The organism is Haemophilus parahaemolyticus, from assembly GCF_002015035.1.
GTDB classification, from domain to species: Bacteria; Pseudomonadota; Gammaproteobacteria; order Enterobacterales; family Pasteurellaceae; genus Haemophilus_A; species Haemophilus_A parahaemolyticus.
Window position 1 is genome coordinate 1 of record NZ_MUXY01000012.1, and the last position, 47,683, is coordinate 47,683.

Sequence of the window (47,683 nt, forward strand, 5' to 3'; positions counted from 1 at the left end):
CGACGCACTGCATATCAATTTAAATCATTCACAACAGTGCGTCGTTGTGTGAGGTGCATTATAGAGAAAAATAAAACTCGTGCAAGCACTTTTTGCAAAAAATCTTGATTTTTTAATCAAGAGAACATATTTAATACAATTCGAATGAAATTCTAGCTAAAAATGTCGATTAACTGCTCTTGCAATCCACTTTGGCGCTGCACTTTCGCTTTTACGCTTGTCATCCACGTTTTTTCCTCACCAAATAACGTAAATTTTTCTTTCGCACGCGTAATTGCTGTATACACCAATTCTTTCGTTAATACTTGTGAACTAGCCAATGGCATCACAAATAAAGAATGTTCAAATTCTGAACCTTGTGATTTATGAACCGTCATTACATAAGCAGATTCATACGCTGGAACTCGGCTAATCGATAAACTCAAATAATCACCATTTACTTTCGTATCAAAATAAACCCGTAATGCACTGGTTTCATCTGGCAGAATAATACCAATATCACCACTATATATATGATGTTGGGGCGCATTTTCGGTAATCAAAATCGGCTTTCCTACATAACTGTCTCGTGAATGCCCAAATTTTACTAACTTCACTTTTTGCAATGCCTCCGCAACCAACTGATTTAATCGATTTACTCCTAGCTCGCTCACACGCAACGCTGCCAAAAATCGGACTTTTTGAAACGCCTTGAATATCTCTTCGATAGAAACAGATTCAGGCTGGCGTTCTCTTGCCTTTGCTTTTTGCAAATAATCGCGATATAACTCTACTGCTTTTTGTACCACCAAATCCGCACAATGTTGTATCCACTGGCTTTTCTCAGTAAATTCAGTAACCGTTGGATATGCTACATATTCCAAGTCCTCATACTGACTATTTGCAATAGTTTGCCAAGATTTTACCGCTTGTTGTGCATTCACTTCTTTTGCCAATAAACCAATACCCGAATTTTCGTCAAAACGAAAACTTTTACGTAAATGACAAAGCGAATCACGAATCGCTGAGCCGTCAGATTGAGCCGTTAATTGATACCCCGTTACTGAAGCCACATAATCGGTATGTGCTTGGCTGTAACCTTGCGTAATAAAATAGCCAAGTTGAGCCATAATCGCCCCAGCCTCAACAGAAGCAAGCTGATCTTTATCACCCAACATAATCAAGCGTGTACTTGGCTTGAGTGCACTCATCAATTTTTCCATTAAAAATAGATCGATCATTGAAGCCTCATCTATCACCAAGAGATCCAAATGTAGCGGATTTTTCTGGTGATATATCGGCTGATCACTTTGCGGACGCATTCCTAACAAACGGTGAATTGTCGACGCATTAATTTCCATCTTCTCTTTCATCGCTAGCGGTAAATCTAGCTCATCCAAGTTCGCAATAATTGACTCTTTTAAGCGAGCAGCCGCTTTCCCTGTTGGAGCAACCAACGCAATATTCAGTAAGCCCTTATTTTCTACTTCTTGTTTTAATTGCAATGCTGCCAACAAGCGAGCTACCGTTCTCGTTTTCCCTGTACCTGGTCCGCCAGAAATTACGCAAAAACGTTTACACAGTGCCGTTGCAACCGCCACTTTTTGCCAATCAATTTCATCTGTTTGAGTAGCACCAAACAATCGTTCCAAAATCTCACGATCTTCTTCCACATTTGCATTTTCTATTTCTGTTTCAACCGCTTGTTGCAGGTAACGAGCAATCTGATGTTCCGCTTGCCAATAGCGATAAAAATAGATTAACTCGCCTTGAAACAGCATTGGAGCAACTTGAGTTACATCGCGACTAAAAGCAATGTGATCAGCCAAAATTTCTTGCCATTCAAGCGGTAAACTTTGCTCAATCTTTTGCGAAATCTCTGCCAACCATATTGCCTGCTCTGGATGATACTCTCGCAAACCAAACGGATTTTTTACCGCATTCGAACTTAATCGCACTGCACTATGCCCTTGCATCACATTAAACGAAACAAGAGCCGCTAAAAACACCGCCAAATTCTGTTGTAATGACGAGTAGTTGTAATCTTGCTGTTTACGATCAATCAATTTAGCAAATTGATAATTGATTTCTGAAATGATTTTTTGCTCTTTAAGCGTATGAAGAAGGGTTAGCATTGCGGTAATCCGTTGAAAATGAGTGGTTAAATTATCTAATTTTTGCAATCCCTTGTCCAGAAATGAAGTTCGAGCGTATAATGGTTTTATTTTTGAAGTGATAAAAACAAGATGAAACCAGCCATTGCAACCATCAATAGTGCGGCACTTCGCCACAACATTCAGCTCATCAAATCCTTCGCACCTAATCAAAAACTACTTGCTATGATCAAAGCCAATGCCTATGGGCAAGGTCTTCTTCCTGCAGCTCACATTCTAGCCGACCAAGTGGATGGCTTTGGTGTTGCACGGCTGCGTGAAGCACTTGAAATTCAAGAAACAGGCTACACAGGCAAAATTTTATTAGTTGAAGGTTTTTTTGATCGTGAAGAGTTGCTCAAAACCCTTTCCCGTCGCTTTGACAGTGTGATTCACTGTTATGAACAGCTTGAGTTGCTAGAGCAAGTCGCCAAAGAATGGGAAGAAGAGCAACAAAAAGGCTTTTGGAAACGCAAAACTAAGATCTATTTTCCGATCAATGTTTGGTTAAAAATCGATACAGGAATGCACCGACTAGGTGTGCATCCTGAGCAAGTAGATGAATTTTATCAACGCCTTAAAAAATGCCCGTTGGTCGAAAGCATCAGCTTTGTCAGCCATTTCAGCCGTGCCGATGAATTAGATTGCGGCTACACCGAAAAACAAATCTCTACCTTTGAACAAGCCACTCAAGCTTACCCCGAACATGCTCGCAGTATTTCCGCTTCTAGCGGTATTCTCTATTGGAAGCAAGCACATTACGAATGGGTACGCCCAGGCATTATTATGCATGGCATTTCCCCCCATTACGAACCCATCACTCATCTTGGCTTCCAACCTGTGATGACACTTTCCTCTTCTCTCATTGCCGTTCGTACGCACAAAGCGGGCGAACCTGTTGGCTATGGCGGCACTTGGGTTAGCTCGCAAGACACTAAACTTGGCGTTATCGCGATGGGCTATGGCGATGGCTACCCTCGTAATGCACCTGAAGGTACGCCTGTACTGATTAACGGCCGTAAAGTACCAATTGTCGGACGCGTTTCAATGGATATGCTTACGGTCGATCTTGGTGCTGATAGCCAAGATAAAGTAGGCGATGAAGCGATATTCTGGGGCAAAGACTTACTCATTGAAGAAATCGCTGAACACATTGGCGTGATTAGCTATGAGCTGATAACCAAACTTACCCCACGCGTGATTTTTGAATATCAATAACCAGATAATAAGCGGTGAAGTTTACAATTGAATTTGTAATTTACCGCTTACTCTGCATAAAACCTTCCACTTCCCTGCAAATACACATCAATCCTTTCCCCAATCTTAAGCTCTGGCATATAACCGATTTCAACCCAAATTTCATAGTGATTTATCGCAATTTGAACAGCAGTCGTTCTGCCTCTAAACTCAATGTTTTGCACGATAGCCTCAAAAGTCGAGACCGTACAAGCGGTACTATTTTGCGAAATATTGACCAAACTGAATTGTTCTGGACGAAACAAAATTTGACCGCTTGTCGCATCACTATGCGTAGGCTGAATAGGCACACATCCAAGCTGGCATTGCACCATATTTTTATCAATTCTATAGGCAGGCAAGACAATGCTTTCGCCTATAAATTTTGCCGTTTCAAGATGATTAGGCGACCAATAAAGCGAGCAAGGTGTGTCGATTTGTAAAATTTTACCTTGCTGAATAATGGCGATTTTATCAGCGTAGCGTAAGGCTTCATCACGATCGTGGGTAACAAAGATGGCGGAAGCACCGCTTTGGCGAAGTGCTTGGAGCATCTCTTGGCGAATTTGTTGGCGAAGATGCTCGTCTAAGGCACTAAACGGTTCATCCAGTAAAATTAATTCTGGGTTAGGAGCAAGTGCTCGAGCAAGAGCGACACGTTGTTGTTGGCCGCCAGAAAGTTGATGCGGGAAGCGTTCGGCTAATTCGCTGATCCCCGTGAGTTTCATCGCTTGTTCGATACGGGTGCACTCTTCTATAGTCTTGCCCTTGCCATTTCCCAAGCCATAAGCAATATTGCGATACACATTTAGATGCGGGAACAGCATGCCCTCTTGCACCACATAACCGAGATGGCGTTGTTGCGTTGGTAGATTGCAATTCTCGTCAAAAATTAACCGCTCTTTGAGCCAAATTTCGCCATTGGTCGGCTGCTCAAAGCCAGCAATAGCACGCAACAGCGTGGTTTTTCCACAGCCAGAAGCACCGAGCAAAAAGAGCATTTCACCCCGTGCTAAGGTCAGAGAAATATCGTTCAACACTTGCTGTTCGCCAAAAAATTTATTTAGATTTTTGATGGTGAGTAATGTCTCTTTCATTCTATTTAAATGCATATTTTTTTAACAAAAACACAGGAATACCCGAAAAAAGTATCAACATCAACGCATAAGGCGTGGCAGCAGCATATTGGGCATCGCTGGTATATTCCCACACCGCGGTGGATAAGGTTTTAATATCATTCGGTGTAAGCAAAAGTGTAGCGGTCAATTCTTTCATCAAATTTAAAAAGACCAACGCAAAGGCGGCGGCAATCCCTGGCAACATCGCAGGCAGAGTGAGCGTTCGGAAAATATAAAACGGACTCCGCCCAAGGCTTTGCCCGACTTTTTCGATATTATCGGAAAGTTGCTCCAAAGAAGCGCGAAGCGTAGTTTGAGCCATTGGCAGATAGAGCATAAAATAAGCAACAATTACTACCAAGAAAGTTTGATAAATGGCATTGGCGTAGTTTATCGTAAAATAAACCAGCGATAATGCAATCACCAAGCCTGGTACAGCGTGAAGCAAGTAAGGTAAGCGGTCAATCCAGACAGTTAATTTACTACTATAACGAACGGCAGCCCAAACCAACGGCAATGCACAAATCACGGTAAGCAATGCACCTAAGCCTGAAATTGTCAACGAATGGCTGAAAGCTGCAAAAAATTCCGAAAAATCGACCGCTCCTTCACGTGAATTTCCTACAATCAGCCAGTAGATCAGCATCGCCACAGGAACACCGATGCTCAACATAAAAATGCAGGAAAAGAACGCAAAAGTGGCACATTGTTTGCCGAATGACAGCATTTTAACGGAGTAAGGTCGTGTAACGCCTTTACCGCTGTTGTACAGTGTTTGTTTGCCACGAAAAAAGATTTCACCGAATACGATAATAGTACAAATTGCCATTAACACCGCAGAAAGTAAGGCTGCTGAACTGTTATTAAACGACATTTCATACTCTTGAAAAATGGCGGTGGTAAAGGTTTGATAATTTAAAATTGACACTGCACCAAATTCAACCAACATATGTAAGGCAATCAGTAATATACTGCTGCCAATGGCAGGTTTAAGTTGCGGGAAAATGGCATGCCAGAAGGTATAAGTTGGGCTTTTACCAAGAGAAAGACTGATTTCTTCTAACGAACGATCGAGTCTCTTTAAAGTTGCAGAAACAGGTAGATAAGCCAGCGGAAAAGAACTGAGCGTCATAATGCCAATCGTGCCCCAAAAGCCTTCCACCCGAAAGGTTAGGCTAATCCACGTAAAACAGCTGACAAAGGCTGGAATGCAGAGTGGTAAGCTCATTGCTACTTCAAAAAAGGCTTTACCGAAAAAACGGCAACGTTCAAGTAAAAAAGCACAAAGCGTGCCAAGTGAAATAGCACCAATAGTTACACAAACCATTAAAAGCATTGTGTTGCTTAATAATTCAGCTATTCGAGGGCGAAACAATAGTTCAACACTTCGCGTTAATCCCACCTCTGTCGCTCGTAAAATGACATACAGAAACGGCAAACATAACGGAAGCCCGATTAAGATAATAAGTAAAGTGAGCCAGAATGGCGGTCTGCGAGGCAAAGTTAAATCCTTTTAGGAATGTGAACCCTCAGTTCACGCACGCAAGCGGTTAGTTTTGGAGGAGAATTGTAAACGCGTGCGTGAATTTTTTCAAATCCACACACGCAATATTTGAATTATTTCAATCCAGCTTCTTCAATTAATTTGGTCGCATGCTCTTTATCTTGAGCTGTCGTTGCAGATACCACTGGAGCTTCTAATTTAGCATAAGGTTCAAGATTAAATGGTGAAACCACATCGGTGCGTAACGGATATTCTGCACGCACTGCCACTAATGCTTCCTGACCTTTTTTACTCGCTAAGAAATCAACGAATTTTTGTGCTTCAGCTTGATTTTTAGAGGCTTTCAATACTGCTGCACCTGAATAACTAACTAATGCACCTGGATCTTGGTGGCGAATAAAATAAAGGCGGCTTTTTAGGTTTTCAACACCTTTTTCTTTTGCTAGGTTATACCAATAATAGTTATTGATTAACGCAGCAGGTACTTCGCCATTTTCGACGGCTTGTAATGCCACACTATTTTTAGCATAAAGTTTACCGTTCTCTTTTAAGCCTTTTAACCAATTAAGTGCAACTTTGTCCCCTTTCATTTTGCTTAAAGCGACAACTTGCTCTAAGAACGCTCCTGAAGTTGGCACATAGCCGATTTTATCTTTCCATTTTGGGGTAGCATAATCAAGCACTGATTTTTCCATATCTTTTTCAGATAATTTAGTGTGATCGTAAACTACTACGCGAGAACGACCACTTAACGCAACCCAGTCTTTTTTCGGTGCAAGTGGTACACCTTTTTGTGCAGTTTGTTTAATGGTTTGTTCTGAAATTGGAGCTAAAAGCCCTGCTTCAGAAAGATCAGCAAAAGTCGCTGTTTGTTCAGTATAGAAAACATCAGCTGGTGTTTTATCACCTTCTTCTTTTAATTGACCTGCCAGTTGTGCACTTTTCCCACTATTTAGCGTAACTTTAATGCCTGTTTCCTGTTCAAAGGCTTTTGCTACAGCAGCAGCGGCTTCTTTGTGCTGACCATTATAAACAGTGATATCAGCGAAGCTGCTGGCAGAAAAAGTGAGTGTTGCAAGTGCTGCTAGTTTGAAGTGTTTAAATTGCATAAGAGAAATCTCCTTTTGGGATTGACTATTTTTTGATGAATTGATCTGTCTTTATTATATTTCCAATGAAATTGAAATGCAAATAATTCTTAATTAATAATTAACACTTTATAACCATTCGCAAAACATTTCCCAAAAGCGACCGCTTTAGGCTATAATCTTGCAATCTCACTGTATAAAAAAACAAATATAGGCTAACTAATGGATTTTTCTTTATTACTTGATGGCTTGAATGATAAACAACGCGAATCAGTCGCTGCCCCTATTGGCAATTATTTGGTGTTAGCTGGGGCTGGTTCAGGTAAAACTCGTGTACTCACTCACCGTATTGCGTGGTTAATTGGTGTAGAAAATGTGCCTGAATCAAACATTTTAGCAGTAACTTTTACCAACAAAGCGGCTAGCGAGATGCGTCATCGTATCGAAAGTACGCTTTTTCAAACAAGCAATCATTCCATGTTTGGTATGTGGGTAGGAACCTTCCACAGTATTGCCAACCGTCTGTTACGTTCTCACTATTTAGATGCTGATCTGCCACAAGATTTTCAGATTATGGACAGCGAAGACCAAGTCCGATTACTTAAACGTTTGCTGAAATTACACAATATTGATGAAAAACATTTTCCACCAAAACACGTAGCTTGGTATATCAATGCCCAAAAAGATAAGGGTAATCGAGCTAAAGATATTGAACATCACAATGATCTGAATGAGAAAAAATTAGTTGAAATTTACCAGCTTTACCAAGAAGCGTGCGACCGTGCAGGCTTATTGGATTTTGCGGAATTACTGATTCGCACCTACGAAATGTTGAAGAAAAAACCGCTAATTTTGCAACGCTATCAACAACGCTTCCAGCATATTTTGATCGATGAGTTCCAAGACACCAACAATATTCAATATGATCTGATCCGACTGCTTGCGGGTAATTCGGGCAAGGTAATGATTGTGGGCGATGATGACCAATCGATCTACGGCTGGCGTGGGGCTCAGGTGGAAAATATCCAACGTTTCTTAAAAGATTACCCAAATGCGGAAACCATTCGACTAGAGCAAAATTACCGCTCAACAGGGCATATTCTCTCGGCGGCAAATGAGCTGATTGCCAACAATGATAACCGTTTGGGTAAAAATCTCTGGACAGCAAGTGGCAATGGCGATCCTGTTGAAATTTATTGTGCCTTTAATGAACTAGACGAAGCCCGTTTTGTTGCCTCACAAATTCAGCAATGGAAAGAGGATGAGGGCAGCTATTCAGAATGTGCCGTGCTTTATCGCAGCAACAGCCAATCACGCGTGATTGAAGAAGCCTTAATTCAAGCCAATATTCCGTACCGCATTTATGGCGGTATGCGATTCTTCGAACGCCAAGAGATTAAAGATGCATTGGCTTATCTGCGTTTAATTGCTAATCGCCAAGATGATGCTGCATTTGAACGCGTGGTCAATACCCCACCGCGAGGTATAGGTGATCGCACCTTGGACACTATCCGCCAAATTACTCGCACACGTTCCATCACTCTTTGGCAAGCGGTGCAAGTAACGTTAAATGAAGAGCAACTTTCTGGTCGCTCCGCGTCCGCTCTGCTTCGCTTTGTGGAACTGATTAACGCCATGGATGAAGAAACTTCAGAAATGGCACTTGCAGAACAAACCGATTTTGTGATTAAAAAATCTGGTCTGTATGAGATGTACAAGCAAGAAAAAGGCGAGAAAGGCGAAGTTCGCATCGAAAACTTAGAAGAGTTGGTCACTGCAACCAAGCAATTTACTCCGCCAGAAGAGGCTGAAGAACTCACACCATTAACCGCTTTTCTAACCCATGCATCATTAGAAGCAGGCGAAGCACAAGCCTCGCCACATCAAGAGTATGTGGAGCTGATGACACTTCACTCAGCAAAAGGATTGGAATTCCCCCGCGTATTTATGGTGGGCGTGGAAGAAGGAATTTTCCCTAGCGGAATGAGCTTTGACGAAGGACGATTGCAAGAAGAACGTCGCTTGGCATATGTAGGTATTACCCGAGCAAAACGCAAGCTAACCATTAGTTATGCTGAACTTCGTCGCCTTTACGGTAAGGAAGAACGCCATATTCCATCGCGTTTTATTGCTGAATTGCCAGAAGAAAATATCCGAGAAATTCGCTTACGTGGCAATATTAACCGTGCGGCAAATTTCGGCACCGTTGCAAAACATCCGCCAAAAACGACCGCTTCCATTTTAGAAGATGATGTTTGGAAAATGGGGCAGAAGGTCTATCACGCTAAATTCGGGCAAGGTACGATTATCAATGTCGAAGGCTCAGGCGAAGCTACCCGCCTGCAAATTGCGTTCCAAGGTAATGGCATTAAGTGGCTGATTGCGAAAATGGCAAAGCTGGAGAAGCTCTAAACTTTAAATACATATCATAATACGTAGGGAAGGTATACTCCTTCCCTTTGCCCAATGACTAAATCCAAATTGATATATGCAATTCTTTGATACACACACTCATCTTGACTACTTGGCAGAAGCACTTAATTTATCCATTCCACAGTTAGTCAAAAATGCAGGCAACGCAGGCGTGCAGAAAATGCTTATCGTGGCAGTTTTTGCAGAAAATTTTGAAAAAGTGACCGCTTGTGCTCATCAATCACCCAAGCATTTACGCTATGGTTTGGGGCTACATCCACTCTATATTCGCCAGCACGAACTCGCTCATTTAGATTTGTTAGAAAGCCAATTAAGCGAGCGAGATCCACTCTGCACTGCAATTGCAGAGATAGGGCTTGAAAAAGCAGTGGCAGATGTGGCAACACCTGAGCTTTGGCAGAAACAATGCGAGTTTTTAGAAACACAACTCACTCTTGCCAAGCGGTTTAATTTGCCTGTTAATTTGCATTCTCGCAAAACCCACGATGCGTTGTTTACCTTTTTGAAAAAAGCGAAATTAACCAATACGGGCGTAGTGCACGGCTTTGCAGGTAGTTACGACCAAGCCAAACGCTTTGTTGATCTTGGCTACAAAATTGGTGTTGGTGGTACGATTACCTATGCTCGAGCCAATAAAACACGAGAAGCAATCAAAAAATTACCGCTTGAATCCCTTATTTTAGAAACTGACTCCCCCGATATGCCTGTTTTTGGCTTTCAAGGAGAACCAAACCGCCCTGAGCGAGTAGCAGAAACCTTCCGTTATTTGTGTAAGTTGAGAAACGAAGAACCAGGGTTGATCGCTCAAATGGCTTGGAAGAATAGCTTAAAATTATTCTCTCCTATTTAGCAAGAACGGCAGTTCTTCTGATGAAAAACTGCCGTTTTTTTCTATCTAATTGTTAACTAAAATCAACAATTATAACAATCCACCTTGACCTAATGCAGGGTCAGTATCACGAGCTTTTAATGCATCTTCAACGGTTAAACCTAATGCTTTCGCAACGCCTTCACCGTATGCCGCATCACACCAGTGACAGTTACGAATGTGGCGATATTTGATGAAATCAGGTGCATCGCCCATTGCTGCTGCCGTGTTGTTGAATAATGCTTGTTTTTGTTCTGCATTCATTAAGTTAAATAATGCACGTGGTTGACTGAAATAATCGTTATCATCGTTACGATAATCCCAGTGTGCTGCATCTCCGTTGATACGAAGTGGTGGTTCAGCAAAGTCTGGTTGTTGTTGCCATTGGCTGAAGCTGTTTGGCTCGTAGTGTGGCAAGCTACCGTAGTTACCATCTACACGACCTTGACCATCACGTTGGTTGCTATGAACTGGGCAACGCGGACGGTTTACTGGAATTTGACGGTAGTTCACACCTAAACGGTAACGTTGTGCATCCGCATAGTTAAATAAACGAGCTTGTAACATTCTGTCAGGACTTGCACCGATACCCGGAACCAAGTTACTTGGTGCGAACGCAGATTGTTCTACATCCGCGAAGAAGTTTTCTGGGTTACGGTTTAATTCAAACTCACCGACTTCAATTAATGGGTAGTCTTTTTTCGGCCATACTTTAGTTAAATCGAATGGATGATAAGGCACTTTTTCCGCATCTGCTTCTGGCATAATTTGTACAAATAATGTCCATTTAGGGAAATCACCACGTTCAATCGCCTCATATAAATCACGTTGATGGCTTTCACGGTCATTTGCAATAATTTCTGCTGCTTCAGCATCTGTTAAATTTTTAATGCCTTGTTGTGTACGGAAGTGGAATTTTACCCAAAAACGTTCGCCTGCTTCGTTCCAGAAACTATAAGTGTGAGAACCGAAACCGTGCATATGACGATAGCTTGCAGGAATACCACGATCACTCATTACAACAGTTACTTGGTGTAATGCTTCTGGTAATAATGTCCAGAAATCCCAGTTGTTAGTTGCTGAACGCATATTAGTACGTGGATCGCGTTTTACCGCTTTGTTTAAGTCTGGGAATTTACGTGGATCACGTAAGAAGAATACTGGCGTATTGTTACCAACTAAATCCCAGTTACCTTCTTCAGTATAGAATTTTAATGCAAAACCACGAATATCACGCTCAGCATCTGCTGCACCACGTTCACCTGCCACGGTAGTAAAACGTGCGAACATTTCCGTTTTTTTACCCACCTCACTGAAAATTTTTGCACGAGTATATTTAGTAATATCGTGTGTTACAGTAAAAGTACCAAATGCACCAGAACCTTTAGCGTGCATACGACGCTCTGGGATTACTTCACGTACAAAATCAGCTAATTTTTCGTTAAGCCATAAATCTTGTGCAAGTAATGGACCACGTGGACCAGCTGTTAAGCTGTTTTGGTTGTCTGCAACGGGTGCACCGTTACCCATTGTTAAGTTTGTCGCAGCTAAGTGTGCGAAAGGACATTTCTCTGACATAATAGGTTTCTCCATGACATAAAATTTTTCAAGTAAATCGATAGATAAAAACATTTAATTCTTTCTTATCTATTGAAAATACTAACACTTTATCAAAGAAATTTCAGATAGAAATTAACTATTCATTATATAGGAATTAAAAGGTTTTACTGACCAATAAGATTAGTAAATATTTCAGAAATATTTACTTTATCTCTCAATATAATGACAATAGGCAGAGCTCCCCTGTCCATTGTATCTACCAAGAAATTAGATAAGCCCATTTCATTACGAACGAACAACATAAAATTGCATTTATCTCTATGATTATTTATGGAAGGAAATCATCGTCCACGGCAATATATAAGCTTGAAGTACGGTGAGTAAACCTAAGAATGTGCAGAAAATCAAACTGTGTTTAATCGTAAAACGGAGCAACTCAGATTCTTTGCCTTCTAAGCCTACCGCTGCACACGCAATTGCGATAGATTGTGGTGAAATCATTTTACCCGTTACCCCACCAATCGCATTAGCACACAATCGGCAGCAACGCCATCGTAGCTGTCATATATAAACTACCGCCTATAGCAGCATAATTTTGTAGCCAAGTCACCATAATATTTCCTTTAGTTTCAATATTAGTTTTATGGTATTAAAGTTGTATCTGTTAAAAATCTGTGAAATAGATCACAAAATTGAAACAACAAGAAATAATTGATGAAAAAAAGACAAAAAAAACCGCACAATTGTGCGGTTAAAAATAGAGATATACGTAGTTAAAAACTAGATTTTTTTTACATTTACTGCAGATAAACCACGATCTGATTTTTGCACTTCGTATTGAACTTTAGCACCTTCTTCTAACGTACGGTAACTACCATTATTTTCAATTGCTGAAAAATGTACAAAAATATCTTCGCCACCTTGTTCTGGTGCGATAAATCCGAAACCTTTGGTTGCATTGAACCATTTTACTGTGCCGATTAATGCTGACATAGTGTTTTCCTTCTAAAAATAAATCAAAATTGCTAAAGAGAGATGATGGATAACTAAAACACTCTCATTTTTGAGAAGAAAGCGATCACATTAAGTCGCAAAAGCGTGCTGATTAGACCACTTATTCATCAAGAAAGCAAATGTTATTTTTAAGATAGGAAAGAGCGAGGAAAATAATCTGAACTTTTCCGCTAAAATGATTGACCTATTTACACGAAAAATTAGGTAAATCTATGGACGAAGCGGGTTAAATAAAATATAGTTACCACTTTAAGTCTTATGCTATCTAACCCCTTATTTTCAGTTAAAAACGGAAGAAATTATGTCTGAACAAGAAGTACAAGCAGCAGTTGAAACCAGTGAGAAAGCTTCAAATACGAATAAAGTAAATCCACCTGTTAAAGAAATTATTGCCTATTTAGCAGAAAAATTCCCGATTTGTTTTAGTGTAGAAGGTGAAGCAAAACCAATTAAAATCGGTTTATTTGAAGATTTGGCCGCAGCATTAGCTGACGATGAAACCATAAGCAAAACACAGCTTCGTCAAGCATTACGCGGTTATACAATGAGTTGGCGCTATCTTGCAGCATGCAAACCAAATGCTGTGCGTGTAGGTTTACAAGGCGAAGAAGCGGGTATCGTTGATGAACAACAAGCTGAACACGCAGCACAAACTTTAGCACAATCTCGTGAAACGGTTGCAGCTCGTAAAGCAGAACAACGTAAAGCACAACGTAAAGAGTTCTTCAAAAAACAGCGAGTTGAGCAAAATAAAACGGCTCGTAAATTTACGCCAAAAGCGAAGAAACCAGACACTAATGCACCTGCAGCATCAGCAGAAAGTTTAGCTGCATTAGCAACAAAATTTGGTCGATAATTTTCTTATTCTCCTCTCCCCTTGTGGGAGAGAAGCATTATTTAAATAGCATTTTTATAGCATATCAGGACAAGCATGAAACTCAATAAAGCAAGCCGTTTGATGGCGTTATTCACAATGGGACTTTTTGTGAATAGTAGCTTTGCGGTTGAACCTCAAATCAAAGAAAATGCGTTAGTGATTCCAAAACCTAACGATCAGCATAGCATTTCTACCAAACGTGTTACCGCTCGTTTAACCCAATCTCATTACGAAAAATTCAAATTAGACGATGAATTTGCCAGCAAGATTTTTAATCGCTATATCGACTTTTTAGATCCTGCACACAATACTTTCTTGCAATCAGATGTTGAAGAAATGCGTGCAAAATATGGAACGAAGTTAGATGATCAGCTCTATGCAGGCGAATTGAGTGCTGCTTTTGATATGTATGATTTAATGACTAAACGTCGTTATGAACGCTATAAATATGCTCTCTCTTTATTGGATAAAGAACCTGATTTAAAAGCTAACGATCAAATTGAAGTTGAGCGTGATAAAGCACCATTCCCGAAAACAACGGCAGAAGCAGATAAACTTTGGGAAGAACGTGTCAAAAATGACATTATCAATCTCTATCTCAAAGAGAAAAAATGGCCTGAAATCAAGAAAACTTTGGTGAAACGCTATGATTTAGCGATCAAACGTCTCACTCAAATTAAGGCTGATGATATTTTACAAACTTATTTGAATGCATTTGCGCGTGAAATCGATCCGCATACTAGCTATTTATCGCCTCGTGCGGCTAAAGCATTCCAAGAGAGTATGAATCTTTCACTTGAGGGCATTGGAGCAACGCTTTCAATGGAAGATGACATCACCTCTATCCGTTCACTTGTCCCAGGTGCACCTGCTGCTCGTAGTAAAAAAATCTCAGTAGGCGATAAAATCGTGGGTGTGGGTCAAGGCGAGAAAGGAGAGATTGAAGATGTTATCGGCTGGCGATTAGATGATGTAGTTGATAAGATTAAAGGCAAAAAAGGCTCAATTGTTCGCTTAGAAATTGAGCCTGAGAAAGGAGGTAAAACTAAAATTATCTCTTTAACTCGCGATAAAGTGCGTATTGAAGACAGCGCAGCGAAACTAAGCGTGGATAAAGTTGATGGTAAAAATATTGCTGTGATTAAAATTCCTTCTTTCTATATTGGCTTAACCAGCGATGTGCGTAAATTATTGGCACAAATGAAAGAGAAAAAAGCAGACGCTCTCATCATTGATTTACGCGAAAATGGCGGTGGTTCTTTAACGGAAGTAATTGAATTATCTGGTTTATTTATTAAAGAAGGACCTGTTGTGCAGGTGCGTGATGCTTTCAACCGCATTAAAGTACACGAAGATCCTGAGGCGGATAAATCGATCTATGATGGCAAGTTGATGGTGATGGTCAACCGCCATAGTGCTTCAGCTTCAGAAATTTTTGCGGCAGCGATGCAAGATTACAACCGTGCCATCATCGTAGGGCAGCAAACCTTCGGTAAAGGCACAGTACAACAAAGCCGTTCATTGAATTTTGTATATGATTTAGATAAAGATCCACTAGGCTATATTCAATATACCATTCAAAAATTCTACCGCATTAATGGTGGCAGTACACAGCTAAAAGGAGTGAATGCGGATATTAAATTCCCTGAGATCATCAATGCAGCAAAAACAGGCGAAAGCTTTGAAGATAATGCCTTGCCTTGGGATAAAATTCCTGCCGCAAGTTATCAAGAAGCTGGACACGCTCGAGATGCTGTGGAAACTTTAACTCAAAAACACGAAGAACGTGTAGCAAAAAATCCAGAATTTATCGTGGTAAATGAAGATATTGCGATTCGTAAAGATCGTGATGAACGTAAATTTATGTCGTTGAATTTAGCTGAACGCAAAAAAGAGAATAAAGCAGATGAAGATCGTCGTTTAAAAAACCTGAACGAACGCTTTAAACGTGAAGGTAAAAAACCGATCAAAGATATTGATGCATTACCAAAAGATTACGAAGCCCCCGATTTCTATTTAAAAGAAACTGAACAAATGATGGTCGATTGGTTAGAAATTGATAAAAAAACATAACTTCTTTATAATACGTAAATCTTACTAAGCCGCTTGGGTAAAGCCAATAAGCGGCTTAATTTTTAGGTTAGAGATTTCATAATGAAAAAATTTAAATTATTTCCATTAGCAATAAGCCTTTCAGCAATGGCAGAGCAGGCAACTTTACCGATTCAACAAACGGCTCAACAGAACCTACAAATACAACAAGAGAAAATTTTACCACAATTGAGTTTTGAAACTCAGCAAGCACGAGCAGCCACTTTGGCAAAAGATGTAAACTATACATTAGAACAGGAAAAAATTCGCCAAGAGCAAGAACGTAAACTTGCCGAAGCGGAAACGAGAGTGAAGCAAGAAATAGGCAATAATACCTTATTATTAAGCTCAGCAACAGCTAAGGTTTATTTAGATAACGATTTCGCACCAATGTGGTCGGATGCGACAGCTACTCGCACTTTTTTAAAAGAATATGCCCTCTTTGCTGTAAGTAGCGTCTCAAATAAAGCAGCAGGTATATTACAGCAAATTTTAGCCCAACCAGACGGATTTTTAGCCCGTGATATTTTACTTACCGATGCTTTTTTAGATTATCTCTACTACAACAAAAATGTCTCACGTAATGCAAATAACTGGCTCTACAACTTAGGTTCATACCGAACTTCAACACCCAGTGTGGAAAATATTTCAAGTTGGGTGAACGCCGTGAAAAATGGCAATGCAATGCAATTTATGAATAATCTAGTGCCTCGTAACCATTTATATCAAGAAACAACTGAGCGTTTATTAGCAATGTCACCAAATGGGGTTACTGCAAGCGGTGAGAAAAAAGTATCAAAAGGCAAATCTGCCAAAAGTGGAGAAAAAACGCCCGTTTCAGACGCAACGACTTTCTATAAATTGGCACTGAATGCTCAACGTTTACGTATTATTCCAAGTTTTAATAACGGCATTTTCGTGAATATTCCAAGCTATCAACTCTACTATTTCATTGATGGCAAGCCAGTATTGCAATCAAAAGTAATTGTAGGTCGAGAAGATCGCCGTACACCTGTAATGTATAGCAAATTAAGTAATGTGGTAGTCAACCCACCTTGGAATGTTCCCCCAACGATTTTAAGCAAAGATATCATTCCAGCTTTGGCAAAAAATCCAGGTATTGCCGATGCACGCAACTACGAAATCTTAGATGGTAGTGGTAACAAGGTAAATCCGTATAGCGTGAACTGGTCGAAATACCTCAACACAAAAAATATTCCATATCGTATTCGTCAAAAAGCTGGAGATGACAGTGCATTAGGCCGTTATAAATTCAATATGCCAAGTTCAGATGCGATTTATCTACACGATACACCAAACCGAGGTTTATTCGGTAAAACGGATCGTGCGTTAAGTTCAGGCTGCGTGCGTGTGGCAAAAGCGGATGAATTAGCGACCGTATTATTACGTGAAGCGGGTTGGTCTGCCGATAAACAACAAAAAGTGCTAGACAGTAATAAAACAACATCTGCAAGAATTAACTCTGAAAACCCCGTGTATCTCTACTACGTCACCGCGTGGGTAGAAGGAGGGAAAGTGTTTACCTTGCCAGATATTTACAAGCTCGATCAAAACCAACTGAAGCCGAATCTTAACTGGCAAATAGTGAAAAATGTGATCTAATTCACAAAAATGAAAAATTCCGAGAAGAATTAACCGCTTCTCGGAACTTTTGTTTTTATAATAATCTCATATTTAATAATTTGCAGTATTCTATAGCAGTTATACAAAATCATTGTTTATATAAATATCATCGTTCTTGCCCATAGGGGCGGTTTTCCCCGTGCATAACAATGTCAAGATGCATAAAGGGTCGGGATAAATCCCGTTCCTATATACAAAAATATCATTACTACAATGTTTAATAAAATTAAGTTATCTTTTTGATTTCAGGCAATTTAATTTTATTCAACTCAATGAATGAGGTGATTCATGAATCCAATTAATCTCCAACGCCGCAAATGGCTCTCGTTAGGTGGCATTGTATTAGGCGCAAGCCTACTGCCACAACAAGTGCTAGCCAGCCTTTCTACGATAAAGCCTCTTGCGTTGCGTTTTCGTAATATCAATACAGGCGATACACACTCCGTCAAATTTAATGGCAACAATTTAACCTCTAAAGATTTAAAACAACTCAATTACTTAATGCGAGATCGCCGCACAGGTGAAGTAAAACGCATTGATCCTAATCTATTCGTTAAACTTAACCAACTCCAACAACGCCTTGGCTTACGCAATGCAGAAGTTGTGGTAATTAGTGGCTATCGTTCTGCAAAAACCAATGCCAAATTAAAACGTGAGCATCACGGCGTGGCAAGCAACAGTTTCCATATTCGCGGACAGGCGGTCGATATTCAACTCTCTGGTGTACCGCTAATTAAAGTGAAGCAAGCAGCAGAGAGCTTAAGCAATGGCGGAGTAGGTTATTATCCACGTAGTAATTTTGTGCACGTTGATACAGGTCCTGTACGTACATGGCGTGGAGTTTAAATTTCATTCAAGCGGTAAAATTTTATGTTTAATTTACAAATTATCCCTGTTAGTCCATTTCAACAAAATTGCTCAATTATTTGGGATGACAATAAAAATGCAGCTATTATTGATGCGGGCGATAATGCGGAAAAAATCATTCAATTCGTTGAATCACAAAACTTAAAAATAGAAAAATTACTGATCACCCATGGTCATCTCGATCACATTATGGCCGTTGAAAAAGTGCGCGATCATTTTGGCGTAGAAGTATATGGCTCGCACAAAGCTGATCAACCGCTCTTTGAAGAACTCCCTCAAATGTGTGAAATGTTTGGTATTCCGCCAGTTAACGATTTTTTGCCTGATCATTGGCTAAACGAGGGTGATAAAATCAGTGTTGGAAGTTTAAATTTTGATATTCGCCACCTACCAGGGCACGCACCTGGGCACATTGGTTTCTTTGATTTTGAGAATAAAATTGCTTTTTCTGGTGATGTATTGTTCAAAGATAGCATTGGGAGAACCGATCTCTATATGGGCAACCTTGACCAACTGCTCGAAACCATCCGCACCAAAATGTTTGATTTAGATGATGATTTCATTATCATTGCGGGGCATGGATCGCACACCACTATTGGGCGTGAAAAAATACATAATCCGTTTTTGAAGTAATTTTTCTGATGAAGTAATATGATAAAAATCTGCATTCTTTTAAGTGAATTTGACCGCTTGAGAGGATGTAGATTTTCTTTTTATCGGGTTTTTATCAAATAATTATTGAATAATAATGCATATTTATGCACAATAGAGCCAGTTTTTGATAAATACAATTTCATTTTAGATTTAAGGAATAGAATATGGCACTTTGGGGTGGACGTTTTACACAGGAAGCAGACCAAAAATTTAAATTTTTCAATGATTCATTACGTTTTGACTACCGTTTAGCTCTGCAAGATATTGATGGTTCAATCGGTTGGGCGAAAGCAATTACTTCAGTAGGCGTATTAACCGAAGAAGAGCATCAACAATTAGTAGCAGCACTGAAAGAATTACGTGCAGAAATTGAGCCAAAAATTGAGATCATTTTAAAAGATGATGCCGAAGATATTCACAGCTGGGTGGAATCTAAACTGATTGAAAAAGTAGGCGATTTAGGTAAAAAATTACACACTGGGCGTAGCCGTAACGACCAAGTCGCGGTTGATATGAAGATGTGGTGTAAAGCACAAGTGATTGTAATGCAAGAACGTATCCGTAATCTTCAAGAAAAATTAGTGCTAACTGCAGAAGCTAGCCAACATGCAGTGATGCCTGGCTATACTCACCTTCAACGTGCTCAGCCAATCACTTTTGCTCACTGGTGTATGGCGTATTTTGAGATGTTAGAACGTGATTACAGCCGTTTAACCGATGCTTACAAACGTATGCACACTTGCCCGCTTGGTTCGGGTGCATTAGCGGGCACAGCTTATGCAGTGGATCGTGATGCATTGGCAAAAGATCTTGGTTTTAGTATTGGTACACGCAACAGTTTAGACTCCGTTTCAGACCGCGACCACGTTTTAGAATTGCTTTCAAGTGCTTCAATCAGTATGGTGCACCTTTCTCGTTTTGCAGAAGATTTAATCTTCTTCAACAGTGGTGAATCAGCATTCTTGGAACTTTCTGATCGTGTCACTTCAGGCTCTTCATTGATGCCGCAAAAGAAAAACCCCGATGCGTGTGAATTAATTCGTGGTAAATCAGGGCGTGTATTCGGTTCATTAACGGGCTTGCTTACGACACTCAAAGGCTTACCGCTTGCATATAATAAAGATATGCAAGAAGACAAAGAAGGTATCTTCGATGCGATGGAAACTTGGCAGGCGTGTTTAGAAATCGCCGCACTTGTGCTTGAAGATATTAATGTGAATATAGAACGTACGCGTGAGGCAGCTCAACAAGGCTACTCAAATGCAACTGAATTGGCTGATTACTTAGTCGCTAAAGGCATTCCATTCCGTGAAGCACATCATATCGTGGGCGAAGCGGTGGTTTATGCCATCAGTAAACGCGAACCGTTAGAAGCGTTATCTGTGGCAGAATTTAAACAATTCCATTCAGTGATTGATGAAGATGTTTACCCAATTCTATCGCTTGAATCTTGCTTAGAAAAACGTTGTGCGAAAGGCGGGGTAAATCCTGAACGTGTGGCAGAAGCTATTCGTGTGGCGAAAGAGTGTTTGGAATCCTAGGACTTTAGTTTACGCATAATTTATGCTACTTTAAGCTATATGTTATAGATGGTGCAACTTGTTGCACCATTTTTGTATGTAATTATTATCAAACCCCAATTTTTTTGTTAAAATCGCCACTCTTTTGCACAAAAAGACGTATTCTTGCTTATGAAATATAAAAATCCTTATTCTGTTCTGGTTGTGATTTATGCTCAAAATACAGGCAGAGTGTTAATGTTACAACGCCAAGATGATCTGAATTTTTGGCAGTCAGTAACAGGCACTATTGAAGAGGGCGAACAACCTTTACGAACAGCGATGCGGGAAGTGAAGGAAGAAACAGGGATTGATATTAAGGCACAAAATTTGATCTTAGTGGATTGCCAATATTCGGTGAAATTTGAGATTTTCCCACAATTTCGTTACAAATATGCACCAGATACTACACATAATACTGAACATTGGTTTTTATTGGCATTACCAGATGAAGTAGAACCGCAATTAAGCGAACATTTAGCATTTCAATGGTTAGATGCAAAAGAAGCTCTGAATTTAACCGCTTCCCCGAATAACGCGGAGGCGATTAAGAAATTTATTTATCCTCTTCTTTAAGAATAAAGAAGGCACATTTATTCATATCATAATTTTATTCAAGAAGGAAAATACATGGCAGGTCATAGTAAGTGGGCTAACATTAAACACCGCAAAGCAGCACAAGATGCACAACGCGGTAAAATCTTTACCAAATTAATCCGTGAATTAGTTACTGCAGCAAAAATCGGTGGTGGTGATGTAAGTGCAAACCCGCGCTTACGTTCAGCAGTGGATAAAGCGTTATCAAACAATATGACGCGAGATACCATCAACCGTGCGATTGAGCGTGGTGTAGGTGGTGGGGATGATACCAATATGGAAACCAAAATCTATGAAGGTTATGGCCCAGGCGGTACAGCGGTGATGGTAGAATGTTTAAGCGATAATGCAAACCGTACCATTTCACAAGTTCGCCCAAGTTTCACAAAATGTGGCGGTAACTTAGGTACTGAAGGTTCTGTTGGCTACTTATTCAGCAAAAAAGGTTTAATTTTAATTGCGGAAGCAGATGAAGATGCATTAACTGAAGCGGCAATCGAAGCGGGAGCAGATGATATTCAACCACAAGATGATGGCTCATTTGAGATCTACACTTCGTGGGAAGATTTAGGTAACGTACGTGATGGCATTGAAAAAGCAGGCTTCAAAATTCAAGAAGCAGAAGTAACAATGATTCCATCAACCTCTGTCGATTTAGATGCAGAAACAGCACCCAAATTACTCCGTTTAATTGAGATGCTAGAAGATTGTGATGATGTACAAAACGTTTATCACAATGGCGAAATTAGCGATGAAGTCGCTGCACTTCTTTAAGAAGAAACAATAAAAAGGCGAGCATTGCTCGCTTTTTGTTTGCAAAAATTTTAAAAAATTAACCGCTTCTTAACTTTTTCTTAAGATTTCTTTGGTTTAATACACACATCAAAGCGATACTGCTTGAGAAAACAACTTAAAAAGGAAAACATTATGAAAAAATTTGCATTAGCAGCTATTTTAGCTTTATCTACCACTTCAGCTTTTGCTGGCTTTAACGGCAACACGACACCAAATGGTAGCTTCCAATCAGGTACTCAATCAGCCATTAGCGTAAAACAAGCATTAAAAGCAGCAGATAATTCAATGATTACTTTAGAAGGTAACATTACACAACAAATCGATGATGATGAGTTCTGGTTCAGTGACAGCACGGGTCAGATTAAAGTAGAAATTGAACGCCACGTATGGAACGGTCTAAATGTAGGCCAAAATGATAAAGTGCGTATTTTCGGTAAATTAGATAATGAAATGTTTGAAAAAGCAGAACTTCAAGTGTTACGTATCGAAAAAGCAAACTAATTTTATATAACCACTTATATTCTTAATCACTAAACTAAACATACCACCGTTTATAGGTGGCTAAACAAAGGAAAACATTATGAAAAAATTAGCTTTAGCAACTATTTTAGCTTTATCTACCACTTCAGCGTTTGCTGGCTTTAACGGTAATACGACACAAAATGGTGGCTTCCAATCAGGCACTCAATCAGCAATTAGCGTAAAACAAGCATTAAAAGCAGCAGATAACTCAATGATTACCTTAGAGGGTAACATTACACAACAAATCGATGACGATGAGTTCTTATTTACTGACGGCACAGCACAAATTAAAGTGGAAATTAAACGCCGTGCTTGGAATGGCTTAAATGTAGGCCCGAACGATAAAATCCGTATTAGTGGTAAATTAGACAATGAAGCTTTCGAGAAAGCCGAACTTGAAGTTTATCGTGTTGAAAAAGCAAGATAATTTACTCAAAAAAAATAGCGAGCTCAGCTCGCTGTTTTTGTTTTTTTAACTGTAAAAGAGCGGTCAATTTCTATGAGAATTTTACTAATTGAGGACGATAGCCTGATCGGCAATGGTTTACAGATTGGTTTAACCCAACTTGGCTTTGCGGTGGATTGGTTTACTGATGGCAAAACTGGGCTAGATGCACTGACTTCCGCGCCTTACGATGCTGTGGTGCTCGATCTTACCTTGCCCAAATTAGATGGCTTAGACGTGCTTCAACAATGGCGAGCAAACAATCAAGATGTACCCGTGCTGATTTTAACCGCTCGCGACACTTTGGATGAACGCGTAAAAGGCTTGCAACACGGGGCGGATGATTATCTCTGCAAACCTTTTGCGTTGGCGGAAGTGGCGGCTCGTTTGCAGGCGTTAATTCGTCGCCGTTATGGGCATCACAACCCAGTGATTGAACACGCAGGTGTCAAACTCGATCCCAATCAACGCACCGTTTCGCTTAACGAGCAAGCGATTCCTCTTACCACGCGCGAATATAAATTACTGGAGCTTTTTATGCTCAATAAAGATCGCGTACTTTCCCGTTCTGCGATTGAAGAAAAACTCTCGTCTTGGGATGAAGAAATCAGCAGCAGTGCTTTAGATGTGCATATTTACAATCTCCGCCAAAAGCTTGGTAAGCAGTTTATCCGCACCGTACACGGCGTGGGATACGCCTTAGGGCAAGCATCGGTACAGCCACAAGTGGTCGAAAATGGAAAATAAACGCCTAACGCTCCGCCTCATTTCTGTCCTTTCTCTTACTGCACTTTTCGTTTGGCTTATTTCCACGACTGTTGCGTGGTGGCAAGTGCGAAATGAAGTGAATGACGTGTTCGATGCCCAGCAAATTCTGTTTGCTGAGCGACTCGCCAACTCTGATTTAAGCCATATCCTGCTTGAACACGCTGAAGATATAAACAAAATCCAAACCCATTCATTTAAGAAAAATTATGATGATGATGCTCTTGCCTTTGCGATTTTTTCCAAACAAGGCAAGCGGCTTCTGACCGATGGACGCAATGGCGATAATTTTGTGTTCGATAACGAAATCGGCTTCGCCAAAGGCTATATGCTTAATGATGACGATGAATGGCGGATTTTCTGGCAACCTGTGGCAAATGGCGATCTGATTATCGCCGTTGGGCAAGAGCTGGAATATCGCGAAGAGCTGATTAACGAAATGATTTTCGGGCAGATGTGGATCTGGTTTGCCAGCCTGCCGGTTTTAATTATTGTGCTTGCGTGGCTCATTCACAAAGAATTGCAGCCAATTAAACGCTTAAGCCAAGAAGTGCAAAGCAGAAAATCGGGCGATGTCTCACTGCTCAATACACAATCTTTGCCTCTGGAAATTCTGCCGCTGGTACAAAATTTAAACCAATTTTTTGACCGCACTTCGGCAATGTTGCAACGCGAGCGCCGTTTTACGTCTGATGCCGCCCACGAATTGCGTACCCCTTTGGCCGCCCTTCGCATTCAAACCGAAGTGGCACAGCTGGCAGGCGATAATGCCCAACTTCGCGAGCAAGCTCTTTCCCATTTAATCCAAGGGATTGACCGTGCATCACAGCTTATCGAGCAACTGCTGACGCTTTCCAAGCTGGATAATTTGCAAGAGTTGGAAGAACTTCAACCGCTTGATTGGGAAGGCATTATCCAATCGCTAATTGCTGAACGCTATTTTGTGGCGGAAAAACGCCACATATCGCTGGCTTTTGAAAAAGAAGCCGAACCCAAAGCGAAACAAGGACAGCCACTTTTAATTTCCTTAATGATCAGAAACCTAATCGATAATGCGATTAAATATTGCCCTGAAGGTGCAAACATCTCAGTAAAAATAACCGCTTGTCAAATTATTGTGGAAGACAACGGTGGCGGTGTTGAACCTGACGATTTGAAAAAACTCGGGCAACGTTTCTACCGTCCTGCAGGGCAAAATGAAAAAGGCAGTGGCTTGGGGCTTTCAATTGTGATGCGAATTGCGGAATTACACGGTCTAAAAGTACGGTTGGAAAATGTGATAGAACAAAATCAAAGAATTGGATTAAAAACAATCATTACTTTATAAGTTGGTTTTAGATGGGTTATTTGAGATATATCAATATCTTAAATAACCTTTATTTTTACAAATTTGTATTTACTGACAATGCTTAAAAATATGATTATACTTCATTTAAATTTTCATCAAATGGAGTGATTATGTCAGAACACACGATTTCTCTCGCTTTTTCTGTTTGGCATCATTATTTGAAACAGTTTACAGAAAAGCATCAAATATCCCTTCCTATTTTTCCTGAACAACTTAAAAAAGTTGATATTTCTCATTTTTTACCGAAAGCAGAAAAAATTGTTTTGGGTAAGCTGCCAGAAATTCATCAAGATAATGAAAAACTGTTTAGTTTATTTGAACATATCAAGCCGGAAATAGAAAAATCGCAATTCTTTTACGATTTTAAACCGCTTTCGCCGAACAGTATTTTCCCAACTAAAGACGTTAAAGGCACTGATTTTTCAATACTTTGGCAGCAATTTGTCGTAAGACACTGCCCTGTTCCAAAGGGATTTAAATAACAAAGAGGCTGATATTTACTACAAATATCAGCCTCTTTATCTATTGGAGAAAACGTCTGTGATTACAAGCGGTATTATTTTTCCTCTTCTTTGCGAATTTCCTCTTTTTCTTCTTCCAAGATCTCAGCAGCCTCTTCATTCAAAGCTTTAGCATCACAATGCGGTTTGATGAAAGGTTTTGGTGTCCAATATTTTTTCACAATTTCGCTAGAAAAGCCGTGAAGAACCTCCTCATTTAAGCGATCTTGGTCGAGCGATCTCACTTCGGCAATCACTTCATCCGCTTCTACTTGATTAATGCCGAGTTTCATTAAGGTGGCTCGGCTTAAAGTTAAGGCAGATTCAAACGTTTCACGCACAATAAAGTCTACATCCTGTTTGATCAAACTTACCGTCGTTTGGCGGTCGTATGTTCGGGTTAAAATTGGCAATTCTGGGTAAGCCTCTTTTAATTGACTTACAATTGCTTCAATGCGGTCAGTATCATTAATCCCAATCACGACACATTTAGCTTTTTCTATGCCTGCTGCTTGAAGCACATCTAAGCGAATGCCATCACCATAGTACACTTTAAAACCGAATTTCGCCGCAGCACGGATATTATCGATATTGCGGTCAATCACGGCTACATTGATTCCCCGTAGTAATAAAGTTTGACAAACAATTTGGCTGAAACGACCAAAACCAAGCACAAGTACGGTGTCTTCTAAATCCACAATGGGGTCGAGATCGTGATTATTCTGCTGCGTATTTTGTTTGTTTTCTGCTCGTAGAGTGACTATTCGTGCAAGCTGAGTAATCAATGGTGAAAATAACATAGAAAGGATGACTGCAGCGGTAAAAGTTGCATTTTCATGGGCTGACATTACACTAGCAGAAGTTGCCGCAGAAAAGAGTACGAATGCAAATTCCCCTCCATGAGCAAGTAGTGCCATACGCCCAAAGGCTTCACGATGTTGTAAGCGGGTTAAACGTGCGACAAAATAAACCGCTAAACCTTTGCCTAAAATGTAGAGGCAAACAATACCGAGTAATAAAAAGAGGTGGTTGAATACAAGGCTTAAATCCAGTGACATTCCCACGCCCATAAAGAAAAGCCCAAGTAATAAACCTCTAAATGGCTCAATATCCGCTTCTAATTCGTGACGGAATGACGATTCTGAGAGCATTACACCCGCAACAAATGCCCCCATCGCCATTGATAATCCCCCCAGTTCCATTGTTAAAGCTGCACCAAGTACAACGAGTAATGCAGCCGCGGTCATCATTTCTCTTACACGTGCTTTAGAAATGAGGCGAAACAAGGGATTCATTAACCATTTGCCTGAAATGATTAAACCAACAACTGCCGCAAGTGCAATGCCAATAGACATCCAATCCGTTGTATGTTTTGCATCGGCTGAATTCGGTACTAAAAAAGCAATAGATGCTAAAAGTGGCACAATCGCTAAATCTTCAAAAATTAGCGTGGATATCACCCGTTGCCCTTTTGGCGTACTAGTAATACCACGATCTTCTAAAGTCTGCATAACAATAGCGGTAGAAGATAAGGTAAATCCCATCCCCGCAATAAAAGCAACTTCTTTCGAAAGATTAAGCAAGTAAATTCCAGCAAAGGTCAGCAAGCAGCCACAAAGTGCCACTTGCAAGAATCCTCGCCCAAAAATCGCTTTTCGCATTGCCCAAAGACGTTCAGGGTGCATTTCCAATCCAATAATGAATAGGAACATTACCACGCCCAGTTCAGCTAAATGCACAACAGCAGTAGGATCTTGGATAACACCAAATACAGATGGGCCAATTAAACAACCTGCAACTAAATAGCCTAACACGCTACCTAGCCCAAGACGTTTAAAAAGTGGCACAATAGTGACGCTTGAGGCAAGCAAAATCACCGTTTTAATCAGCTCTGGACTGGCAACACTCGACATAAAATTCCTCAAAAAATAATCAGTAAATTCTTTTTCATTTTATCGTTTTAGTTGGAAATAAAAAACACACTAATTGGATAAATTGCTATAATTTATGCTCTTATTTTTCACTTCTGGAATGATTATGTCATTACAATTAAATATGATTGCCCTCTTGCTTATTGTATTACTGATTTTAGGCGTAATAAGTCACAATAATGCAATTACCATTTCTGCAGCAGTGCTGTTAATTATGCAGCAAACGCTCCTTTCAAAATATATTCCTTGGATTGACCAATACGGTTTAAAAATCGGGATTATTATCCTGACTCTTGGCGTATTAAGCCCACTCGTTTCTGGCAAAATCCAGCTGCCTGAACTCTCTTATTTTGTACATTGGAAAATGTTTGCCTCAATTGCAGTAGGCGTACTCGTCGCTTGGATTGCTGGTAAAGGCGTAGATCTAATGACAACTCAACCTGTTCTGGTTACGGGGTTAATGATTGGCACAGTCATTGGCGTTTCATTTTTCGGTGGGATTCCTGTTGGACCGTTAATTGCCGCAGGGATTTTGGCGCTAGTGATTGGAAAGTTTTAGGAAAATAAAAACGAGCGGTAAATTCTTAAGGAAAATTTACCGCTTGTTAGATAGAATGCTCTCGCAATTAGGGAGGAGATATTCTCTCCCCCGATAAAAACTACTGAACCATCAAGAAGAAATTTGCACCATCACGTACGATATTTAAATAAACCACTGATGGTTTTTCACTCAATACCTTGCGTAGCTCACTTACATTCTCAACACGATGACGGTTTATACCAATGATTAAATCGCCTTTTTTCAATCCACGTGCTTCGGCTAATGATCCTTTTTCAACTTTAGTAATTGAAACGCCTTTCACGCCTTTTTCATCTTGATTAGTATATTCTGCCCCCTTCAATTCTGGCAATAAATCTGTAACTGAGCTTGTACTGCCAATTTCAGATTGAAGCGTTACTTTCGTTTTTGCGGTTTTACCATCGCGTAAGTAAGTTAATTCAATATCTTTGCCAACACCAGAGGTTGCGATTTTCGCACGCAATTCACTGAAACTATGTAATTTTTGACCGTTTAATTCAGTAATCACATCGCCTGCTTTTAAGCCTGCTTTTGCGGCTGCCGATTCTGGGAATACTTCGCTAATAAATGCTCCTTGTTGAGCATCTACACCAAATTCTTTCGCTAAATCTGCATTCAGCTCACCACCTTTAATACCAAGCATCCCACGTTTTACGTCCCCAAATTCGATGATTTGTTGTACAAGGTTGTTCACCATATTCGATGGAATAGCAAAAGCGATACCCGCATTGCCACCACTTGGTGAGATAATAGCAGTGTTAATTCCGATTAATTCGCCTTTTAAGTTGATTAATGGGCCACCAGAATTACCTTGGTTTACTGCCGCATCGGTTTGAATATAGTTTTGGTAACCCTCATCTGCATCGCCAGTTGAGCGACCTAATGCAGAAATAATGCCTGAAGTCACGGTTTGACCTAAACCAAATGGGTTACCAATTGCCACGCTAAAATCGCCCACGCGTAATTTATCTGAATCAGCAAATTTTAATGCCGTTAAGTTTTTCGGATTTTCGATTTGCACTAACGCCACGTCAGACTGCGGATCTGCACCTACCAATTTTGCTTTAAACTCTCGACCATCATCTAATTGAATCGTGATTTTATCCGCATCTTTGATAACGTGATTGTTCGTAATGACATAACCTTTTTCTGCGTTAATAATCACACCAGAACCTAAACCACGGAATTGGCGAGGGCGAGAATCTCCGCCAAAGCGGTCGCTGAACATATCGCCAAAGAAAAATTGAAACTCTTCAGGCAAATCACGCATACGGCTACGACCTTGATCTTCTTTCGCTTTACCTTCTACAGAGATGCTGACCACCGCTGGGCGGACTTTGTCTAACATATCAGCTAAAGATGGGGTTGCCTGATTATTACTTTGCCCAGCCACTGCTGAGATAAATGGAATGTTGATTTCTGCTTTTGCTGGCATTGTTGCCATACCTAAAGCTAAAATTGATGTTGCGATAATTGATTTTTTTAATGTTTTCATATTTGCTTTGTTTCCTAATTTATTCGTAGGGTGGGCAAAAATACCGTACTACGAGAGTGAATCCCACAAACAAGGCGAAATGAACTCCCACACCTTGCTCGTGTCTGATAGGACAGAAAAATTTTTAGAGAGTTCTAAGCATTGTAAAATTTTCTAAAATTTGACCGCTATTTGAAAAATAAAAAGCATTTTGGCTTTATTTCGTTGGGTGGAGTATAATTCACCTTCATTTTTGTATTTAAGAAAGGTATTAAATTCAATGCAACACACTGAAAACCTGGTTGAAGTAAACAACCTCACCTTTAAACGAGGGGAGAGAGTGATTTACGACAATCTCAATCTGCAGGTGCAGAAAGGTAAGGTGACAGCAATTATGGGGCCTTCTGGTATTGGTAAAACCACCTTATTACGCTTAATTGGTGGGCAACTTGTACCAGAATCAGGCGAGATTTTATTTGATGGGCAAAATGTTTGTACCTCATCAAACAAAACGCTTTATCAAATCCGTCAAAGAATAGGAATGCTATTCCAATCGGGAGCGTTATTTACGGATTTATCCACATTTGACAATGTTGCCTACCCTATTCGTGAGCATACCAATTTGCCAGAAGAGTTAATTCGGAAATTGGTATTAATGAAATTAGAATCGGTTGGCTTACGCGGCGCGGCACAGTTAATGCCATCAGAACTCTCTGGCGGTATGGCACGTCGTGTGGCACTTGCACGTGCAATTGCCTTAGATCCTGATTTGATTATGTATGACGAACCCTTTACAGGGCAAGACCCAATCAGTATGGGCGTGATTGTGGAGCTGATTAAAAAACTCAATCAGGCATTAAATTTAACCTCTATTGTGGTTTCACACGATGTAACTGAAGTGCTCAGCATTGCGGATTATGCCTATATTGTGGCAAATAAAACCGTAATTGCACAAGGCACGCCAGAACAATTGATGGAAAGCCAAGATCCACAAGTGGTGCAATTTTTGGCAGGTAAATCTGATGGCCCTGTGCATTTTCATTATCCTGCCCAAGATTATGTAGAGGATTTGTTTAATGATTAACTTTATTACTCAAATTGGGGCTTCAACTATCCAATTTATCCGTGCATTCGGGCGCGCTGCTTTTATGCTATGGGGTGCATTGATTGGTAAGCCACAATTTCGCAAACATACGCCACTTTTAATCAAGCAACTGCACGTAGTCGGCGTGCAATCTTTGCTGATTATTATGCTTTCAGGCTTATTTATCGGGATGGTGTTAGGCTTACAAGGTTATGTGGTATTAGTCGATTTCGCGGCAGAAAGTAGTTTAGGCACATTGGTTTCGCTTTCACTATTACGTGAACTTGGGCCTGTCGTCACCGCCTTACTTTTCGCTGGGCGAGCAGGATCGGCATTAACCGCAGAAATTGGCTTAATGAAAGCGACCGAACAACTTTCTAGCCTTGAAATGATGGCGGTTGATCCACTGCGTCGAATTATCGCACCACGTTTTTGGGCAGGGGTCATTTCAATGCCAATCCTTGCCGTGATTTTTACCGCAATTGGTATTTGGGGCGGTTCACTTGTCGGTGTCGATTGGAAAGGTGTTGATTCAGGTAGCTTCTGGGCAGTAATGCAAAACTCTGTTCACGTAAGCGACCTAGTCAATGGCTTTGTAAAAAGCGTGATTTTTGCTTTAGCCGTGGTTTGGATTGCGTTGTTTAATGGCTACGATTCCACACCAACCTCAGAAGGTATTAGCCAAGCAACAACTAAAACCGTTGTTCACGCTTCATTAGTGATTTTAGGCTTAGATTTTATTTTAACTGCCATTATGTTTGGTGGTTAATCCATTTCAATGAAAGGAAATACAATGCGTCAATCAATTAAATATGAATTTTGGGTAGGTTTATTTGTGCTACTCGGCTTATTAGGCTTGGCATTTTTAGGACTTAGAGTTGCCAACGTGCAAGGTTTTAGTTCAGAAAAAACTTACATGCTTTACGCAACTTTCGATAATATCGGCGGACTAAAAGTGCGAGCACCGATTAAGGTTGGTGGCGTGGTTGTTGGTCGTGTGTCAAATATTCAGCTCGACGAACAAACCTACACCCCAAAAGTAACCTTAGCGGTTAATGAAGAATTTAACAAAATTCCAGATACCAGCTCACTCTCTATCAAAACTTCAGGGTTATTGGGCGAACAATATATCGCACTAAACATCGGCTTTATGCTAGAAGGTGAAACGGAATACATGAAATCAGGCGATAGCTTTGCTGACACAAACTCAGCAATGGTGTTAGAAGATTTAATCGGTCAGTTCCTGTATGGCGACAAAAAATCATCAGATGCTGAACCAAAAACTGAAGGTGAAAAAGCAGAAACACCTGCCACACCTTAATTTTTATCTTATAAGCGGTAAAATATTTACAAAAATTTACCGCTTGTAAATAAACTAACTTTATTTATGGAGTGTTTTTAATGTTAAAACAAATCAAAAAAATCATCGTTGCAGGTTTTCTTTCTGTAGCAACTTTATTCTCAAACCAAGCATTTGCAGAAACCAGCCCTTATGTATTGATGCAGCAAACAGCAGATAAACTGTTTAGTGACATCAAAGCCAACCAAGGCAAAATTAAATCAAATCCTGAATATTTACGTACCATCGTACGCAACGACTTAATGCCACACGTACATGTAAAATACGCAGGTCAATTAGTCTTAGGTAAATCGCTTTCATCTGCAAACGAAGCACAGCGTGAAAAATTCTTTGATGCGTTTGGTCAATTTATTGAGCAATCTTATGCACAAGTATTAACGCAATATAGCGATCAAAAAGTAGAAATCGAAAGTGAAAAACCGACAGATGGAAAATCTATCGTGACTATTCGCGTAAATGTAATTTCAGCTAACAATGCACCGCCAATCAAACTTGATTTCAAATGGCGTAAAAACAGCCGTACTGGTGAATGGCAAGCATATGATATGGCAGCAGAAAACGTAAGTATGGTGGCTACCAAACAAAATGAGTGGAGTAGTATTTTACGTCAACAAGGTATTGATACATTAACTGCTCAAGTTGCACAATCTGCAAAACAACCGATTACACTTTCTAAAAAATAATAGTATGAAGCCCGAAAAAACATTACAATGGAGCGTTTTTCAGAATAATGAAAGCCAAGTAGTGCAATTAAAAGGCGAATTAACTCGTGCCACGTTGCGCCCATTATGGGAGCAACGTGCTTCTTTTTTACAAACCAATGCTAATCAATCCCTTTATTGGGATTTAGCTCAACTTGCACGTATTGATTCGGCTGGCTTCGCTTTCCTCACTGAATTATTAAACCATTACGGAAAACAGACAAAAAATAGCTTAATTCACGTGCCTGAAGTGATTAAAACACTTGCTGAACTTTATGGCTTAAACGACTGGATTAAGCAATATATCTCCAACAAGAATCAAGATGTTATTAATGCCTAAGGAATCCGATCAACTTATGGAACTCGCTCAAATCGAAAACTTATTAAAAGAACACCTCACAGATGCAACTGAAATCCACGTTCAAGGCGAAAATGCACACTTCGGCGTGATTGTGGTAAGCGATACACTTGCCTCACTTTCACGCGTAAAACAGCAACAAGCGGTTTACGCACCACTCGGAGAACTTTTCTCAAGTAATATTATTCACGCTTTGACTATTAAAGTGTTCTCAACCGAACAATGGAAAAAAGAACGCTTATTGAATATGGCAGGTTAATTATCGATACCACATATCTATTGTAGCAACTATGTTGCTCTTACTATAAAGGGCGAATTACATTCGCCCATTACTCTAGGTATGATTTATGAAACAGCCACTACAAGCTACAAATTTCCTTCTAAAAAGTACCGCTTGTACACGACCAAATTCAATTATTAAGGAAAAACAATGGAAAAATTCCGTGTTACTGGGCCTGCAACATTAAGCGGTTCAGTCAATATTTCAGGAGCAAAAAACGCTGCGTTACCTATCCTCTTTGCAGCCATTCTAGCCACCGAACCAGTCACATTAACCAACGTTCCCGTATTAAAAGATGTGGATACGACATTCAAAATCTTACGTAAATTAGGCGTTGTGGCTGAGCGTGCAGAAAATGGCGATGTACATATTGATGCAAGCAAAATTGATCATTACATCGCACCTTACGAATTAGTTAAAACAATGCGAGCCTCTATCTGGGCATTAGCACCGTTAGTCGCTCGCTTCCACGAAGGTCAGGTTTCATTGCCTGGAGGTTGTACTATTGGAGCACGTCCTGTTGATATGCACATTACAGGCTTAGAAAAAATGGGGGCAACCATTGAATTAGACGAAGGTTATGTAAAAGCCACTTCAAATGGTCGCCTACACGGTGCTCAAATCTATATGGATAAAGTAAGTGTTGGTGCGACCTTATCTGTGATGATGGCAGGCACACTTGCAGAAGGTACAACAATTATCGAAAATGCCGCACACGAGCCAGAAATTGTGGATACTGCAATTTTCTTAAATGCAATGGGGGCAAAAATCTCAGGTGCAGGCACAGGCACAATTACCATTGAAGGGGTTGAACGCTTAACAGGCTGCACACATCGCATAGTCGCAGACCGTATCGAAACAGGTACATTCTTAATCGCTGCAGCCGTGTCTGGCGGTAAAATTACCTGTCACGGCACCAAAGCTGATACCCTTGAAGCGGTCATCGAAAAACTACGTGAAGCAGGTATGGAAGTGAGCGTAACAGAAGATACCATTACGCTTGATTCAAAAGGTCAACGCCCGAAAGCCGTGAATATTCGCACAATGCCACATCCTGGTTTCCCAACCGATATGCAAGCGCAATTTACTTTGTTAAATGCGATCGCAGAAGGCACAAGTCGCATTACCGAAACCATTTTCGAAAACCGCTTTATGCACATTCCAGAGCTTAACCGTATGGGTGCAAAAGGCGAAATTGAAGGTAATACCGCAATTTGCCTCGGTGTAGAAAAATTAAAACCAGCTGAAGTGATGGCAACTGATCTACGTGCTTCAATTAGCTTAGTGTTAGCGGGCTGTATCGCTGAAGGCGAAACCATTGTAGATCGTATCTACCACATCGATCGTGGTTATGAGCATATCGAAGAAAAATTACGCGGCTTAGGTGCAACTATTGAGCGTTTTTCTGAGCGTGTAGAAGAAGAATAATCTTCCATTTTAAACGTAAAAAGCGAGAAGTGATTTCTCGCTTTTTCTTTCTCTAACGATGACAAGCCTCATAAAGCGGTAATAATTCTCGAATAGTTTGCAAAATAAATTCTGCCGCATCAATTTTAGCCAAATCTTCCCGCTCAACATTTTTACCAATACACCAATAAGCCTCTTGATTTTCTAACGTTAAATCACCAAGTTCTTTCAACTTTTTGAAATCGGCGTATTCACTTTCGTCACCTTGCCAAATATCAAAATCGTTATATTTTTCTCGATCCAAATTTTCCCACCATTGCTGATATTGCGGCAGTTTTACCTGTGAACGATCCGCACGATAACAATGCCAATCAAGACTAACTTGTAACCGTTTTCGGTTCAAAATAACAGATAAAATCACCGCTGAATTTTGGTTAAATTCATACTTATAAAAGGTGAAAAAGTGTGCACGGACTTGCCAACCATTGCACCAACGCTCAATATGGGGCTCAGCAAATGGCATTCCCAATTTTCGGTAGACATCAAGGCTCAACGCTTTCCACTCCTCCCAATTTTCTTTGTATGTTGCCTTGATGATCGGAATATCCTCAGGGTAATATTTTTTCATTTGAGCAAATTGAAAGAAAGGAATATCAAAAATTTTGCAAAATTGACTATTTAACATTTGCATTTTTTCCTATTAAAAAGACCGCTCGCAAGCAGTCTTCTTTTTCATCTGATTTACCAATTAGCGGTTGGTGTAAACAAACTCGACACCTTCTTCATCTTCTTCCGACCAATCGTCGTCGAAGTCGTCCCAGTCGTCTTCTTCAATTACATTTTGCATCGCTTCTTGGTGATAGTCATCCCATTTGAATTTCACTTCATCGGCTTCTTTATTTTCTTCTTCCACTTCACGTGGGTTCGCTTCAATAAAGTCCATAATATCGCGTGTTAAGGATGGCACGTTCTGACCTGTTGCAGCAGAAATGAGGTAGTAATCCCCTTCCCAGCCTAAGCGTTCAACGATCTCTTTGGCTCGCTCTTGAGCCTCTTTTTCGCTCATCGTGTCGATTTTATTAAACACTAGCCAAGTCGGTTTTTCTGCCAATTTTTCGCTATATTTAAACAATTCGCTTTCGATAATCGCCACGTTATCTGCTGGATCACTCTCATCAATCGGCATAATATCTACAAGGTGAATCAAGATACGACAACGCTCTAAGTGTTTTAAGAAACGAATCCCTAAACCTGCACCGTCGGCTGCGCCTTCGATCAAGCCTGGAATATCTGCCACCACAAAGCTTCGATCTGAACCGACACGTGCCACGCCTAAGCTTGGTACAAGCGTAGTAAACGGATAATCCGCCACTTTTGGCTTCGCTGCCGAAACACTGCGGATAAAGGTTGATTTACCTGCATTAGGTAAACCGAGCATACCCACATCGGCTAAGAGCATTAACTCAAGCAACAAATCGCGTTTTTCCCCTGGTGTACCGTTGGTTTTTTGACGCGGTGCACGGTTCACTGACGATTTAAAGCGGGTGTTACCTAAACCGTGATAACCCCCTTTTGCCACCAACATTTTCATTCCGTGTTTAGTTAAATCGCCAATCACTTCCTGGGTATCGTTATCAATCGCACGCGTTCCGACTGGCACTCGTAAAGTAATATCATTACCACGATGCCCCGTACAACCTGCACTGCGTCCATTCTCTCCACGCCCTGCGGCATAGCGTTTTTCAAAGCGGTAGTCGATAAGAGTATTTAAGTTTTCGTCTGCGATTAAATAAACATCGCCACCGTCACCACCATCACCACCATCAGGCCCCCCTTTCGGGATATATTTTTCACGGCGGAAGCTTACACAGCCATTACCGCCATCACCTGCTTCAACGCGAATCAGGGCTTCATCAATAAATTTCATTTTTGTTCCTTATTTTAGCTCCCCTCTTTAGAAAAGAGGGGCTGGAGGAGATTTGATAAGCGGTCTTTTTTGACCTATTTTTTGCAAATTGAGATCGCTGAAATCTCCTCTACCCCCTCTTTGAAAAAGAGGGGGATCTATCATTACATTTTCTCTACAGTCTTAATCCCTAACAGATCTAAACCTTGTTTCAATGTTTTTGCGGTTAATGCCGCCAAACGTAAACGGCTATTTTTCACACTTTCTTCTGCATTCAAAATTGGGCAAGCCTCGTAGAAGCTCGAGAATGTGCCCGCTAATTCGTATAAGTATTGGCAAAGAATATGCGGCATACCGTCTTTTGCTACGCCATTTAAAGCTTCTTCAAATTGCAATAATTTCACTGCCAGTGCACGCTCTTTATCTTCGGTTAATACAATGTCGCCCGTTAATTGGTCTGCATCAATGCCACTGCGTGCGAAAATCGAACGAATACGGGTGTAAGCGTATTGCATATAAGGCGCGGTGTTGCCTTCAAAGGTCAGCATATTGTCCCAATCGAAGACATAATCGGTGGTACGGTTTTTCGAGAGATCTGAGTATTTCACCGAGCCAATTGCTACCGCTTCTACCACCGCTGCTTTTTCTTCAGCGGTGAGTTCTTGGCTACGTTCTGAGATGAGTTTATCCGCACGTTCTACCGCTTCATCAAGCAAATCTTTCAGTTTCACAGTGCCACCTGAACGGGTTTTGAACGGCTTACCATCTTTGCCCAACATCATACCGAAGAACGGGTGTTCAAGGCTAAATGAATCTGGCACATAGCCCGCTTTACGGGTAATTAACCAAGCTTGTTGCATATGTTGAGCTTGACGACTGTCGGAGAACACCAACACACGGTCGGCACTCAAGGTTTCATAGCGATATTTGGCTGCCGCAATATCGGTGGTAGTGTATAAGAAACCGCCATCTTTTTTCTGTACGATTACGCCCATTGGATCGCCATCTTTGTTTTTGAACTCGTCTAAGAAGACCACCAATGCACCATCATCTTCCACCGCTAAGCCTTTCGCTTTCAGATCGGCAACGATTTCTGGCAACATCGGGTTGTAAAGGCTTTCGCCCATCACATCTTTTTCGGTCAAGGTGACATTCAAGCGGTCGTAATTTTCTTGGTTGTGGTGCATTGTAATATCAACTAATTTTTTCCACATGGTACGACAATATTCATCACCACTTTGGAGTTTCACCACATAACCACGCGCTTTTTCAGCAAAAGCTGCATCTTCATCGTAATGCGCTTTGGCTGCACGATAGAATGCTTCTAAATCGCTTAATTCAAGCTGTGAGGCATTTTCATTTTCCATTTTTTCAAGATAAGCAATTAGCATCCCGAACTGTGTTCCCCAGTCGCCAACGTGGTTGGCACGGATCACTTTATTGCCTAAAAACTCAAGAGTACGCACCACCGCATCGCCAATAATGGTCGAACGCAAATGCCCAACGTGCATCTCTTTCGCCACGTTTGGAGAAGAGTAATCAATGACAATCGTTTGTGGATTTGCGGTTTGAATACCAAAATTAACCGCTTGTAAGGCTGAATTAGCGTTGTTTGCTAACCAATCTTTATTTAAGAAAATATTGATAAAGCCTGGACCCGCAATTTCTAATTTTTCAGCGACACCGTCTAAATTCACATTAGCCAAAATTTTTTGAGCAAACTCACGCGGGTTCATTCCTAATTTTTTTGCCGCTCCCATTGCACCATTCGCTTGATAATCGCCAAACTCAGGTTTACTCGATTGACGCACTAAAGGCTCAACATTCTCGCTTGCTCCTGCAAGAATCATTGCTTGCTTGATTTTATCTGATAAAATTTGTTGAATATTCACTTTTTAACCTATTGCATATACATTCAAAAAATGGACAAAATTATACCTGAAAACGCAAACTTTTACGAGAAAATGACCGCTTGTTTTGGTGATTTATCTCAATTCGAGCAAAAAATTCAGCAAATTGCAGAAATCGCAGGGATTGATTTCAGCCGATATGAAATCGATCATCTTGCGGTTCGAATGAATACACTTGAAACTGCTAAAAAATGGCGAAATCTTTTGGTGGAAAATGTAAATATTCTTAGAGAAAGTAAAGTAAACGGTCGCCCAATTGGACTGTTTGAGCTAACGCAAGCGGTTGATTTTTGTGGACAAAAAGTCAAAATCATAGAACTTCCCTTTCCTAAAGGCAAAATTTATCCACAAGAGGGATGGGAACATATTGAAGCTGTCATCCCTATGCAGCAAAGTGAAAACGTAGATTCTTGGATTGAACGAGTAATAAAAATGTTTGCACTTAATGAGAATCCTAAACTTAATATTAAAATTAGCCAGCCTGAAGTGGAAGGTGAACACCTACCTAATCCGACCATTGCGATAAATGTAAAGAATGCAACTTTAAGTAATCATTCTTGTCTAAAACTACATCCTTATGGTATAAATGATATTATTTGTTCAGAAAATCATTTCTGAACTTTCTCTTATTGGGGTACAATATGAAAAAATTTGGATTAGCTACTACGTTATTATCTAGCCTTGTGATGGTTGGTTGCGCAAATACCGACATTTATAGCGGAAGCGTATATTCTGCGTCACAAGCCAAAGAAGCTAGAGCAATTAGCTACGGTACGATTGTATCTGTGCGTGATGTAAAAATCCAAGCAGATAATCAAGGTGTTATTGGCACAGTCGGTGGCGGTGTATTAGGTGGTATTGCTGGTTCTGCTATCGGTGGCGGTAGAGGACAAGCGATTGCAACTGCTGTAGGAGCTATTGCGGGTGCGATGGCAGGCAATACAATCGAAGAAAAGGCGAGTCAAGTTTCTTCATTAGAAATGACGATTCGTAAAGATGATGGTCAAGAAATCGTAGTTGTTCAGAAAAAAGAAGACGGTTTCGTACCAGGTAAACGCGTAAGACTCGTTGGTTCTAACTCGAATTTAAACGTTTCTTTACTTTAATTTTCAATTTTAAGGATTCATAATGAAAAAACTTTCGTTAGCCGTATTAGTTAGTATGGTTCTTGCAGCTTGTACAGCTGAAGTTTACTCTAACCGTGGCGATGCAACTATTTTAAGTAGCAAAAACATCTCTAACGATGTTGTAGAATTAACAGTACAAAAAGACAACGGTGAAATTGTGACTTTAAAACGTAAATACGACTCTCACGCAACAGTGGGAGCACGTGTCACTGTTACTGGCCAAGAAAACAAACAAGATTCAGACTTAAAAACAATTCATCGTTACGAATTTAAATAATCTGGATAGATAAGAAAACCCGACATAACGTTGGGTTTTCTTCTACTTAAATTCGCTCTATTTTCGATAATCATTCGCTTGCTGCAACAACACTTGACTCTCTTTTAAGAATTGTTCTGAATAATCTCCAAACCAGTGATGTACCTTTTCAAAAGCTTGAATAAAGCCCGCTTTATCTTTTTCTTCAAAGAATTTTAAGCTCTGTTCAAAAGTTGCTTTTAACGATTGAATGGTAGTGAGATTTTCAGGTTTATCCAAAATAATATCTGCATACAACGCCCCATCTTGAGCAAATAACCGCCCTATCATCGCAAGTTCTAAACGGTAAATAGGAGAAGAAAGTGCTAATAGCTGGTCAAGTTTTATCGGCTGCTCTGATAAATGCAAGCCAAACATAAAAGTCGAAAAGTGGCGTAGTGCTTGGATATAAGTCATTGCGTGATCGTGCTCTGTAGCATCAATCACTTCAATTTTTGCCCCCCAGATTTTGATCTGCTCTAATAACCATTCGTACTGCTCTGCTCCACGCCCGTGGCAGCAAACCACCACTTGCTTAGCTAAACTTTGCGTGTCTGGACCAAACATTGGGTGAAGCCCAACCACTGCTCCTTGATGCACTTTTAACATTTTTTGCAACGGTTGAGCTTTTACCGAAGTGAGATCGGCTAAAATCATCTTTTTAGTTAAGAAAGGTTGCAAGCGCTCAATCGTTTCTAGCGTTTTATTGATTGGCACACAAACAAGTACCAAATCAGCCCCCGCCAAAATGGTTTCAGCCTGAACCCAATCATTTTGATCAAGGCTTACCACTTGGTAACCCGACAAACTCAGAAAGCGGTTAAATAATCGCCCTAATTTACCAAGTCCACCCACAATTACGATCTTTTGAATATTCGGATTCACTTGCTTAAAGCCGTGTTTGTTCTCGTTGGCATAGGATTCTCGCATCACGCGTCTGAGTACATCTTCAATCAGATCAGCAGGTACGCCTTGCATTTCAGCTTCGGTTCTGCGAGCTTCAATTATCGCTTTTTCACGCTCTGGTGCATAGACGGGAATGCCGTGTTCCAACTTAACTTTTCCCACTTCCGCCACTAATTTTAAACGTTCAGAAAGTAAGGCTATCAACTCACGATCAACCTGATCAATTTTTTCGCGTAAAGAGTTTAATGGCATAATTTATCCTTGATATTGTGTTTATTATTATTTACTTATTGTAAATCAAAAATTACAGATAAATTACCTATTTATTGCCAAGATTTCAACTACTTTTTGCTTCACACTTTCTACCGAAATTCTTGCCATTAAATTCTCACCTGTTTTAGATTTCGCTTTAGTTGCCCAAGGAAGTGCTTGCCACGGTTTACCGTAATAAGTTTGCACTACTTCATCATAAACAGAAATCACATTTTGCTGATCATTGTAAGGTGCAGTACGACGCGGATTGTGGATCGCATAAAGCCCTATCACAGGTGTGCCTTGAATACTTGCAATATGGGCTGAGCCAGTGTCAGGCGAAATCACTAGATCTGCTAATTTCAAGAGGGCGGCAAGCTCTTTTAGCGACGTTTTCCCTACCAAATTCTGCACATTCGGGGCAAGTTGCTGAATATAAGCGGTCATTTCCAGTTCACGTTTTGCAGGCGAACCAACCAAAATCACGTTGATGTTTTGTGCTATCAACCAATTGGCAATTTCAGCATAACGCTCTATTAACCAATCCTTTTCAGCCTTACTGGAACAAGGAGAAATCACCACATTTTTACGCATTGGATCAAGCCACTGTTTCGCTTTTTCAACCGTTTCCATAGAAATTGGCAATTGCCATTTTGGGGTTAAATCAGTCACGCCAATCGCTTTAGCAAACATCATCTGTCCATCTAATACGTGCGGAGAGGTGGTTTGTTCCACCTTTTGATTGGTAAAAAGCCACTGCATTTCACGGGCTCGATCTTTGTTAAACCCAATTTTTTTATCCGCTTTAATGCCAAGCGAGAGAATAGAAGCTCGAAATGCTGTTTGCATACTAAGCAGAAAATCAAACCGCTTGTGGGAAAGCTGTTTCCAAATTGTAAAAATATTTTTCCAGCTAGATTTTTTATCAAACGGAATTAACGTTACATTAGGGAGATCTTGCATCAGCATTGCTTCGGTTTTACCGATAATCCAAGTAATTTCCACATCGGGATATTGGCGTTGAATGGCTTGCACGACCGCAAGAGTGTGGCAAACATCGCCAATAGCAGAGAGACGAATAATACAGAGGGATAGGGGCTTTTTCATATAAATTTACTATTGGTAGGGTGCATGGATTTATAAAATCCACGCACGTAAACAAGAGATTAAGGTGCGTGAAACCTTGTTTCACACATCCTACAATTTATTAATAGTTTACTCCACCACAAAACAAGCAATTTTTCTACCATCTGGGTCGTTTTTCAATTGTGGTTGTTCAACACGACAGCGGTCGGTTGCAAAACGACAACGGGCATGGAAGGCACAGCCCTTTGGTGGATTAAGTGGACTTGGCAGCTCGCCTGTGAGTTTAATTCGCTCACGGCGATCAGCTTCGTTTAATCTTGGTGTCGCTGAAAGAAGCGCTTGCGTGTATGGATGTTTTGGCTCAGCAAAAATCTGTTTCACCTCGCCTTGCTCCACGCAACGCCCTAAATACATCACCATCACTTCATCTGCGATATGTTCCACGACTGAAAGATCGTGCGAGATAAAGACATAAGAAAGCCCCATCTCTTCTTGTAGATCCATCATTAGATTGAGCACTTGAGCACGCACGGAAACATCCAATGCCGAAACAGGTTCATCCGCCACCACAATATCAGGCTCAAGCATCAAGCCACGAGCAATCGCAATACGCTGGCGTTGTCCGCCTGAAAACATATGCGGATAGCGATCATAAAACTCTGGTTTTAAGCCCACTTTTGCCATCATATCCAACACTTTTGCCTTACGCTCTTTTGCCGAAAGCGAAGTGTTAATGAGCAAAGGCTCTTCTAAGATTGAGCCCACTTTTTTACGTGGGTTGAGTGAGCTATACGGATTTTGGAACACGATTTGAATTTTACGGCGACGAAGCGTTGCCGTCTCTTTATCATTTTCCAGAAAGTTATGACCGTTGTAAAAAAGCTCACCTTCGGTCGGATGTTCAATCATCGTGAGCATTCGCCCAAGGGTTGATTTCCCACAGCCTGATTCGCCTACTACCGCTAGGGTTTTGCCTCGCTCAAGCGTGAAAGAAACACCATCTACCGCTTTCACCATTTTTGGTTTTGCAAATACCCCTTTCTTCACGGGATAATATTTTTTTAAGTTAATCGCATCAAGAAGCGGTGCGTTTTGATCATTTTTTTGCATATTGTCCTCTCCTTGATTAGCTCGGTAAGCCTTGTGCATTTAACGGCGTATGGCATTTCACGTGGCGACCATTTAGCTGGATTAATTCAGGCTCAACGGTGCGACATTTTTCTGTTGCATACGGGCAGCGCGGATTAAGTAAGCAGCCTTGCGGACGGTCATATTTACCAGGCACAACACCAGGCAACGACTGCAAGCGAGATTTTCCTTCTGCAAATTCAGGCAAGGCTTTGAGCAAGGCTTGCGTATATGGGTGAAGTGGCGATTTAAAAATCTCTTCCGCACGCCCTTCTTCCACAACCTGCCCTGCGTACATTACGATAATACGGTGAGCCGATTCCGCCACTAATGCTAAATCGTGGGTAATCAGAATTAATGCCATATTCTCTTTGCGTTGTAACTCAAGCAATAAATCAATAATTTGGGCTTGAATGGTTACATCTAATGCAGTGGTTGGCTCATCGGCAATCAATAATTTCGGATTACACGCAATCGCCATTGCGATCATCACACGCTGGCTCATCCCACCCGAAAGCTGATGTGGATAAACCTCCAAGCGTGATTTTGGATCAGGAATGCCCACTAAAGAGAGCAACTCAATCGCACGCTCACGGCGAGCCGCTTTGCTCCCACCTTGATGCACTTTGAGGGCTTCCATAATTTGATAGCCCACGGTGTAGCTTGGATTCAGGCTCGTCATCGCATCTTGGAAAATCATTGCAATATCAGCCCCCACAATTTTTTGCTTCTCTTTCGGTTTTAGGGCAAGTAAATCATTTTGGTTAAAGTGCAATTTCTCAGCCGTTACACGACCAGGAAAATCAATCAAGCCCATAATCGCCAACGAACTAACCGATTTTCCCGAACCAGACTCACCCACAATACCAAGTACTTCGCCTTCATTTACTGTATAACTTACACGATCCACCGCTTTGAATGGGGCTTTTTCATCTCCAAAAGAAACGGAAAGATTTTCAACAGTTAATAAACTCATTTTTGCTCCCTATTGTTTTAATTTTGGATCGAGAGCATCACGTAAGCCGTCGCCCATCAAGTTAAAGGCTAATACAAGCGATAAAATTGCTAAGCCTGGAATGGTAACAAGCCAGTTCGCTGATTGCATAAAACCGCGTGATTCTGCCAACATAGTACCCAGTTCTGGTGTCGGTGGCTGTGCACCGATGCCTAAGAAGCCAAGCGCAGCAAGTTCTAAAATCGCGTTCGAAATCCCCATTGTCATTTGTACAATTAAAGGTGCAAGGCAGTTTGGCAAAATCACGATAAACATTAATCGCCACACATTCGCCCCAGCCACACGGCTTGCCACCACGTAATCACGGTTTTTCTCATTCATTACCGAAGCACGGGTTAAACGCACATAACTTGGAATGGAAACAATCGCAATCGCAATCGCTGCGTTAATCAGTGAAGGCCCGAGAATCGTCACCACGCCGATGGTTAATAACAGGCTTGGAATGGCAAGCATAATATCGACCAAACGCATAATCAGAATATCAAGCGTACCGCCATAATAGCCAGCAAGTAAGCCTAAAATCACGCCTAACACGCAAGACATTACCACGATTAGCAAGCCTATGAAAACAGAGAGCCTTGCTCCATAAATAATACGAGAAAGCATATCACGACCGATATCGTCTGTGCCTAAAGTATAGGCTGAATTACCGCCCTCAAACCACATAGGAGGTAAAAGTAAAGCTGAGCGGTTTTGTTCGATTGGATCGAAAGGTGCAACCCAACCTGCAAAAATTGAGGCAAAAAGCACGATTAAAATAAAGATAAATCCAATTACCGCCCCGCGGTTTTGACTAAAGTAATAGACAAACTCTTGGAAAGGTGTTTTTGGCATTGGGGCTGTTACTGTCGTTGAAGACATTGTTCACTCCTCTCTTCTAAGTATTTCGAATACGTGGATTGACCACACCATAAATCAAATCAACCAGTAAATTCACAAGAATAATGATAGTTGCAATAATCAACACCGAACCTTGTAACACGGGGTAATCTCGGGCGTTAATCGCCTCAATTACCCATTTACCAATACCAGGCCAAGAGAAAATATTTTCGGTTAATACCGCCCCTGAGAGCAACTGCCCCACAATTAATCCCACTACTGTTACAACAGGAATTAACGCATTACGCAGTGCATGTACAAACACGATACGAGTAGTATTTAAGCCTTTTGCTTTTGCAGTACGAATATAATCTTCGCCCAATACTTCAAGCATTGAAGAGCGGGTCATTCGCGTAATAACTGCAAGTGGAATAGTGCCAAGCACAACAGCAGGCAAAATCAGAGATTTAATTGCCGCTAAAAATGCACCAGGTTCGTCCGATTGCCACGTGTCAATCAACATAAATCCCGTGTTGGTTTCAATCCAATATTCTGACGGTAAACGCCCTGACGCAGGCAAACCGAGTGGCGTTGAAACATAGAGAATTAAAATTAAGCCCCACCAGAAAATCGGCATTGAATAGCCTGTAAGGGAAAGTGTGGTTACAATGTGCGAGATCCACGAATTTTTCTTCACTGCCGCAATCACACCAAGAAAAATCCCAACCACTAAAGACCAAAGCAAGGCAAAAAATGCAAGCTCAACCGTTGCGGGAAAAAGAGTCAAAAACTCCTTGAGAACTGGCTCATTATTACGGAATGAATTGCCTAAATCACCATGGAAAACCCCTTTAATATAGTTGAAATATTGTTCAGGTAAGGGTAAATCCAAGCCGAGTTGAGACATCATTTGGGCGTGCACAGCTGGATCAAGCCCACGTTCGCCCATTCGAATTTCAATGGGATCACCAGGGATAAGATGCACCAACGCAAAAGTAATTAAGGTAATCGCAATAAATGTAGGAATCACCATTAAAATACGTTTTAAAATAAATGAAAACATAAATAGATAATATAAGTAAATTTTGGGAAGATTTTGACTGCTTGTATCTCCTCTCTCTGCTTGGAATTGCCTTACGCAATTCCAAGCTATCCCACAAGAGAAGGGAATGAAAGAGAGAATCAGCAGAATTATTTATCTGCTAAATCTACGTGGTAGAAGTTGTGCAAGCTAAACGGACTGATAGTATAACCTGTTACTTCTTTACGCACAGGGAAGTAGGTGGTTGAGTGAGCTATGGTTACCCAAGGTGCTTGTTCTTTGAACAATACTTGTGCTTGTTTATAAAGTTCTACACGTTTTTCGTGATCAGTAATTTGAGCTGCTTCTGTCACTAATTTATCAAACTCTGCATTACAGAATTTCGAATAGTTAGAACCTTGTTTCACCGCTGCACAGCTTAATAGGGTATTTAAGAAGTTATCTGGATCACCATTATCACCATTCCATCCCATCATACCTGTTGGATCTTCACCATTACGCAAGCGTTTAAGATATTCACCCCATTCATAGCTCACAATTTTCGCATTCACACCCACTTTTTTCCAATCTTCTTGGATAAGCTCAGCCATACGACGTGCATTTGGATTATAAGGACGGCTTACTGGCATTGCCCAGATTTCTGTATCAAAACCATTTGGAAATCCCGCCTCAGCTAATAATGCTTTAGCTTTTTCAGGGCTATAGTCATAATCTTTTACCGCATCGTTATAGCTCCACATTGTTAGTGGAATTGGATTTTTCGCTTTCTCACCAGAGCCTTGGTAAACAGAGCTAATAATCGCATCTTTATTGATAGCGTAATTTAATGCCTGGCGCACTTTTTGATTATCAAACGGTTTTTTCTCAGTATTGAAATGTAAGTAGCCAATGTTTAACCCTGGACTTGTCATCAAGTTAATGTTCGGATCTTTTTTCAGTGTTTCAATATCTGCAGGGTTTGGATAAGGTGCAGCGTGGCATTCACCTTTTTGGATTTTCGCTAAACGAACCGAAGCATCTGGAGTGATCGAGAATACCAAGCGGTCAATTTTTGCTTTTCCTTCCCAATATTCAGGGAATGCTTTGTATCTAATACTTGAATCTTTTTGATAATCTACAAATTGGAATGGGCCAGTACCAATTGGATCGTTATCCACTTTTTCAGGTGTTCCCACTTTTAGCATTTGCTCTGCATATTCAGCCGAGAAAATTGCAACAAAATCCATTGCCACGTTCGATAAGAATGGTGCATTTGGCACTTTTAAACTAATTTTCACTGTATAATCATCTACTTTTTCTACTTTATCAATGATATTTGGCATATCCATACCAATAAAGTATTCATAGTTTCCGCCCGAAACTTTGTGATATGGGTGGTTTGGATCTTGGAGTCAGGTAGAACTAC

Annotated in this window: 45 protein-coding genes and 1 pseudogene; 27 read left to right on the plus strand and 19 right to left on the minus strand. The window is 40.6% G+C overall.

Annotation, left to right across the window (positions count from 1 at the left end):
• Nucleotides 1-152: 152 nt before the first annotated feature.
• The gene (gene recD / locus B0185_RS07775; RefSeq protein ID WP_039863418.1) at nucleotides 153-2,114 is read right to left on the minus strand and encodes an exodeoxyribonuclease V subunit alpha; all 1,962 of its coding nucleotides are present in this window, start codon (nucleotides 2,112-2,114) and stop codon (nucleotides 153-155) included.
• 111 nt (nucleotides 2,115-2,225) lie between these two features.
• Here recD and alr point away from each other — a divergent pair, with 111 nt between their 5' ends.
• Nucleotides 2,226-3,350 (plus strand): alanine racemase, encoded by a 1,125-nt coding sequence (gene alr / locus B0185_RS07780; RefSeq protein ID WP_005707452.1) that lies wholly within the window; start codon nucleotides 2,226-2,228, stop codon nucleotides 3,348-3,350.
• A gap of 47 nt (nucleotides 3,351-3,397) precedes the next feature.
• On the opposite strand, the gene B0185_RS07785 is transcribed toward alr, so the two are convergent.
• The 3 genes from B0185_RS07785 to B0185_RS07795 form a co-directional block, all read right to left on the minus strand.
• Nucleotides 3,398-4,480, minus strand: a complete 1,083-nt coding sequence (locus B0185_RS07785; RefSeq protein ID WP_039863419.1) for an ABC transporter ATP-binding protein — start codon at nucleotides 4,478-4,480, stop codon at nucleotides 3,398-3,400.
• Nucleotides 4,467-5,987, minus strand: coding sequence for an ABC transporter permease (locus B0185_RS07790; RefSeq protein WP_005707468.1), 1,521 nt, complete (start codon nucleotides 5,985-5,987; stop codon nucleotides 4,467-4,469). Before B0185_RS07790 ends, B0185_RS07785 begins: the two co-directional genes overlap by 14 nt.
• 116 nt (nucleotides 5,988-6,103) lie before the next feature.
• Complete coding sequence (locus tag B0185_RS07795) at nucleotides 6,104-7,099, minus strand: iron ABC transporter substrate-binding protein (protein ID WP_005707471.1); 996 nt, start codon at nucleotides 7,097-7,099, stop codon at nucleotides 6,104-6,106.
• Between the two features lie 201 nt (nucleotides 7,100-7,300).
• On the opposite strand from B0185_RS07795, the gene uvrD reads away from it, so the two are divergent.
• Both uvrD and B0185_RS07805 read left to right on the plus strand, forming a co-directional pair.
• A complete protein-coding gene (uvrD, locus tag B0185_RS07800; protein WP_005707437.1) occupies nucleotides 7,301-9,490 on the plus strand; it encodes a DNA helicase II in 2,190 nt (729 codons plus the stop codon).
• 76 nt (nucleotides 9,491-9,566) lie between these two features.
• Entirely contained in the window at nucleotides 9,567-10,361 is a 795-nt protein-coding gene (locus B0185_RS07805) for a TatD family hydrolase (protein WP_005707435.1), read from the plus strand.
• A gap of 69 nt (nucleotides 10,362-10,430) precedes the next feature.
• Here B0185_RS07805 and B0185_RS07810 read toward each other — a convergent pair whose 3' ends face one another.
• From B0185_RS07810 to B0185_RS07820, 3 genes are all read right to left on the minus strand, one after another.
• Nucleotides 10,431-11,957, minus strand: a complete 1,527-nt coding sequence (locus tag B0185_RS07810) for a catalase (protein ID WP_039863422.1) — start codon at nucleotides 11,955-11,957, stop codon at nucleotides 10,431-10,433.
• A gap of 306 nt (nucleotides 11,958-12,263) precedes the next feature.
• Nucleotides 12,264-12,476, minus strand: coding sequence for an L-lactate permease (locus tag B0185_RS07815; RefSeq protein WP_005707461.1), 213 nt, complete (start codon nucleotides 12,474-12,476; stop codon nucleotides 12,264-12,266).
• Between the two features lie 243 nt (nucleotides 12,477-12,719).
• A complete protein-coding gene (locus B0185_RS07820) occupies nucleotides 12,720-12,932 on the minus strand; it encodes a cold-shock protein (protein ID WP_005707454.1) in 213 nt (70 codons plus the stop codon).
• A gap of 322 nt (nucleotides 12,933-13,254) precedes the next feature.
• Between B0185_RS07820 and proQ the strand changes: the two genes are divergently transcribed.
• The 13 genes from proQ to B0185_RS07885 all read left to right on the plus strand — a co-directional run bounded on the left by proQ (nucleotide 13,255) and on the right by B0185_RS07885 (nucleotide 25,599).
• A complete protein-coding gene (gene proQ / locus B0185_RS07825; protein WP_005707457.1) occupies nucleotides 13,255-13,809 on the plus strand; it encodes an RNA chaperone ProQ in 555 nt (184 codons plus the stop codon).
• Nucleotides 13,810-13,884: 75 nt separating this feature from the next.
• The gene (prc, locus tag B0185_RS07830; protein WP_005707443.1) at nucleotides 13,885-15,903 is read left to right on the plus strand and encodes a carboxy terminal-processing peptidase; all 2,019 of its coding nucleotides are present in this window, start codon (nucleotides 13,885-13,887) and stop codon (nucleotides 15,901-15,903) included.
• Nucleotides 15,904-15,984: 81 nt separating this feature from the next.
• Nucleotides 15,985-17,544: a L,D-transpeptidase family protein gene (locus tag B0185_RS07835; protein ID WP_005707482.1), complete on the plus strand. Its 1,560-nt coding sequence runs from the start codon at nucleotides 15,985-15,987 to the stop codon at nucleotides 17,542-17,544.
• Between the two features lie 309 nt (nucleotides 17,545-17,853).
• Nucleotides 17,854-18,411, plus strand: a complete 558-nt coding sequence (mepK, locus tag B0185_RS07840) for a peptidoglycan L,D-endopeptidase MepK (protein WP_005707467.1) — start codon at nucleotides 17,854-17,856, stop codon at nucleotides 18,409-18,411.
• A 24-nt stretch (nucleotides 18,412-18,435) separates the two neighbouring features.
• Nucleotides 18,436-19,065: an MBL fold metallo-hydrolase gene (locus tag B0185_RS07845; protein ID WP_005707460.1), complete on the plus strand. Its 630-nt coding sequence runs from the start codon at nucleotides 18,436-18,438 to the stop codon at nucleotides 19,063-19,065.
• Between the two features lie 185 nt (nucleotides 19,066-19,250).
• Nucleotides 19,251-20,627: an argininosuccinate lyase gene (argH, locus tag B0185_RS07850; RefSeq protein ID WP_005707470.1), complete on the plus strand. Its 1,377-nt coding sequence runs from the start codon at nucleotides 19,251-19,253 to the stop codon at nucleotides 20,625-20,627.
• 150 nt (nucleotides 20,628-20,777) lie between these two features.
• Nucleotides 20,778-21,221, plus strand: coding sequence for a dihydroneopterin triphosphate diphosphatase (gene nudB, locus B0185_RS07855; RefSeq protein ID WP_005707436.1), 444 nt, complete (start codon nucleotides 20,778-20,780; stop codon nucleotides 21,219-21,221).
• A gap of 54 nt (nucleotides 21,222-21,275) precedes the next feature.
• Complete coding sequence (locus B0185_RS07860) at nucleotides 21,276-22,016, plus strand: YebC/PmpR family DNA-binding transcriptional regulator (protein WP_005707463.1); 741 nt, start codon at nucleotides 21,276-21,278, stop codon at nucleotides 22,014-22,016.
• Nucleotides 22,017-22,169: 153 nt separating this feature from the next.
• Nucleotides 22,170-22,538: a YgiW/YdeI family stress tolerance OB fold protein gene (locus tag B0185_RS07865; RefSeq protein WP_005707478.1), complete on the plus strand. Its 369-nt coding sequence runs from the start codon at nucleotides 22,170-22,172 to the stop codon at nucleotides 22,536-22,538.
• A 79-nt stretch (nucleotides 22,539-22,617) separates the two neighbouring features.
• Nucleotides 22,618-22,986, plus strand: coding sequence for a YgiW/YdeI family stress tolerance OB fold protein (locus tag B0185_RS07870; protein ID WP_005707474.1), 369 nt, complete (start codon nucleotides 22,618-22,620; stop codon nucleotides 22,984-22,986).
• Nucleotides 22,987-23,058: 72 nt separating this feature from the next.
• Nucleotides 23,059-23,751, plus strand: coding sequence for a response regulator (locus B0185_RS07875; protein ID WP_005707466.1), 693 nt, complete (start codon nucleotides 23,059-23,061; stop codon nucleotides 23,749-23,751).
• Nucleotides 23,741-25,096, plus strand: coding sequence for a quorum sensing histidine kinase QseC (gene qseC / locus B0185_RS07880; protein ID WP_005707455.1), 1,356 nt, complete (start codon nucleotides 23,741-23,743; stop codon nucleotides 25,094-25,096). Before B0185_RS07875 ends, qseC begins: the two co-directional genes overlap by 11 nt.
• 131 nt (nucleotides 25,097-25,227) lie before the next feature.
• Nucleotides 25,228-25,599 (plus strand): hypothetical protein, encoded by a 372-nt coding sequence (locus B0185_RS07885; RefSeq protein WP_005707450.1) that lies wholly within the window; start codon nucleotides 25,228-25,230, stop codon nucleotides 25,597-25,599.
• 74 nt (nucleotides 25,600-25,673) lie between these two features.
• On the opposite strand, the gene B0185_RS07890 is transcribed toward B0185_RS07885, so the two are convergent.
• Complete coding sequence (locus B0185_RS07890) at nucleotides 25,674-27,530, minus strand: monovalent cation:proton antiporter-2 (CPA2) family protein (protein WP_005707481.1); 1,857 nt, start codon at nucleotides 27,528-27,530, stop codon at nucleotides 25,674-25,676.
• A gap of 124 nt (nucleotides 27,531-27,654) precedes the next feature.
• On the opposite strand from B0185_RS07890, the gene B0185_RS07895 reads away from it, so the two are divergent.
• A complete protein-coding gene (locus tag B0185_RS07895) occupies nucleotides 27,655-28,107 on the plus strand; it encodes a DUF441 domain-containing protein (RefSeq protein WP_005707472.1) in 453 nt (150 codons plus the stop codon).
• A gap of 100 nt (nucleotides 28,108-28,207) precedes the next feature.
• On the opposite strand, the gene B0185_RS07900 is transcribed toward B0185_RS07895, so the two are convergent.
• A complete protein-coding gene (locus tag B0185_RS07900; protein WP_005707449.1) occupies nucleotides 28,208-29,623 on the minus strand; it encodes a DegQ family serine endoprotease in 1,416 nt (471 codons plus the stop codon).
• Nucleotides 29,624-29,882: 259 nt separating this feature from the next.
• Here B0185_RS07900 and mlaF point away from each other — a divergent pair, with 259 nt between their 5' ends.
• The 7 genes from mlaF to murA all read left to right on the plus strand — a co-directional run bounded on the left by mlaF (nucleotide 29,883) and on the right by murA (nucleotide 34,813).
• Nucleotides 29,883-30,686 carry a phospholipid ABC transporter ATP-binding protein MlaF gene (gene mlaF, locus B0185_RS07905; RefSeq protein ID WP_005707480.1) on the plus strand — a complete coding sequence of 268 codons (804 nt, stop codon included), beginning with the start codon at nucleotides 29,883-29,885 and terminating at the stop codon, nucleotides 30,684-30,686.
• Nucleotides 30,679-31,455: a lipid asymmetry maintenance ABC transporter permease subunit MlaE gene (gene mlaE / locus B0185_RS07910; protein ID WP_005707442.1), complete on the plus strand. Its 777-nt coding sequence runs from the start codon at nucleotides 30,679-30,681 to the stop codon at nucleotides 31,453-31,455. Before mlaF ends, mlaE begins: the two co-directional genes overlap by 8 nt.
• Before the next feature lie 24 nt (nucleotides 31,456-31,479).
• Nucleotides 31,480-32,007: an outer membrane lipid asymmetry maintenance protein MlaD gene (gene mlaD / locus B0185_RS07915; protein WP_005707484.1), complete on the plus strand. Its 528-nt coding sequence runs from the start codon at nucleotides 31,480-31,482 to the stop codon at nucleotides 32,005-32,007.
• 80 nt (nucleotides 32,008-32,087) lie between these two features.
• On the plus strand, nucleotides 32,088-32,729 hold the full coding sequence (gene mlaC / locus B0185_RS07920; protein ID WP_005707464.1) for a phospholipid-binding protein MlaC: 642 nt from the start codon (nucleotides 32,088-32,090) through the stop codon (nucleotides 32,727-32,729).
• 4 nt (nucleotides 32,730-32,733) lie between these two features.
• A complete protein-coding gene (locus tag B0185_RS07925) occupies nucleotides 32,734-33,087 on the plus strand; it encodes an STAS domain-containing protein (RefSeq protein ID WP_005707440.1) in 354 nt (117 codons plus the stop codon).
• Nucleotides 33,088-33,103: 16 nt separating this feature from the next.
• Complete coding sequence (locus B0185_RS07930; protein WP_005707469.1) at nucleotides 33,104-33,364, plus strand: BolA family protein; 261 nt, start codon at nucleotides 33,104-33,106, stop codon at nucleotides 33,362-33,364.
• A 171-nt stretch (nucleotides 33,365-33,535) separates the two neighbouring features.
• The gene (gene murA / locus B0185_RS07935; RefSeq protein WP_005707465.1) at nucleotides 33,536-34,813 is read left to right on the plus strand and encodes a UDP-N-acetylglucosamine 1-carboxyvinyltransferase; all 1,278 of its coding nucleotides are present in this window, start codon (nucleotides 33,536-33,538) and stop codon (nucleotides 34,811-34,813) included.
• A 52-nt stretch (nucleotides 34,814-34,865) separates the two neighbouring features.
• Here murA and B0185_RS07940 read toward each other — a convergent pair whose 3' ends face one another.
• From B0185_RS07940 to argS, 3 genes are all read right to left on the minus strand, one after another.
• Complete coding sequence (locus B0185_RS07940) at nucleotides 34,866-35,477, minus strand: HI_0552 family protein (protein WP_005707473.1); 612 nt, start codon at nucleotides 35,475-35,477, stop codon at nucleotides 34,866-34,868.
• A 63-nt stretch (nucleotides 35,478-35,540) separates the two neighbouring features.
• Complete coding sequence (cgtA, locus tag B0185_RS07945) at nucleotides 35,541-36,719, minus strand: Obg family GTPase CgtA (RefSeq protein ID WP_005707475.1); 1,179 nt, start codon at nucleotides 36,717-36,719, stop codon at nucleotides 35,541-35,543.
• Nucleotides 36,720-36,862: 143 nt separating this feature from the next.
• On the minus strand, nucleotides 36,863-38,590 hold the full coding sequence (argS, locus tag B0185_RS07950) for an arginine--tRNA ligase (protein WP_005707476.1): 1,728 nt from the start codon (nucleotides 38,588-38,590) through the stop codon (nucleotides 36,863-36,865).
• A 30-nt stretch (nucleotides 38,591-38,620) separates the two neighbouring features.
• On the opposite strand from argS, the gene B0185_RS07955 reads away from it, so the two are divergent.
• The 3 genes from B0185_RS07955 to B0185_RS07965 are packed head-to-tail and all read left to right on the plus strand — an operon-like array spanning nucleotide 38,621 to nucleotide 40,012.
• Nucleotides 38,621-39,226, plus strand: a complete 606-nt coding sequence (locus B0185_RS07955) for a VOC family protein (protein WP_005707448.1) — start codon at nucleotides 38,621-38,623, stop codon at nucleotides 39,224-39,226.
• Between the two features lie 23 nt (nucleotides 39,227-39,249).
• Complete coding sequence (locus B0185_RS07960; RefSeq protein WP_005707444.1) at nucleotides 39,250-39,714, plus strand: outer membrane lipoprotein; 465 nt, start codon at nucleotides 39,250-39,252, stop codon at nucleotides 39,712-39,714.
• 22 nt (nucleotides 39,715-39,736) lie between these two features.
• Nucleotides 39,737-40,012 (plus strand): hypothetical protein, encoded by a 276-nt coding sequence (locus B0185_RS07965; RefSeq protein WP_005707477.1) that lies wholly within the window; start codon nucleotides 39,737-39,739, stop codon nucleotides 40,010-40,012.
• Between the two features lie 57 nt (nucleotides 40,013-40,069).
• Here B0185_RS07965 and tyrA read toward each other — a convergent pair whose 3' ends face one another.
• From tyrA to B0185_RS08000, 7 genes and pseudogenes are all read right to left on the minus strand, one after another.
• Entirely contained in the window at nucleotides 40,070-41,191 is a 1,122-nt protein-coding gene (gene tyrA, locus B0185_RS07970; protein WP_078208105.1) for a bifunctional chorismate mutase/prephenate dehydrogenase, read from the minus strand.
• A gap of 60 nt (nucleotides 41,192-41,251) precedes the next feature.
• A complete protein-coding gene (locus tag B0185_RS07975; RefSeq protein ID WP_005707447.1) occupies nucleotides 41,252-42,295 on the minus strand; it encodes a glycosyltransferase family 9 protein in 1,044 nt (347 codons plus the stop codon).
• A 108-nt stretch (nucleotides 42,296-42,403) separates the two neighbouring features.
• Nucleotides 42,404-43,384, minus strand: a complete 981-nt coding sequence (locus B0185_RS07980) for a peptide ABC transporter ATP-binding protein (protein WP_005707456.1) — start codon at nucleotides 43,382-43,384, stop codon at nucleotides 42,404-42,406.
• Nucleotides 43,385-43,400: 16 nt separating this feature from the next.
• Entirely contained in the window at nucleotides 43,401-44,378 is a 978-nt protein-coding gene (gene dppD, locus B0185_RS07985; protein ID WP_005707483.1) for a dipeptide ABC transporter ATP-binding protein, read from the minus strand.
• 9 nt (nucleotides 44,379-44,387) lie between these two features.
• The gene (locus tag B0185_RS07990) at nucleotides 44,388-45,278 is read right to left on the minus strand and encodes an ABC transporter permease subunit (RefSeq protein WP_005707486.1); all 891 of its coding nucleotides are present in this window, start codon (nucleotides 45,276-45,278) and stop codon (nucleotides 44,388-44,390) included.
• A gap of 16 nt (nucleotides 45,279-45,294) precedes the next feature.
• Nucleotides 45,295-46,299: an ABC transporter permease subunit gene (locus B0185_RS07995; protein WP_005707458.1), complete on the minus strand. Its 1,005-nt coding sequence runs from the start codon at nucleotides 46,297-46,299 to the stop codon at nucleotides 45,295-45,297.
• A gap of 128 nt (nucleotides 46,300-46,427) precedes the next feature.
• Nucleotides 46,428-47,663: pseudogene (locus tag B0185_RS08000) on the minus strand (ABC transporter substrate-binding protein); the annotation flags it as partial.
• Nucleotides 47,664-47,683 lie beyond the last annotated feature (20 nt).

What these genes read in the sequence shown, in the direction of transcription:
- B0185_RS07835 (WP_005707482.1), top strand. Translation starts at nt 15,985, where the DNA reads ATGAAAAAATTTAAATTATTTCCATTAGCAATAAGCCTTTCAGCAATG.
- B0185_RS07960 (WP_005707444.1), top strand. Translation starts at nt 39,250, where the DNA reads ATGAAAAAATTTGGATTAGCTACTACGTTATTATCTAGCCTTGTGATG.
- mlaD (WP_005707484.1), top strand. Translation starts at nt 31,480, where the DNA reads ATGCGTCAATCAATTAAATATGAATTTTGGGTAGGTTTATTTGTGCTA.
- mepK (WP_005707467.1), top strand. Translation starts at nt 17,854, where the DNA reads ATGAATCCAATTAATCTCCAACGCCGCAAATGGCTCTCGTTAGGTGGC.
- B0185_RS07865 (WP_005707478.1), top strand. Translation starts at nt 22,170, where the DNA reads ATGAAAAAATTTGCATTAGCAGCTATTTTAGCTTTATCTACCACTTCA.
- recD (WP_039863418.1), bottom strand. Translation starts at nt 2,114, where the DNA reads ATGCTAACCCTTCTTCATACGCTTAAAGAGCAAAAAATCATTTCAGAA.
- B0185_RS07875 (WP_005707466.1), top strand. Translation starts at nt 23,059, where the DNA reads ATGAGAATTTTACTAATTGAGGACGATAGCCTGATCGGCAATGGTTTA.
- alr (WP_005707452.1), top strand. Translation starts at nt 2,226, where the DNA reads ATGAAACCAGCCATTGCAACCATCAATAGTGCGGCACTTCGCCACAAC.
- uvrD (WP_005707437.1), top strand. Translation starts at nt 7,301, where the DNA reads ATGGATTTTTCTTTATTACTTGATGGCTTGAATGATAAACAACGCGAA.
- prc (WP_005707443.1), top strand. Translation starts at nt 13,885, where the DNA reads ATGAAACTCAATAAAGCAAGCCGTTTGATGGCGTTATTCACAATGGGA.
- B0185_RS07810 (WP_039863422.1), bottom strand. Translation starts at nt 11,957, where the DNA reads ATGTCAGAGAAATGTCCTTTCGCACACTTAGCTGCGACAAACTTAACA.
- B0185_RS07795 (WP_005707471.1), bottom strand. Translation starts at nt 7,099, where the DNA reads ATGCAATTTAAACACTTCAAACTAGCAGCACTTGCAACACTCACTTTT.
- B0185_RS07930 (WP_005707469.1), top strand. Translation starts at nt 33,104, where the DNA reads ATGGAACTCGCTCAAATCGAAAACTTATTAAAAGAACACCTCACAGAT.
- B0185_RS07990 (WP_005707486.1), bottom strand. Translation starts at nt 45,278, where the DNA reads ATGTCTTCAACGACAGTAACAGCCCCAATGCCAAAAACACCTTTCCAA.
- mlaF (WP_005707480.1), top strand. Translation starts at nt 29,883, where the DNA reads ATGCAACACACTGAAAACCTGGTTGAAGTAAACAACCTCACCTTTAAA.
- B0185_RS07900 (WP_005707449.1), bottom strand. Translation starts at nt 29,623, where the DNA reads ATGAAAACATTAAAAAAATCAATTATCGCAACATCAATTTTAGCTTTA.
- proQ (WP_005707457.1), top strand. Translation starts at nt 13,255, where the DNA reads ATGTCTGAACAAGAAGTACAAGCAGCAGTTGAAACCAGTGAGAAAGCT.
- mlaE (WP_005707442.1), top strand. Translation starts at nt 30,679, where the DNA reads ATGATTAACTTTATTACTCAAATTGGGGCTTCAACTATCCAATTTATC.
- qseC (WP_005707455.1), top strand. Translation starts at nt 23,741, where the DNA reads ATGGAAAATAAACGCCTAACGCTCCGCCTCATTTCTGTCCTTTCTCTT.
- B0185_RS07965 (WP_005707477.1), top strand. Translation starts at nt 39,737, where the DNA reads ATGAAAAAACTTTCGTTAGCCGTATTAGTTAGTATGGTTCTTGCAGCT.
- B0185_RS07975 (WP_005707447.1), bottom strand. Translation starts at nt 42,295, where the DNA reads ATGAAAAAGCCCCTATCCCTCTGTATTATTCGTCTCTCTGCTATTGGC.
- B0185_RS07940 (WP_005707473.1), bottom strand. Translation starts at nt 35,477, where the DNA reads ATGTTAAATAGTCAATTTTGCAAAATTTTTGATATTCCTTTCTTTCAA.
- B0185_RS07890 (WP_005707481.1), bottom strand. Translation starts at nt 27,530, where the DNA reads ATGTCGAGTGTTGCCAGTCCAGAGCTGATTAAAACGGTGATTTTGCTT.
- B0185_RS07885 (WP_005707450.1), top strand. Translation starts at nt 25,228, where the DNA reads ATGTCAGAACACACGATTTCTCTCGCTTTTTCTGTTTGGCATCATTAT.
- B0185_RS07785 (WP_039863419.1), bottom strand. Translation starts at nt 4,480, where the DNA reads ATGCATTTAAATAGAATGAAAGAGACATTACTCACCATCAAAAATCTA.
- dppD (WP_005707483.1), bottom strand. Translation starts at nt 44,378, where the DNA reads ATGAGTTTATTAACTGTTGAAAATCTTTCCGTTTCTTTTGGAGATGAA.
- B0185_RS07925 (WP_005707440.1), top strand. Translation starts at nt 32,734, where the DNA reads ATGAAGCCCGAAAAAACATTACAATGGAGCGTTTTTCAGAATAATGAA.
- argH (WP_005707470.1), top strand. Translation starts at nt 19,251, where the DNA reads ATGGCACTTTGGGGTGGACGTTTTACACAGGAAGCAGACCAAAAATTT.
- B0185_RS07955 (WP_005707448.1), top strand. Translation starts at nt 38,621, where the DNA reads ATGGACAAAATTATACCTGAAAACGCAAACTTTTACGAGAAAATGACC.
- B0185_RS07895 (WP_005707472.1), top strand. Translation starts at nt 27,655, where the DNA reads ATGTCATTACAATTAAATATGATTGCCCTCTTGCTTATTGTATTACTG.
- B0185_RS07860 (WP_005707463.1), top strand. Translation starts at nt 21,276, where the DNA reads ATGGCAGGTCATAGTAAGTGGGCTAACATTAAACACCGCAAAGCAGCA.
- B0185_RS07995 (WP_005707458.1), bottom strand. Translation starts at nt 46,299, where the DNA reads ATGTTTTCATTTATTTTAAAACGTATTTTAATGGTGATTCCTACATTT.
- cgtA (WP_005707475.1), bottom strand. Translation starts at nt 36,719, where the DNA reads ATGAAATTTATTGATGAAGCCCTGATTCGCGTTGAAGCAGGTGATGGC.
- B0185_RS07805 (WP_005707435.1), top strand. Translation starts at nt 9,567, where the DNA reads ATGCAATTCTTTGATACACACACTCATCTTGACTACTTGGCAGAAGCA.
- mlaC (WP_005707464.1), top strand. Translation starts at nt 32,088, where the DNA reads ATGTTAAAACAAATCAAAAAAATCATCGTTGCAGGTTTTCTTTCTGTA.
- murA (WP_005707465.1), top strand. Translation starts at nt 33,536, where the DNA reads ATGGAAAAATTCCGTGTTACTGGGCCTGCAACATTAAGCGGTTCAGTC.
- B0185_RS07845 (WP_005707460.1), top strand. Translation starts at nt 18,436, where the DNA reads ATGTTTAATTTACAAATTATCCCTGTTAGTCCATTTCAACAAAATTGC.
- B0185_RS07870 (WP_005707474.1), top strand. Translation starts at nt 22,618, where the DNA reads ATGAAAAAATTAGCTTTAGCAACTATTTTAGCTTTATCTACCACTTCA.
- B0185_RS07820 (WP_005707454.1), bottom strand. Translation starts at nt 12,932, where the DNA reads ATGTCAGCATTAATCGGCACAGTAAAATGGTTCAATGCAACCAAAGGT.
- nudB (WP_005707436.1), top strand. Translation starts at nt 20,778, where the DNA reads ATGAAATATAAAAATCCTTATTCTGTTCTGGTTGTGATTTATGCTCAA.
- B0185_RS07980 (WP_005707456.1), bottom strand. Translation starts at nt 43,384, where the DNA reads ATGCAAAAAAATGATCAAAACGCACCGCTTCTTGATGCGATTAACTTA.